General features: G+C 38.5%; 54 protein-coding genes, 3 tRNA genes and 1 rRNA gene. 5 read left to right on the forward strand and 53 right to left on the reverse strand.

Going from position 1 to position 55,213, the window contains the following annotated elements; genetic code table 11:
* Positions 1-604: 604 nt before the first annotated feature.
* From lysS to C9J35_RS18365, 17 genes are all read right to left on the reverse strand, one after another.
* On the reverse strand, positions 605-2,107 hold the full coding sequence (gene lysS / locus C9J35_RS18285; RefSeq protein ID WP_201262088.1) for a lysine--tRNA ligase: 1,503 nt from the start codon (positions 2,105-2,107) through the stop codon (positions 605-607).
* A 257-nt stretch (positions 2,108-2,364) separates the two neighbouring features.
* Entirely contained in the window at positions 2,365-3,405 is a 1,041-nt protein-coding gene (gene dusB, locus C9J35_RS18290; protein ID WP_107925778.1) for a tRNA dihydrouridine synthase DusB, read from the reverse strand.
* 164 nt (positions 3,406-3,569) lie between these two features.
* Entirely contained in the window at positions 3,570-4,091 is a 522-nt protein-coding gene (folK, locus tag C9J35_RS18295) for a 2-amino-4-hydroxy-6-hydroxymethyldihydropteridine diphosphokinase (RefSeq protein WP_107925780.1), read from the reverse strand.
* Positions 4,088-4,456: a dihydroneopterin aldolase gene (gene folB, locus C9J35_RS18300; RefSeq protein WP_054768436.1), complete on the reverse strand. Its 369-nt coding sequence runs from the start codon at positions 4,454-4,456 to the stop codon at positions 4,088-4,090. The genes folK and folB overlap by 4 nt, the downstream gene beginning before the upstream one ends.
* On the reverse strand, positions 4,456-5,310 hold the full coding sequence (folP, locus tag C9J35_RS18305; protein ID WP_054768435.1) for a dihydropteroate synthase: 855 nt from the start codon (positions 5,308-5,310) through the stop codon (positions 4,456-4,458). Before folP ends, folB begins: the two co-directional genes overlap by 1 nt.
* A gap of 13 nt (positions 5,311-5,323) precedes the next feature.
* The gene (pabC, locus tag C9J35_RS18310) at positions 5,324-6,163 is read right to left on the reverse strand and encodes an aminodeoxychorismate lyase (RefSeq protein ID WP_107925782.1); all 840 of its coding nucleotides are present in this window, start codon (positions 6,161-6,163) and stop codon (positions 5,324-5,326) included.
* Positions 6,164-6,745 (reverse strand): aminodeoxychorismate/anthranilate synthase component II, encoded by a 582-nt coding sequence (pabA, locus tag C9J35_RS18315; RefSeq protein ID WP_107925784.1) that lies wholly within the window; start codon positions 6,743-6,745, stop codon positions 6,164-6,166. It lies immediately after the preceding gene.
* Entirely contained in the window at positions 6,742-8,121 is a 1,380-nt protein-coding gene (locus C9J35_RS18320) for an anthranilate synthase component I family protein (protein ID WP_107925846.1), read from the reverse strand. The genes pabA and C9J35_RS18320 overlap by 4 nt, the downstream gene beginning before the upstream one ends.
* 158 nt (positions 8,122-8,279) lie before the next feature.
* On the reverse strand, positions 8,280-9,209 hold the full coding sequence (gene cysK / locus C9J35_RS18325) for a cysteine synthase A (RefSeq protein ID WP_054768434.1): 930 nt from the start codon (positions 9,207-9,209) through the stop codon (positions 8,280-8,282).
* A 148-nt stretch (positions 9,210-9,357) separates the two neighbouring features.
* A complete protein-coding gene (locus C9J35_RS18330) occupies positions 9,358-10,323 on the reverse strand; it encodes a peptidyl-prolyl cis-trans isomerase (protein ID WP_107925786.1) in 966 nt (321 codons plus the stop codon).
* A complete protein-coding gene (gene hslO, locus C9J35_RS18335; RefSeq protein WP_107925788.1) occupies positions 10,307-11,188 on the reverse strand; it encodes an Hsp33 family molecular chaperone HslO in 882 nt (293 codons plus the stop codon). The genes C9J35_RS18330 and hslO overlap by 17 nt, the downstream gene beginning before the upstream one ends.
* 20 nt (positions 11,189-11,208) lie before the next feature.
* Positions 11,209-11,976 (reverse strand): type III pantothenate kinase, encoded by a 768-nt coding sequence (locus C9J35_RS18340; protein WP_107925790.1) that lies wholly within the window; start codon positions 11,974-11,976, stop codon positions 11,209-11,211.
* Positions 11,977-12,294: 318 nt separating this feature from the next.
* Positions 12,295-13,128: an aldo/keto reductase gene (locus tag C9J35_RS18345; RefSeq protein ID WP_107925792.1), complete on the reverse strand. Its 834-nt coding sequence runs from the start codon at positions 13,126-13,128 to the stop codon at positions 12,295-12,297.
* Positions 13,129-13,254: 126 nt separating this feature from the next.
* On the reverse strand, positions 13,255-15,279 hold the full coding sequence (gene ftsH, locus C9J35_RS18350; protein ID WP_107925794.1) for an ATP-dependent zinc metalloprotease FtsH: 2,025 nt from the start codon (positions 15,277-15,279) through the stop codon (positions 13,255-13,257).
* Positions 15,280-15,563: 284 nt separating this feature from the next.
* Positions 15,564-16,106: a hypoxanthine phosphoribosyltransferase gene (gene hpt / locus C9J35_RS18355; RefSeq protein ID WP_010857043.1), complete on the reverse strand. Its 543-nt coding sequence runs from the start codon at positions 16,104-16,106 to the stop codon at positions 15,564-15,566.
* A gap of 71 nt (positions 16,107-16,177) precedes the next feature.
* Positions 16,178-17,584 carry a tRNA lysidine(34) synthetase TilS gene (gene tilS / locus C9J35_RS18360; RefSeq protein WP_107925796.1) on the reverse strand — a complete coding sequence of 469 codons (1,407 nt, stop codon included), beginning with the start codon at positions 17,582-17,584 and terminating at the stop codon, positions 16,178-16,180.
* 25 nt (positions 17,585-17,609) lie between these two features.
* Entirely contained in the window at positions 17,610-20,003 is a 2,394-nt protein-coding gene (locus C9J35_RS18365) for a SpoIIE family protein phosphatase (protein ID WP_107925798.1), read from the reverse strand.
* A gap of 461 nt (positions 20,004-20,464) precedes the next feature.
* Between C9J35_RS18365 and C9J35_RS18370 the strand changes: the two genes are divergently transcribed.
* The 4 genes from C9J35_RS18370 (at position 20,465) to C9J35_RS18385 (ending at position 21,170) form a co-directional block, all read left to right on the forward strand.
* Positions 20,465-20,539, forward strand: a tRNA-Gly gene (locus C9J35_RS18370).
* Between the two features lie 10 nt (positions 20,540-20,549).
* A tRNA-Met gene (locus C9J35_RS18375) sits at positions 20,550-20,626 on the forward strand.
* 6 nt (positions 20,627-20,632) lie between these two features.
* Positions 20,633-20,704 (forward strand) — tRNA-Glu (locus tag C9J35_RS18380).
* Positions 20,705-20,918: 214 nt separating this feature from the next.
* Complete coding sequence (locus C9J35_RS18385) at positions 20,919-21,170, forward strand: hypothetical protein (protein ID WP_107925800.1); 252 nt, start codon at positions 20,919-20,921, stop codon at positions 21,168-21,170.
* Positions 21,171-21,403: 233 nt separating this feature from the next.
* Here the strand turns inward: C9J35_RS18385 and C9J35_RS18390 are convergent, their stop codons facing one another.
* The 25 genes from C9J35_RS18390 to metG all read right to left on the reverse strand — a co-directional run bounded on the left by C9J35_RS18390 (position 21,404) and on the right by metG (position 45,856).
* Entirely contained in the window at positions 21,404-21,832 is a 429-nt protein-coding gene (locus C9J35_RS18390; RefSeq protein WP_054768432.1) for a S1 domain-containing RNA-binding protein, read from the reverse strand.
* Between the two features lie 134 nt (positions 21,833-21,966).
* Complete coding sequence (locus tag C9J35_RS18395) at positions 21,967-22,371, reverse strand: FtsB family cell division protein (RefSeq protein WP_107925802.1); 405 nt, start codon at positions 22,369-22,371, stop codon at positions 21,967-21,969.
* A gap of 16 nt (positions 22,372-22,387) precedes the next feature.
* Positions 22,388-22,879 carry a spore cortex biosynthesis protein YabQ gene (gene yabQ, locus C9J35_RS18400; protein ID WP_107925804.1) on the reverse strand — a complete coding sequence of 164 codons (492 nt, stop codon included), beginning with the start codon at positions 22,877-22,879 and terminating at the stop codon, positions 22,388-22,390.
* Complete coding sequence (gene yabP, locus C9J35_RS18405) at positions 22,876-23,175, reverse strand: sporulation protein YabP (RefSeq protein WP_004229167.1); 300 nt, start codon at positions 23,173-23,175, stop codon at positions 22,876-22,878. The genes yabQ and yabP overlap by 4 nt, the downstream gene beginning before the upstream one ends.
* Positions 23,176-23,319: 144 nt before the next feature.
* Complete coding sequence (locus C9J35_RS18410) at positions 23,320-23,610, reverse strand: RNA-binding S4 domain-containing protein (protein ID WP_107925806.1); 291 nt, start codon at positions 23,608-23,610, stop codon at positions 23,320-23,322.
* A gap of 3 nt (positions 23,611-23,613) precedes the next feature.
* Positions 23,614-25,074 carry a bifunctional methyltransferase/pyrophosphohydrolase YabN gene (yabN, locus tag C9J35_RS18415; RefSeq protein ID WP_107925808.1) on the reverse strand — a complete coding sequence of 487 codons (1,461 nt, stop codon included), beginning with the start codon at positions 25,072-25,074 and terminating at the stop codon, positions 23,614-23,616.
* Between the two features lie 9 nt (positions 25,075-25,083).
* Positions 25,084-26,703 (reverse strand): putative polysaccharide biosynthesis protein, encoded by a 1,620-nt coding sequence (locus C9J35_RS18420; protein ID WP_107925810.1) that lies wholly within the window; start codon positions 26,701-26,703, stop codon positions 25,084-25,086.
* A gap of 163 nt (positions 26,704-26,866) precedes the next feature.
* On the reverse strand, positions 26,867-27,400 hold the full coding sequence (gene spoVT / locus C9J35_RS18425) for a stage V sporulation protein T (protein ID WP_107925812.1): 534 nt from the start codon (positions 27,398-27,400) through the stop codon (positions 26,867-26,869).
* A 197-nt stretch (positions 27,401-27,597) separates the two neighbouring features.
* Entirely contained in the window at positions 27,598-31,110 is a 3,513-nt protein-coding gene (gene mfd / locus C9J35_RS18430; protein ID WP_107925814.1) for a transcription-repair coupling factor, read from the reverse strand.
* Between the two features lie 313 nt (positions 31,111-31,423).
* Entirely contained in the window at positions 31,424-31,651 is a 228-nt protein-coding gene (locus C9J35_RS18435) for an anti-sigma-F factor Fin (RefSeq protein ID WP_010857031.1), read from the reverse strand.
* 181 nt (positions 31,652-31,832) lie between these two features.
* Positions 31,833-32,393, reverse strand: a complete 561-nt coding sequence (gene pth / locus C9J35_RS18440; protein WP_054768431.1) for an aminoacyl-tRNA hydrolase — start codon at positions 32,391-32,393, stop codon at positions 31,833-31,835.
* 261 nt (positions 32,394-32,654) lie between these two features.
* Positions 32,655-33,242 (reverse strand): 50S ribosomal protein L25/general stress protein Ctc, encoded by a 588-nt coding sequence (locus tag C9J35_RS18445; protein ID WP_107925816.1) that lies wholly within the window; start codon positions 33,240-33,242, stop codon positions 32,655-32,657.
* A 339-nt stretch (positions 33,243-33,581) separates the two neighbouring features.
* Positions 33,582-34,541, reverse strand: a complete 960-nt coding sequence (locus tag C9J35_RS18450) for a ribose-phosphate diphosphokinase (RefSeq protein WP_107925817.1) — start codon at positions 34,539-34,541, stop codon at positions 33,582-33,584.
* A gap of 24 nt (positions 34,542-34,565) precedes the next feature.
* Positions 34,566-35,936, reverse strand: a complete 1,371-nt coding sequence (gene glmU, locus C9J35_RS18455) for a bifunctional UDP-N-acetylglucosamine diphosphorylase/glucosamine-1-phosphate N-acetyltransferase GlmU (protein ID WP_107925820.1) — start codon at positions 35,934-35,936, stop codon at positions 34,566-34,568.
* 271 nt (positions 35,937-36,207) lie between these two features.
* Entirely contained in the window at positions 36,208-36,501 is a 294-nt protein-coding gene (spoVG, locus tag C9J35_RS18460; protein ID WP_054768430.1) for a septation regulator SpoVG, read from the reverse strand.
* Between the two features lie 238 nt (positions 36,502-36,739).
* Positions 36,740-37,114, reverse strand: coding sequence for a RidA family protein (locus C9J35_RS18465; RefSeq protein ID WP_054768429.1), 375 nt, complete (start codon positions 37,112-37,114; stop codon positions 36,740-36,742).
* 3 nt (positions 37,115-37,117) lie between these two features.
* Entirely contained in the window at positions 37,118-37,945 is an 828-nt protein-coding gene (gene purR, locus C9J35_RS18470) for a pur operon repressor (RefSeq protein ID WP_054768428.1), read from the reverse strand.
* 56 nt (positions 37,946-38,001) lie between these two features.
* The gene (ispE, locus tag C9J35_RS18475; protein ID WP_107925822.1) at positions 38,002-38,868 is read right to left on the reverse strand and encodes a 4-(cytidine 5'-diphospho)-2-C-methyl-D-erythritol kinase; all 867 of its coding nucleotides are present in this window, start codon (positions 38,866-38,868) and stop codon (positions 38,002-38,004) included.
* Between the two features lie 307 nt (positions 38,869-39,175).
* Complete coding sequence (locus tag C9J35_RS18480) at positions 39,176-39,358, reverse strand: small, acid-soluble spore protein, alpha/beta type (RefSeq protein ID WP_010857022.1); 183 nt, start codon at positions 39,356-39,358, stop codon at positions 39,176-39,178.
* 113 nt (positions 39,359-39,471) lie between these two features.
* Positions 39,472-39,732, reverse strand: a complete 261-nt coding sequence (gene veg / locus C9J35_RS18485) for a biofilm formation stimulator Veg (protein ID WP_010857021.1) — start codon at positions 39,730-39,732, stop codon at positions 39,472-39,474.
* Positions 39,733-39,886: 154 nt separating this feature from the next.
* Entirely contained in the window at positions 39,887-40,768 is an 882-nt protein-coding gene (rsmA, locus tag C9J35_RS18490) for a 16S rRNA (adenine(1518)-N(6)/adenine(1519)-N(6))-dimethyltransferase RsmA (RefSeq protein WP_107925824.1), read from the reverse strand.
* Positions 40,761-41,327, reverse strand: coding sequence for a ribonuclease M5 (gene rnmV / locus C9J35_RS18495; protein WP_107925826.1), 567 nt, complete (start codon positions 41,325-41,327; stop codon positions 40,761-40,763). The genes rsmA and rnmV overlap by 8 nt, the downstream gene beginning before the upstream one ends.
* A gap of 166 nt (positions 41,328-41,493) precedes the next feature.
* Positions 41,494-42,705, reverse strand: coding sequence for a resuscitation-promoting factor (locus C9J35_RS18500; RefSeq protein WP_107925828.1), 1,212 nt, complete (start codon positions 42,703-42,705; stop codon positions 41,494-41,496).
* A gap of 135 nt (positions 42,706-42,840) precedes the next feature.
* Complete coding sequence (locus tag C9J35_RS18505) at positions 42,841-43,611, reverse strand: TatD family hydrolase (protein ID WP_107925830.1); 771 nt, start codon at positions 43,609-43,611, stop codon at positions 42,841-42,843.
* Between the two features lie 253 nt (positions 43,612-43,864).
* Positions 43,865-45,856 carry a methionine--tRNA ligase gene (gene metG, locus C9J35_RS18510; protein ID WP_438941214.1) on the reverse strand — a complete coding sequence of 664 codons (1,992 nt, stop codon included), beginning with the start codon at positions 45,854-45,856 and terminating at the stop codon, positions 43,865-43,867.
* Positions 45,857-46,187: 331 nt separating this feature from the next.
* On the opposite strand from metG, the gene abrB reads away from it, so the two are divergent.
* On the forward strand, positions 46,188-46,466 hold the full coding sequence (gene abrB / locus C9J35_RS18515; protein WP_010857015.1) for a transition state genes transcriptional regulator AbrB: 279 nt from the start codon (positions 46,188-46,190) through the stop codon (positions 46,464-46,466).
* Positions 46,467-46,756: 290 nt separating this feature from the next.
* Here abrB and rsmI read toward each other — a convergent pair whose 3' ends face one another.
* From rsmI to rrf, 11 genes are all read right to left on the reverse strand, one after another.
* Positions 46,757-47,632, reverse strand: coding sequence for a 16S rRNA (cytidine(1402)-2'-O)-methyltransferase (gene rsmI, locus C9J35_RS18520; protein ID WP_107925834.1), 876 nt, complete (start codon positions 47,630-47,632; stop codon positions 46,757-46,759).
* A complete protein-coding gene (locus C9J35_RS18525) occupies positions 47,629-47,892 on the reverse strand; it encodes a GIY-YIG nuclease family protein (RefSeq protein WP_107925836.1) in 264 nt (87 codons plus the stop codon). The genes rsmI and C9J35_RS18525 overlap by 4 nt, the downstream gene beginning before the upstream one ends.
* Positions 47,876-48,625 carry a tRNA1(Val) (adenine(37)-N6)-methyltransferase gene (locus tag C9J35_RS18530; protein WP_107925838.1) on the reverse strand — a complete coding sequence of 250 codons (750 nt, stop codon included), beginning with the start codon at positions 48,623-48,625 and terminating at the stop codon, positions 47,876-47,878. Before C9J35_RS18530 ends, C9J35_RS18525 begins: the two co-directional genes overlap by 17 nt.
* A 63-nt stretch (positions 48,626-48,688) precedes the next feature.
* Positions 48,689-49,045 (reverse strand): DNA replication initiation control protein YabA, encoded by a 357-nt coding sequence (gene yabA / locus C9J35_RS18535; RefSeq protein WP_054768426.1) that lies wholly within the window; start codon positions 49,043-49,045, stop codon positions 48,689-48,691.
* A 26-nt stretch (positions 49,046-49,071) separates the two neighbouring features.
* Positions 49,072-49,887 carry a PSP1 domain-containing protein gene (locus C9J35_RS18540; protein ID WP_107925840.1) on the reverse strand — a complete coding sequence of 272 codons (816 nt, stop codon included), beginning with the start codon at positions 49,885-49,887 and terminating at the stop codon, positions 49,072-49,074.
* Positions 49,880-50,884: a DNA polymerase III subunit delta' gene (holB, locus tag C9J35_RS18545; RefSeq protein WP_107925849.1), complete on the reverse strand. Its 1,005-nt coding sequence runs from the start codon at positions 50,882-50,884 to the stop codon at positions 49,880-49,882. The genes C9J35_RS18540 and holB overlap by 8 nt, the downstream gene beginning before the upstream one ends.
* 452 nt (positions 50,885-51,336) lie before the next feature.
* Positions 51,337-51,777, reverse strand: a complete 441-nt coding sequence (locus tag C9J35_RS18550) for a YaaR family protein (protein WP_054768425.1) — start codon at positions 51,775-51,777, stop codon at positions 51,337-51,339.
* 151 nt (positions 51,778-51,928) lie between these two features.
* Entirely contained in the window at positions 51,929-52,258 is a 330-nt protein-coding gene (gene darA, locus C9J35_RS18555; RefSeq protein WP_010857007.1) for a cyclic di-AMP receptor DarA, read from the reverse strand.
* 136 nt (positions 52,259-52,394) lie between these two features.
* A complete protein-coding gene (gene tmk, locus C9J35_RS18560; protein WP_107925842.1) occupies positions 52,395-53,024 on the reverse strand; it encodes a dTMP kinase in 630 nt (209 codons plus the stop codon).
* A gap of 17 nt (positions 53,025-53,041) precedes the next feature.
* Entirely contained in the window at positions 53,042-54,466 is a 1,425-nt protein-coding gene (locus C9J35_RS18565; RefSeq protein ID WP_107925844.1) for an aminotransferase class I/II-fold pyridoxal phosphate-dependent enzyme, read from the reverse strand.
* Positions 54,467-54,832: 366 nt separating this feature from the next.
* Positions 54,833-54,948: ribosomal RNA gene (rrf, locus tag C9J35_RS18570) — 5S ribosomal RNA — on the reverse strand.
* Between the last annotated feature and the right edge of the window lie 265 nt (positions 54,949-55,213).

Here is a 55,213-nt window from a genome sequence, read left to right on the forward strand (position 1 = left end):
ACGCCGCCAGCGTTCGTCCTGAGCCAGGATCAAACTCTCCATAAAAGAAATTTGATTAGCTCAAATTGTTTTGCTGGCATCAATTTTGATGTCCAAAATTTTGTTTCGTTCACTAACTGAAAGTTAGCTACTAAAAACGTTATTGATTACGTTTTGCTTGTTCAGTTTTCAAGGTTCATGTTGTTGCCGTTCGTTTTCAGCAACTCTTATATCATAACATTTCTAGTTTTTGTTGTCAAGAACTTTTTTCAAAAGTTTTTCAACCTCTCAAAAAGTGACAACTCTTATATTCTATCATCACAAGACGTTGTTGTCAACCTCTTTTTTGTGATGTGATTTTAAGTAGTTTGTTATGTTTTTCTCACGTCGTCTTAACGACAAGTAATAATTTATCACGAATCATCAACCAGCGCAAGTATTTTTACTATAAAAATATCTTTTGTGATAAATCCGTCATTAGTAAGCTATTTATATACTTTTCGAGCGCCCAGACTTCTTGCTTTCGTGTTATCTGCGACATTGTTTTTTTACTATACATCTGTTTCTTATAAATCTCAATAAAAAAAGGAGACCTTTTTTATTTCGGCCTCCTTTTAATTAGACATTATTTCGTGATGTGACGCATTGTTGGGAATAATAGTACATCACGGATTGATGGTGAGTTTGTTAGAAGCATGATTAAACGGTCGATACCAATACCTAAACCACCTGTTGGCGGCATGCCATATTCCAACGCTTCTACGAAATCATTATCCATTTCGTGTGCTTCATCGTTACCAGCTTCTTTTTCAGCCAATTGCGCTTCAAAACGTTCACGTTGATCGATTGGATCGTTTAGCTCTGTGAAAGCATTGGCGTGCTCACGACGAACGATAAAGAGCTCGAAACGGTCCGTGAAACGCTCGTCCTCTGGATTCTTCTTAGCTAGAGGAGAAATTTCCACTGGGTGACCGAATACAAATGTTGGCTGTACAAGTGTCTCTTCTACTTTTTGCTCGAAAAACTCATTAATAATATGACCCACCTCATGTGATGGTTTAACTTCTACTCCGTGTTCATGAGCAAGTGACTGTGCTTGTTCTTTTGTCATAGCTTGCCAGAAGTCTACACCAGTGGCCTCTTTAACGGCATCTACCATATGGACACGTTTCCAACCTGCAGCCAGATTGATTTGATCTTCTCCATATTGAACTGTCGTCGTGCCAAGCACTTCTTGTGCCACATGGGCAATTAAGTTTTCTGTTAAAGACATAATATCTTTGTAATCTGCATATGCTTCGTATAGTTCAATCATTGTGAATTCAGGATTGTGACGTGTTGAAATTCCTTCGTTACGGAAAACACGACCAATTTCATATACTTTTTCAAGTCCACCAACGATTAAACGTTTTAGGTGTAATTCAATAGCGATACGCATATATAGTTCCATATCAAGCGCATTATGGTGTGTAATGAATGGACGAGCCGCTGCACCACCAGCAATTGTATGAAGCATTGGCGTTTCAACTTCCAAATACCCTGCAGTATCTAAATAGTTTCGAATAGCGCGAATGATTTTAGAACGTGTAATAAACGTATTTTTGCTATCTTCATTTGTCATTAAGTCTAAGTAACGTTGACGGTAACGTTGCTCTACATCCTGTAAGCCGTGGAACTTCTCTGGCATTGGACGTAATGCCTTCGTAAGGAATGTAAATCCTTCCGCTTTTACTGAAAGCTCCCCTACTTGTGTTCGGAAGACGTTACCACGAATACCTACGATATCGCCTAAGTCAGCTTGTTTAAATAATTCGTAAGCCTCTTCGCCAACGTGATCTTGCCGTACATAAATTTGAATTTGTCCACCTAAATCTTGAATATGTGCAAAGCCAGCTTTCCCTTTACCGCGCTTAGTCATAATACGACCTGCGATAATAACCTCTTGAAGGTTTTCTTCTAGCTGTTCTTTTGTTTGATCTGCAAATTGTTCTATTACTTCTGTTGATAAATGTGTTCGTTCATAACGGCTACCAAACGGATCTTGACCATTTTCACGAATAGTCGTCATTTTTTGGCGTCTCACCAAAAGCTGATCATTTAATTCTTCTATGTTTGACACTTGTTTCACTCCTTATTAAATTGTCCGCGTTTACGTCCATAATATTTCTATTGTACACAATTTTAATGCTGTATTCATCTGTTTCGGTTTAATTTCTATAAGAGCCTAAATGATTTAATAATTCAAATAATTGATATTCTCGATAAGTCTAGTGAGCTTAACTCTAAAAGTTTACATTAATTTTTTGAAAGAAGCACATATCAGTCTTCTTTTATCACTGTCATTTAAAAAGGAGGCATCTCAAATAGAGGTGCCTCCTTTTACTTTTATAGAATCATTTCTTTCGCTGTTGGTATTAGAAGATTAGACTCGCGTTCCTCATATTCCTGCACCAGTTCGTTTAATAGGGCACGAAGTGCTACAGCTGTTTCTGTTTGGTTAATAGCATTACGTGCTTTACCGTTACCACGAATACCTTTCAAGTACCATGATGCATGCTTGCGCATTTCACGTACGGCTACACTTTCACCTTTTAATTGCATAAGACGTTCGAAGTGCAGTAGACACACATCAATTTTTTCTCGTACACCTGGCTCTTCTTTTAATTCACCTGATTCCAGATACTGCACTGTACGATAAATCATCCATGGATTTCCTAAAGCAGCACGACCAATCATTACTGCGTCTACTCCAGTAGTTTCAAGCATACGCTTCGCATCTTGCGGTGTTTCCACATCGCCATTTCCTAGCACGGGAATCGAGACGTTTTCTTTTACCTGGCGAATAATGTCCCAATTCGCTTTACCTTCGTACATTTGAACACGTGTACGACCATGCACTGCTATGGCTGATGCACCAGCACGTTCTGCAGCTTGTGCGTTTTCAACAGCAAATATATGTTGGTCATCCCAACCAATTCGCATTTTTACACTAACCGGTTTTTTTACCGCATCTACAACAGCTGCTACCATCTCGTATATTTTATTTGGATCTAAAAGTAATCGAGCACCCGCTTCACATTTAATGATTTTATTAACAGGGCATCCCATATTAATATCAATAATATCCGCTGTTGTATTCTCGTCTACATACTTTGCCGCTTCTACTAATGTTGCTTTATCTCCACCAAAGATTTGCAAAGATAGGGGGTTTTCACGTTCATCGATATATAGCATGCCCAATGTTTTTTCGTTCTTTTGGACAATTCCTTTATCACTAATCATTTCAGCATATACAAGCCCTGCTCCAAATTCCTTAACTGTTAATCGGAAAGCAGAGTTACAAATTCCGGCCATTGGTGCTAAAACGACGCGGTTGTCCATGACAATATCGCCGATTTGGAATGGCTTCTCAGTTGTCTGACTCAACGTTGATTTCCTCCTTCAGTGGGTTCTCGCCCTACAATTCCTAAACTATCTATTATTAATGCTTATGTCATTATGCTTTAAATCCACTGATGGTTCCGTTTATCCTAAGGTTCACCATTGTTATCACACCGTTTATAACAAGTTTATCTAGTAGGTTATGGGATCTACTTAACGGAATACATGATATTGTGCTCTAGTGATTCTTTCCATAAAGTTACGCATTCTTTTTCACAATTCAACTGACTCAACGCTTCATGTGCTAGCTGTAATTGCTCACCGATTGGTGTAGGCGTGATTTCTATCAGTGGTACTAACACGAAAGCTCGTTCATACATTCTTGGATGTGGAACAATTAAGCTCTCTGTTTCAATATTTTCGTGATTATAGAGTAAGATGTCAAGGTCAATGATTCGAGGACCCCAACGAAATTCCCGAACACGCCCTAGTTCGTTTTCAACTGACTGGCAAACTTCCAACATTTCAGAAGAAGAATAACTCGTTTTAATATACACAGCAATATTTAAAAAATCTGCTTGATCTGTAAACCCTACAGCTGCTGTTTCATAAATAGAAGAAATACGGACAAGCTCAATTTCCTTTTTATCCATTAAAAGCTGAACTGCATGTTGAAGATTTTCATAACGTTCACCAATATTGGTACCAATTGATAAATAGACATGATTCATCGAAAATCACCTCGCGTCACTTCAACAGATACCTCTTTATAATAGCCATGTATCGGCGGATCCGGCTTAATAAGTTCAACGCGAACACCTTTTACTTTATCTGGGTATGCCTGTAGTATAGTGTTTGCAATTTTTGAGACAAGCGCTTCAATTAACTTAAAAGGTTCACCCTCTACAATATCCCGACAAATCGCATATACCTCCGCATAATTCACTGTATATACTAAATCATCCGTTTCACCAGCTCTTGTCATATCAACCGCGAGTGAGACATTAGCACGGAAGCGTTGACCAAGCGTTGTTTCCGCCGCTAACACACCATGATAGCCGTAAAACTGCATGTCCTTTAAATGAATATAATCCATTAAGCTTCCTCCTCGTATAATCGTTTACCAACTAACACGTCAGCCATATACGTAGCACGCGCCATTTCCTTCACATCGTGCACACGGATCATATGACAACCCTTTTCAATGCCGTAAACAACTGTTGCACCGGTACCTTCTAAACGCTGCTCAACTGGAAGCTTCAACACATTACCAATCATTGACTTACGCGATGTAGCCAGTAACACAGGATAACCCATTGCCACTAAATCCGCTAAATGTTGCATCATTTTAATATTTTGAGTCGTCGTTTTGGCAAAGCCAATGCCTGGATCTAAAATAATGTGGGCGTCAGGTACACCAGCCTTCTTGGCAATCGTAATACTTTCCTCTAAGTCCGCCTTGGCTGTTGCCCAAAAATCTGTGCCATAGTTCTGGTTTTCACGATTATGCATTAAAATGATAGGCACGTTTAGTTGTGCTGCCACTTGGGCGATCTCAGGCTCTGCCTTAGCACCCCAAATATCGTTAATGATATGTGCACCTGCTTCAATCGCTGCGCGTGCTACATTCGCTTTATACGTATCCACTGAAATAATTGCTGGTACTTCCGCAAGCAATGCTTGAATAACCGGTACAATGCGTGCAATTTCATCTTCATCGGAAATACGCTCATATCCAGGCCTTGTGGATTCACCACCCACATCAATAATTTTAGCTCCTTCAGCTACCATTTTCTTCGCTTGGGCGACAGCTGATGCGACGTTATTGTACATGCCTCCATCTGAAAAAGAATCAGGCGTGACATTTAAAATCCCCATAACAAACGTTTCCCTAGTATAGTCTAAAGTAATTCCGTTAATCGTTAATGGACTTTTATATTTTTCTAGCATATCGATACTCCTTTTATCCCTGTTCCAATTCCTTTACGAACGCTTCATGTAAACGCAAATAAATAGGTCCTTTGTTACCAAGTAGCTGTGCGTTCTCTATTGCACGAATTGGAACAAGCTCTTGCACGGAATTTGTAACAAAGCATTCAGTTCCTTGCACTAGCTCCTCTTTCGTAAAAAGCCCTACCTGCACTTCTATACCAAGAGACTGTGCTCGCTCTATTACCCATGTCCGTGTAATCCCAGGTAAAATGCCTGTCTCTAAGGAAGGCGTATATAGTATATCATCTTTTACCCAAAAAATATTTGACGTTACACCTTCAGCCACATAGCCAGCATCCGTTAAAAAAAAACCTTCTTGGTCAGCCAAAGATGGCATTTCAAAGCGCCCTAAAATGTTATTGCCATAATGATGTGACTTCACACGAATACCACATTCGGGTGTATTACGACGTGTTTCTAACCACTGGGCTATTTTTTCCGTTCCACGTGAGGTATCCTGTAACTCCTTACGAAAGACGATTACGTTCGGCTTCCTATACTCCGTCGGCTGTAAACCAATTCCATGATCTCCAGCTGACACATTTATACGAAAATAACCATCTTGTCCACCAGCCTGCAAATTCAATTGCTCAATTACTGTGAGTAAATCGTCCTCTGTATAGGACATATAAATACGGTATTGCGCAAGAGTTGCCTGTAACCTTTTTAAATGTGCCTCCCAACAAAATACTTTCCCGTTGTATGTGCGAAACGTCTCAAAAAAACCAAGCCCATATAAAAATCCGTGATCAAGTGGGGAAATTCGTAAGTCCTTTGCAGCAATATAGTCTCCATTCATCCAACACAGCATCTATTTTACTCCCTCTACGTACAGTGCTATAAAATGGCGTAGCAGTTTTTTTCCCTGCTCAGTCATAATAGATTCAGGATGATATTGAACCCCTTCAATTGCATACTCCTTATGACGAATACCCATAATTTCACCTTCTGTTGTCCACGCCGTCACTTCAAAGCATTCTGGTAATGTTTCCTTCTCTACAATAAGCGAGTGATAACGAGTTGCTTGAAATGGATTCGGCATACCTGTATGAAGGCCAAGCTCAGCATGCAATACAGGAGACGTTTTGCCATGCATTAATCGCTCAGCACCGATAACATTGCCACCAAAAACTTGTGCAATTGCTTGATGACCCAGACAAACCCCTAAAATCGGGATATTTCCCGCGAAATATTTGATGATATTTAAGCTTTCTCCAGCTTCATCTGGACTACCTGGTCCCGGGGAAATAACAATCATATCAGGGGCAAGCTGTTCAATCTCTTCCACCGTTAACACATCATTTCGCTTGACGATTAGTTCATGCCCAAACTCTCCAAAATACTGTACAAGGTTATACGTAAAAGAATCATAGTTATCAATCATTAAAATCATTTTGCTCGCTCCTCTGCCATCGCCTTTGCCTGCCACATCGCTTTCGCCTTATTTAAAGACTCTTGGTACTCCCTTTCTGGGATAGAATCAATTACTATACCCGCACCTGCTTGAATATGGGCTACACCGTCTTGGATAAAGGCTGTTCGTATCACAATATTAAACTCCATATCACCTGTATAGCCTAGCCAGCCAATCGACCCTGTATATAATCCTCGACGCACCGGCTCTAATTCCTCAATTATTTCCATCGTACGTATTTTAGGTGCCCCTGTAATGGTGCCACCCGGGAACATGGCACGAACTACATCAGCATTAGTTTTGCCATCAGCTATTTCACCCCGAACATTAGAAACAATATGCATAACATGTGAATAGCGTTCAATAACCATGAACTCATCTACCTCAACAGTTCCATAGGCTGCTACTCGTCCTAAATCATTACGTTCTAAATCGACAAGCATCACATGCTCAGCGCGTTCCTTCTCGTTATCAATTAATTCCTGTGCCAATGCTAAGTCTTGCTCTTGTGATTTACCTCTTGGGCGCGTTCCTGCGATTGGGCGCGTTGATAATTCTTTTCCGTGGCGTTTCACTAGCAGCTCTGGTGAACCGGATACAACAGCAAAATCAGCCCCTGCAATGTAAGCCATATAAGGTGAAGGATTAAATGCACGTAATGCCTCATATACATCCATAGCTGTAGCATTTAATTTTTTTGATTGACGTACAGACAAATTCACCTGAAATACATCGCCCTGTGCGATGTATGTTTGGATTTTGCTTACTGCCGTTTCAAAATCAGTCCCTGCAAAAGACACCAGTAGTTCACTCTCATCGTTCACAACCTCTACTGCACCGGCCTTTTCAAACTTGCGTGCAGCAAAACCTTCTTGTGCCGCTACCTGCCATGCATGTGCACGCTCCTCCAAATTCACATCACTACCTTCTAGCTGCATAAGGGTAACACTGTTTGTAGTTACATCATGTACTGCCCAGCAATCAAAAATATAAAAGTATATGTCTGGCACAGCCAAATCATCTGCCGCTATATCAGGCAACACTTCGATTTTGCGTGCATAATCATAAGAAACGAAACCAATTGCTCCCCCCTGAAAAACAGGGAGCTTAACATTATAAGGAATTTGATAGCTAGCTACTAATTCTTCTAGTAAAGTAAGAGGTTCACCGTATAAAACTTCGTTATTTCCATTTCTCCATCTTACTTGCAAGCCATTTTCAATCGACTGTACTGTTGCTAATGGTTGCCAAGCAGCGATGCTAAAATGTCCTCCACGCCCACTCTCTAAAAAAACATGTGCCTGCTGTTCTTCCGTTTGCTTTTTATAGCTATAAAAAAATGCGTCTGCATCCATCGTCAATGTTGTCGTATGTAATGTACTCACGTTGCAACTCCCCTTTAAATCATATGATGTGATTCCATCTTAACGTGAAATATGCAAGAGAAGCTAATTTTTTTTGCTAAATGAAAAACGAGACTCCAATTAATGGAGTCTCGTGATAAAAAGTGAGATTAGTCTTCGAATTGATATAAAGGAGTTGATAAGTAACGTTCACCGTTTGAAGGAACGATTGCAAGGACGTTTGAACCTTTTCCTAAACGTTTAGCCGTTTCAACAGCAGCGTAGATAGCTGCACCTGAAGATATACCACATAAGATACCTTCTTCACGAGCTACTTTGCGAGCTACATCAAAAGCAATTTCGTTTTCTACAGGAAATACTGAAGAATAAACATCTGTATCTAATACTTCAGGTACGAAGCCAGCACCAATTCCTTGGATTTTGTGTGGACCCGGTTGTCCGCCTGATAGCACTGGAGAATCCTTTGGTTCAACGGCAATAATTTCGATGTCTGGGTATTTTTCTTTTAATACGTCGCCAGCACCTGTGATTGTACCACCTGTACCAACACCCGCTACAAATGCATCCAATTTTAAACCTTCGAATGCTTCTACGATTTCAGGACCTGTTGTTAAACGGTGAACAACAGCATTTGCTGGGTTTGTGAATTGTTGTGGGAGGAAGTAGCCATGCTCAGCTGATAATTCTTCTGCTTTTGCAATTGCCCCTTTCATTCCTGCTGGCCCTGGTGTTAACACAAGGTCTGCACCATAAGCACGCAATAAATTACGACGCTCTAAACTCATAGTCTCTGGCATAACTAGAATCGCTTTATAGCCTTTTGCCGCAGCGATCATTGCTAAACCAATCCCTGTATTACCTGAAGTTGGTTCAATAATCGTGCCACCAGCTTTTAAAGTACCATCTTTTTCAGCAGCTTCGATCATTGCTAAAGCTAAACGGTCTTTTACTGAACTACCTGGGTTAAAATATTCTAATTTTACGTATACTGTACCTTCATTTTCACTTGTTGCATGATTTAATTTTACGATTGGCGTTTTACCAACTAATTCAGCTATTGAGTTTGCTAATTTACTCATTAATTATTCCACTCCCAATCCCTACTACTTTTATAGGTTTTACTTATTTTGTATTTTATCAAGTTTTCCATTCGATTGTCAATAAATAAAACTTATATTTTCAGAAAATTTGTTAGAAGCCAGAAAGTATGCTCTTTCTGGCTTCTCATCATTTCTTTTCTTCTCCATAATACCAAGTTGCTTTAAATTCTGACCAAAATGCTTCTGGTGTCATAGACTGTGGTAATTGCTCTAGTGCAAGCTCACGTTCAATATGTTCTTTCACATCGTCATATGTAAAGGATTGACCCTCTATTACTTCCTGCACTTGCACAATCCCATAGTGACCATTATCTAGCTTAAATACCTTACTAACCTCTTTAGCTGATAATGCTTTAGCCGCCTTCAGTATTGCAGGCTCGATATTGTCCTGTTTGTCTGTTAAAAAGCCAATATCTCCACCTAAACTTGCGGATGCACTATCAACTGAAATTTCACGGGCTAGCACTGAAAAGTCAGAACCACTTTTCAGTTCACTTAAGGCTTCCTCAGCTGCTTTCTTGGACTCTACTTCGATAAAATTTGTACGATAGCTTGTGTCAATATTGTAAAGGGCCTTATTTTCCTCATAGTATTTTTCTATACTATCATCTTTAACGACCACATCTTTTGTAAGTACTTTATCTAAAATAAGCTGTGAACGTATTTTTTGTCGTAGTTGTTCCGCTGAGAGGTTTTGCATGGCCGTATCGAATTTATCTTGAGCTGAACGCATTAAAGCAAGCTCTAAATCAATTTCTTTATCAGATACCTTAATTTTAAATTTTTTCGCTGCCTTTTCCATGACGGATTCATTGACTAAATTTTGTAATGTCTCCTTGCCATAACGTTCTTCCATAGCAATCATCCACTCTTGGCGTGTTATAACATCACCATCAATGGTAGCGACTTGTTCGTCGCTACCAATTTCCTGAGCTTTATTGGGAATCATCCATGCAATAAACCATATAATATTTCCAAATAACAAAATAGCTAATACTATTAAAACCGGTTTCGTCTTTAAACGACGTTGCGATAAGGGCGTTTGGTTGGTTGTTGTAGATGCAAGAGGACGTCGATTACGCGTTGAGCTCATCGATGAACCCTTCTAACTCTTCTTTTGAAAAATGATATGTTTCTAAACAGAAATGACATTGTGCTTCTGCCTCGCCATCTTCATCAATCATTTCTCGAATTTCCGCTGACCCTAATCCTAAAATTGCTGCACCAAATCGCTCTTTTGAACATTGACACTTAAATTCAACCGGCATTGAATCTAAAATTTGGACATGATCTTTCCCTAAAACAGCTTCTAAAATTTGTTCGGGTGAGTAGCCTTTTTCAATCATTTTTGAAACAGGCTCTATAGTCGCTAGATGCTGCTCAATTTCATTAATCGTTTCTTCTTCACAGCCTGGCATTAGCTGAAGAATAAAACCACCTGCTGCAAGAATCGTGTTATCTGGATTAACTAATACACCCAAGCCTACTGATGAAGGCACCTGTTCAGAAGTAGCGAAATAGTAAGTAAAGTCTTCAGCAATTTCACCTGAAACGATAGGGGTTTGTCCAGAAAACATATCACGTAGGCCAAGATCTTTTACGACCGTTAATGCACCCTCTGTCCCAACACCTGCACGTACATCTAACTTTCCTTGTTCGTTCAAATCAAAATGCACATGAGGATTTGTCACAAAACCGCGAACTTCACCCTTGGCGTTACTATCAATTACTATAGGACCGATTGGACCATCACCTTCAATTTTAATGGTGATTTTTTCTTCACCTTTTAGCATAGCTCCCATCATTACACCAGCCGTCATGGAACGACCAAGAGCGGCAGATACGACCGGCCATGTATTATGACGACGTTGTGCCTCGCCCACTGTTGCTGTTGTACAGGCTGCAAAGACACGCACCTGCCCATTAAACCCTAAACCTCTAACTAAATAATCTTTCATAGATGATAGTCCCTCATTTCTTAGTAATTGCGTTTATATAGCTTATATAAACCTTTTAATGTTAAAAACGGATCGACTACATCGATAGCTTGCGTCTCCCCAGCAATTAAATTTGCTAAACCACCCGTCGCAATAACAAGCGGCTCTTCCTTACTTTGTGTCTTCATGCGGTTAACGATGCCCTCAACTTGCCCAACAAAGCCATAAAAAATTCCGGCTTGCATGGCAGAAACAGTAGTTTTCCCAACAATATGTGTAGGCTGCATTATTTCAATACGTGGTAATCTTGCTGCCTGCGTATACAACGCTTCTGTGGAAATAGTAATACCTGGGGCTATCGCGCCACCCATATAGTCACCTTTTTCATTCAAATAACAAAAAGTTGTCGCCGTACCGAAATCAACAATAATGAGCGGTGTCTGATAAGTATCCAGTGCTGCAATTGCATTAACAATGCGATCTGAGCCAACCTCTCGTGGATTTTCGTACTTAATATTTAAGCCTGTTTTTACACCTGGGCCAACAACAAGTGGTTTTTTTTGAAAGTACTTTTTACACATCGCTTCTAATGAAAACATAATAGGCGGCACGACCGAGGATATAATAATGCCCGTAATTTGTTCAAATGAAATGCCTGCATGATTAAAAAAGGCCTGTACTTGCATTGCGTACTCATCTTCAGTTTTATGAAGATCAGTAACCATTCGCCAATGGAATGCTAGTTGTTCGTTGGTATCATAGACACCTAATACTATATTTGAATTTCCTGCATCTAATACTAAAATCATGCCTGAAGCCTCCATATCTACTACACCTCGATGAGAATTCCCTGTCTGCATTCAGTCCAAATAAACAGCTTGTTTGGACATTGTTATGCGCAAAGACAATCAATGCTATTCAAAATCTGCCACATCCGCCAGAATGTCTATTGCATAGACAAATAACAAAAAGTTGAAATATCTCGGCACAATTGAAAAGCGAGATTTCTACTGAATAAAGTTACAACTCTTTAGAAAATGATACCATAATTTTAAACGAAGGAAATAGCATTCATGCTCATGTTAAAAGGAGCAAACCTACATGAATGGAAGGTTGCTCCTTGAACATTATTTAAAATCAAATTTTTCTGGGTCTGGACCACAGCGTAAGCCGTCGTTCAATGCATCCAGCTTCGCCATTTCTTCATCAGTAAGTGCAAAATCAAAGACACTTAAATTTTCTGTCATACGGCTAGGTGTCATTGTTTTTGGAATTGTCACGATACCATGTTGAATATCATAGCGTAAAACAATTTGCGCAGGTGTTTTACTATATTTTGCAGCTAACGCTTGAATCAAAGCCTCTTCTAACAAGGCACCATTCATCAGCGGTGACCATGCCTCAACTTGAATACCGTGTTCCTTACAATACGATCGCACTTCTTCTTGCGTTAAATGCGGATGGAATTCAATTTGATTGATAACAGGGATAACCGTTGTCTCTTGCAATAAATTTTCTAGATGATGCACATGAAAGTTACTTACACCAATTGAGCGCACACGGCCATCTTGATATATTTTTTCTAGCGCCTTATATGCTTCGACATGGTTTTTATCTATACCTGGCCAATGGATTAAATAAAGGTCCAAATATTCTAACCCTAATTTTTCAAGACTACGATTATAGGCTGTAAGAGTCTCTTCATAGGAAAGCTTGTCATTCCATACCTTTGATGTTACAAATAGTTCTTCGCGTGTTACTAATCCTTCAGCAATCGCTGCGCGAATTCCTTGCCCAACACTTTCTTCGTTGCGATAAATTTGCGCCGTATCAATGCTACGGTATCCTCTAGCAATGGCTGTTTTCACGGCCTCCGCCAAATCCTCACCTTCAGGCACACGAAATACTCCATAGCCAATTAACGGCATTTCAAGGCCATTATTCAATGTTACGTTTCCCATGTTTAACACTCCTATCCAATGTATTATGCAAAATGCATAATACATTATCTATATCCTAATGCTTTATGCTAAAAAAAGGCAAAGAAAAAGACTGTTTACGAAATTCGTAAACAGTCCACTACGTCATTAATCACGCTTTTCATCGAAACCTTTTGGTGTATCTTGTTGCTCACCATCATCTTTTGGTAAATCAGCCGTTGTTGGACTTGGCTCATCACTTAACAACTCTTTTTTAAGAATTGGTTGTTGACCAACCTTTTCTAGCATCGGCTGAGCCTCAGCTTTTGGTGCGTCAAGTTTCTCTACAACCTCTGGTTCTGGTAAAACGCCGTGGTCACGTAAATGCTCAATTTCTTGCGCGTTCAATGTTTCTTTGTCCATCAATGTTGTCGCAATTAAATCAAGTAAATTACGATTTTCCGTTAAAATACGTTTTGTACGCTCATACTGCGTATCGATTATTTTTTGCATTTCTTTATCAATTTCATAGGCAACCGAATCTGAATAGTTTTGATCAGAATTAAAGTCACGACCTAAGAATACATTGCCACCCTGACTTGAACCAAATTGCATTGCGCCAAGATTCTCACTCATACCATATTCAGTAACCATAGCACGTGCTATGCTTGTTACTTTTTGGAAGTCATTATGTGCACCAGTAGATACTTCGCCAAGCACAATTTCCTCAGCTACTCGACCACCAAGAAGCCCAGCAATACGATCTAATAGCTCTTGTTTTGTCGTGAAGAAACGTTCTTCCTTCGGTAACATAATTGCATAACCACCCGCTTGACCACGAGGAACAATTGTTACTTTGTGTACTGTATCCGCTTCATCAAGTTCTAGACCAACAACAACATGCCCCGCTTCATGGAAGGAAACAAGTTTTTTCTCTTTAGCAGAGTACACACGGCTCGCTTTCGCTGGACCCGCGATTACGCGGTCAGACGCCTCATCGATATCTGCCATATTTATGGAACGTTTACTTTTACGTGCCGCTACAAGCGCCGCTTCGTTCAATAAGTTTTCTAAGTCCGCACCTGAGAAACCAGGTGTACGTTGTGCTACAGCACCTAAATCAACTGAATCTGCTAAAGGTTTATTGCGTGCATGCACTTTTAGAATCGCTTCACGACCTTTTACATCAGGGTGTCCTACTGTAATTTGACGGTCAAAACGACCAGGACGTAATAAGGCTTTATCTAAAATATCTGGACGGTTTGTTGCAGCGATAATAATAATACCTTCATTTGCACCGAAGCCATCCATTTCAACTAACAATTGGTTCAATGTTTGTTCACGTTCATCGTGACCGCCACCTAGACCTGCGCCACGTTGGCGACCAACCGCATCAATTTCATCGATGAAAATGATACATGGTGCATTTTTCTTCGCGTTTTCAAATAAGTCACGAACACGTGATGCACCGACACCGACAAACATTTCTACGAAGTCAGAACCTGAAATCGAGAAGAATGGAACACCCGCTTCGCCCGCTACCGCACGAGCAAGTAATGTTTTACCTGTACCTGGAGGACCTACGAGTAAGATACCTTTTGGAATACGTGCGCCGATTTCAGTGAATTTGCGGTGATCCTTTAAGAAATCAACAACCTCTACAAGTTCCGCTTTCTCTTCATCTGCACCCGCTACATCTGTAAAACGAACTTTTTTCTTTTGATCATCATAAAGTTTAGCTTTACTTTTACCAAAGCTCATTACTTTATTGCCTCCACCTTGAGATTGACTCATTAGGAAGAAGAATAAGAAGATGATGATGATGAATGGGATAATTCCTGTGAAAAACTGTACCCATCCGCTAGTTTCTGGCGCTTTTAAAAATTCAATATTGCTATTTTTATCTTTCGCAGCAGCATCGATTCGATCCATTAACGATTGATTTTCACGTGGTAGGTTCACTGTAAAACTGTCGCCTTTTTCATAGCCTTTCATTGAACCTTCAACGATATAAACTGATTTATCAGGTTGAATTTTTGCTTCTGTAATTTCATTCTTATCAAGAGCCTCTAAAAACTCTGGATAAGTAATTTCTTTCGTAGGTGATTTTCCACCATTGAAAGTACCAAATATACCGATAATCACTAAGAAAATCAGTAAATAAAATATGGTATATCGAAATATTCGATTCATCTCCAGCCTCCTCATTACAAACAGAAAAATTATAAGTAAAATCTTAACATATCATGATTTCATCATACAACGAAAAGCCTTACTTAAAAAAAGTTTCGTTCGATTTTTGTCAAAATCTAAACATATTTATTTGTAGCAAATTACGTTCCAGCTTAATTGTACCTAGCACTTTTCATTCGGTACAGTTAAACAATGTGTCCAGATTTCGAATTGACTGTACTTGCACAACTCAAAACCTATAACATCCGCTGGAGGCTTTAATTTTATACAGCTAGCAGTTGATATTAAAAAGAGTAGACTGCTGGCTTTAAAATACCGATATACGGTAAGTTTCGATACTTCTCTGCATAGTCTAAACCATAACCAACAACAAATCCATCTGGGACCTTAAAACCAACATAATCAGCAGATAAGTTCACTTTACGACCCGATGGTTTATCTAGCAGTGTTACGATTTTAATGGATTTTGCCTTACGGTACTTAAATAAGTCAACTAGGTAACTCAAAGTTAAACCGCTATCAATAATGTCTTCGATAATTAATACATCACGTCCCTCAACGCTTGTATTTAAGTCCTTTAAGATTTTCACTTCACCAGATGACACCGTAGCATTACCATAACTTGAGACATCCATAAAATCTAGCTCGATGAACGAATCGAAGCGCTTCATCAAGTCAGTCATAAATGGCATCGCACCTTTAAGTACACCAACAGCTAACGGGAATGAATCTTGGTATTCCTCTGTCAATTGAGCACCTAACTCAGCAATTCTTTCTTGCAATTGTTCTTCTGTAATCATAATTTTTTCAATGTCATTTTGTAACATATCGATTCCTCCTCGTGTGTATCAAAAATTTTCAACCTTAAAGATAAAGGTGAAATATTTTACAAAGACCATTAGTCTACGATGAGCACTGTATCATCGTTTGGCCGTGCAGTGGTGGAAAAGAAAATCCCCATACGCACACCAATTACCGCTACGACCTCATCAGATTGAGTAATCAGTAACGGCCAGCTATTTCGCTCATTTAAAGGAATCTTTTCATCTATAAAAAGGCGAGATAAGCGTTTTGGCTGATCCATTCCTTTTAACAGCATTCGGTCTCCTTCCTTACGTGCCCTAATATAGAGCGGAAGTGTAAGTTTGCTAGCGTCAAAATAAAAAAGTTGGGCAGTATCCGTCAACAATTCAGTTGATAGTTCAGTCAGCTTAACTAAGCGAAGGCGCACACCCTTTGTCACTGTTATCCATCCATTGGCAGTTGAAATTATTGGATTCTCAGCAGATGTTGGACCTTCGCATAATTCTTTCTTGTGAATCGTCAATTTTCCGTAACTGCGAACTGCTATTAAACCTTCTGGCAAGTGAACTTCAGCATAACCCGCTGTCGCATCACATAGCTTTAAAAGCGAAGTTAATAAAGCATAACTTTGTATTGTATTTGAATCTTTGTAAAGATAGTTTAATAGTATTAAAATGAGTCTCCTTTGTAAAGCAACTGGTACCAATTGAAATTCTTCAATTTCCATACTATACAAATTTCTGTTGTTTCTTGTCATAATCTTTGAAAATGTGTCTTGTGCCAGTGTCATTAAGAATGCATCATCTTCTTGTAAATGCTGTGTAAAACGGCTCACCTGCTCTGCTACTCGTGGATTTTCCAGTTCCAATAAGGGTACAACGTGGTGTCTAAAACGATTTCGTACATAATCGTCTTTATTGTTGCTAGCATCTTCCCTATAATCTAAGCCTAGCTTCTGTAAATATTCCCTTATTTCGGTCTTTGTAACCGTTAAAAACGGACGAATTAATGATTTTCCCTCAAAAAAACGCTGTGGGCGAATACCTTGCATACTATTCATCGTTGCATTTTTCGTCAGGCCCATTAATACTGATTCCAGTTGGTCGTCCGCATGATGTGCAGTTACAAGCTTGGTTGCCATCGTTTTTTGCATGATTTCTCCAAAATAACGATATCGCTCTCTGCGACAAATAAGTTGTGAGTTGCCATTTTCCAAAGCCTTTATTTCGGGAATCGGGATGGCAGTTGCGTGCAAGTTAATGCCATATTTGTTGCAATATCGCTGTACAAAAGCTCTATCCTCCGCGGATGCCTCTCCTCTCAGCATGTGATCGACATGCACAGCTTCTATCCGAATTCCCCATTGATCTTTTGTTGTTACAAAATAATGGAGCAATGCCATTGAGTCTACTCCGCCCGAAACGGCGACGAGAAGATGGTCGTCTTGCTGTAATAATTGCTCTTCTTCAATAAATTGTTTGACCTTTAATTCAAATGACAAACGCTTCTCCTCCCCTTTTCGTTTTTTATGATGACTTACTCATGGAGTATTGAACTGGTCTAAACACCGCCCAAGTTGGAACAACATGTGTCACTTCTAACATCAAAACTGTACAATCATCCTCTATCTCATAATAAGCTTGGAAAGACTGCATGATTGTTGTTAACTTTTCTTGTATCGATTTATTTGTGCCAGCTACCTGTTGTGCTTGCGCTAAAAATGCCTCTTCCTGTTCATCCCAATCAGCAACACTTGAAAACAAGCCATCTGAATGCATGAGAATAACATCCCCCGCCTTCAGCTTTCTTTTTTCAGCTTCGACCGCTGATATAGACAAGAATCCGACTGGTGCAGCATTACTTTCAACCTTCAACACCTCTTTGCCACGTAAGATATACGTAGACATCCCGCCAGCCTTCCATGACCATAAATCACCATGTTGCAAGTCAACCAGAGCAAAATCAAGAGTTGCATACATATCGTTTTGCTGCTTCAGTGACATTACATAGTGCAAAGTATGCATAGCCGTCTCTGGGTTCATATTGAAATTCAAGCACTCTCGCATCATGTGAATCAGTTTCCTACTCTCATGTTGAGCTTCTTTACTCTGTCCCATACCATCCGACAATAAAATGGCAAAGAGCCCAGGGTGTAATTGAAATAGGGCATGAGAGTCGCCAGAATACAATGTCGCATCTTTTGACATACTATATATATCATACTCTACTTCGAAGCTAATAGCAGACCTAAAGCTAACTTGAATGTGGCGAAATGGTACATCACACGCGACTACTTTCTCAATTTCAAAAGGTTCATCGAAAATTTCATATAATATTGGCAAAATCATCCTTTCCGCTAATGTCGTATCATCCTCCCAATTGACTCGCGCAGGAGCTAGCGCACAAACAATTTTTCGCGCACCCGCCTTATTACTTAACACATCTAACTGAAAACACTCGATATGTGCATCCTTCAAACGCTGAACTATATCCTTTTCCACACTTACGAAAGAAATAGTTTCCTCCTTCATTTCCGCAATTAGTTGATTTAGATGATTGCTCATATCCCGTAATTGCAGTGCAATCATCTTCTTGCCGTGAAAATACTGTCCATTTATACGTTCTCTGTACAACTCTGTATCTAGCTCTTCGAAAATTTTCGTCGATTTCACACATCTATAACGTATTTGGTCTTCTACACGGTGAATGGAGGATTCCTTTCCCACACCCTTCATATGAAACCAATCTGTCATAAGCTTGTCCATACCATTATTTTGTGCTCCCCAGCACCTATCATAACGAAAACAGCTTAAACATGTATTCATCGGTGCAACCTCTTCTTTCGTAGCCACAGGTGCCGTCATAAACCGCTCAAATACCAGTTCTTTCATGAAATGCACAAAGTGTTGGAAATGCTCTAACTTAAACGTAACATGCTCTGTCAACCAATGCTGACGTGCCAACAATATTTCTTCACGTTGTGGAAACAGCTTGTCCCTCACCTTATCCGAATAGCTTTTCGGAATGACTAAGAAAACAATACTGCCGATAACAATTGATGTAAAATACACGCTATCTAACGGCAATGTTGCATCGTAAAATAAAAAAAACACACTCGGCATAATACTGCCAATGGTCACACCAAATCGCCCTGCTCTTGCTCCCATACCTGCGCATAGTCCGGTTAATGTTGCAACAGATAGCATACCTGTAAACGAAAGCTTCGCAACACCTATTAGTGTTCCAAGTACCGCGCCGATTACCGTCGCTAATGGCACACTTCCAACCAGGGCCCCAAAGCAAATAAGTAGCTGCAATAAAAAGATTGGCAATGAAAAATAGCTTATAACCACTGCCTGCATCCCTGTAAGCATGGCGGCAAATACCACTAACCCTGAGCCAAGCTTTTCATATGTCCAATGGCTTGTAAACCACTCATAGGAGTTTACAAATAAAACCTGCATAAATAACGTCATAATAAGGGCTAAGGCTGCTTCACACCCCACATAAAACTGGACAAGTACTGGTGGTAAGCCTTGATGCATGACCCCCTGCCACAGAATTTGGACAAGTACTACGGCCAGTGAAACGGCAATACTCTGTGGCAATCGCCAATAGCGAAAACGCATGATGCATTCATACATAACGATTTGCAGTGCCAAAATGACAACCTGTCCAAAACCAAGAAAAAAACAACCTATTAAGCTTCCAACTAACACAAACTTGGCATATTCTTTATACTTACCACGAATAATTGCCCAAAAAGGAACGGAGAAAGGTACAGCTGCTTCAAACACAACAGACTGAGCTAAAAAAAAGGATGTTAAAAAAAATAGAGAGCCTATTAGTAATTGTCTTTTTTTCGCCCCTAATTTTTGGTCTTCTACATTCTCTGTTTCATACCATTCAACACTTGTCATTTCTATATCCCCTTTCTACACTTTTGGTTATTATAAGAAATTATGTGTGGAAAGATTGTCTGACGATGACAGAAAAAAATATAAAAATTTCGACGAATACATGTGCATAAATACGAGAATTGGCAGCAACTACTATAAAAACTGTTAGATTCATACTATCAGTAGCTTTCTGCGCCGCAAGGGCTAGAAAATTTACGAGATAAAAACAAATACCTACAAAAATTGAGCAAATTTTATAAATTTAAAGTGTTCAAATAACAACCATATTACTTATCTTCCCATCTGGTGCAATACAATCTTTTTTTCATTATGTAAATCTGTTTCATCATTTATCATCGCATAGTTCTAAATGAATTTATTTATTTTTCATATATCGCTTATTTTTATTAACTTCTTTTACAAATCTTCTTGACACTTATAATAATTGTTTGTATTATTTAACTTGTCCTCTAAAGAGGTATGCGGAAGTAGTTCAGTGGTAGAACACCACCTTGCCAAGGTGGGGGTCGCGAGTTCGAACCTCGTCTTCCGCTCCATCAATATTTTGGCGGCCTAGCTCAGCTGGCTAGAGCGTACGGTTCATACCCGTAAGGTCGGGGGTTCGATCCCCTCGGCCGCCACCATAAGTAGGCCCCTTGGTCAAGCGGTTAAGACACCGCCCTTTCACGGCGGTAACACGGGTTCGAATCCCGTAGGGGTCATCATATGCAAAAAAAGCGTCTCAGGAGTACTTCTGAGACGCTTTTTCTATGAAAATACAGCGTATGTTGTCAACTAAGTATGACCATCATCTGTTGCGAAGCTGGCTCGACAAATAAAAATGACAATCAGATTACTTCATTTTTTGTTATGCTATTAGGCAAACATTATGGCATACTTAGAATAAAATGCACTTGCTTGGGAGGTTAACTTTCGTTGAGTTCATTAACAAAAGCCGCTTTAATTTGTGGGAGTGGCTCGATGATTATTCTTGTATCAATCCTCATTAATTTGCCATTTGTTGTACAAATATTTTTATTGCTCACTGGTCTAGTTATAAGCATATATGGCGTATTTTTACTTGCAAAAATGGTTGTCCATCCACCTGAGAAACTGGCAAAAGATTCTATCGAACAACCAACTGGGCCAGCACCTAAAAAGAAAAAAGGGCCAACATCCACACGATAAAGTGTCGTACAACGGCAACATAATATGTACTACAAGTCACGTAACTTCAATTTATAAGTAAATTGAATTACGTGTTTTTTTATCGTGCCTTAAAAAGCTCATGTTCACGAGTCAACAACCCGTCAGCTACTTTTTGAAAAACCAAAACAAAAAGGGATCAGCCTTTGTCCTAAACAAAAACCAATCCCCACAGTATCTAATACACTTTTTCTACGATTAAAACAGTCAGCAAACTACCCTCGTCTAGCTCCGCGACCACCGCGTTTTGACTCTGTTGCACGTTTTAGTGTTGTTAATCGCTCATCACTATCTTTTAAGAAACGTGCCATTTTTTGCTCAAAGTTTTCTTTTGGCTGGTGGCGTTCGTTACGATCGTTAGAGCGATTGTCACGACGTGGACGTTGAGGACGCTCAGGTCTCTCAACTTGAGGCTTTGCTTTACGGATTGAAAGACCAATCTTTCCATCCGCTTCAACATTCATCACTTTTACTTCAACTTCATCTCCAACTTTTAGATGCTCATTGATATCTTTTACATAATTATCAGCAACTTCACTGATGTGTACTAAGCCTGTTTTGCCATCTGGCAGCTCAACGAATGCTCCAAAATTTGTAATTCCTGTTACTTTACCTTGTACCTTGCTGCCTACTTCAATTGACATAAAAAAAATGCTCCTCCTTAAAAATTAAGCGACTCTTTTGAGCCATGTAATCAATTTAATCAAACTTTTTACTGCAATAAGTTTCTCTTTTCATTATATATGACTAAAAAAGAGTGTCAACAATACATAGCTTTTCAGTCGTCTTTTTTATCTTCCTCTTCTGGAATAACGAAATTAATTTCGCCGTCCTTAGTTAAGAAATATTCTTTGCGCAAAATCTTTGCAATGTATTCATCATCTTCTAATTGTTTAATTTTAAGATTTAATATCTCTTGTTCTTCTTTTAATTCTGTTAAATGCTGTTCTACTTCTACCTTTTTCTTCTCTTTTGCCTCTAACGTCTCGGATTGATTCGAAAGTATATTTAAGAGAAAAGCAATAATGACGACTGGCGCAATCGCAAAAAAGACAATACGGCGCAATTTTCGTTTCCGTGATTGTGCTTTGCGATTTATAGCTTTATCCGTGTTACGGACATAGTCATTATCAAGCTTCGTATAGTTTTGCTGTTCCTCTTTTGATGAATGACGTTTAGTCATGCCCGCACCTCCGAAGTTATTGTTGTCTTTTATTATACTTGATATATCGAAATTTTTTTAATAAAGTGTAGGACAAATACGAATAAATTTTGACAAAAGGTCTTATGACAAACGCAGCAATATTGATAAGTAGCTGCAGAATTTGTCGAATAAAGGCTATTATTAATCGGATAATGAACCACAAGGGTCTCCATGTTATATTCACCAAAATGCGGGCAACGAAACGTAAAAACGTTTGAAAAATTGTTTGATATAAAAAAATACCTGCAATTTGCGCTAGCGGGTCATAAGCCCGCCATGCGCCATCTTTTAGCCAAAATAATAAATAATATGTCAGTGCCCCAAGTAGAATCCACGTTAGTAACTCGAATAACATCATCCACTTTCGAAGGCTTGACCTTTTTGGAGTTGAAAAAACAATTAGCCTCACGCTATCAATAATAAATCCAACTGCTATACCGCTCACTACCATGACTAATAGCTGAACAAATTGCTCGCTAACAATCATCCAAATAACTTATGAAGGAAACCTTTCGAGAAGCCACTTTCCTCCTCGTCATACTGTAAAGTTTTTACAGTTCCTTCAAGTGTTAATAACCCTTTGTCTACATCTAAATGAACGATATGCAGTTCTTCTCCACGAATTAACAAATGCCCTTGGGACGTCTTGATGAAAAACTCTTCCTGATCAAAGCGTTCAATTGATTTTACAGAAGTCATGTCCATTCTTTTACGATTACGAATCGTTAAAATATGCTCACCAGATGGAATTGTGTAACGATTACTTTCTTGATGTAGCGTCATTTTTTTCCTCCTTTAGTCGTCCTAGCTTCTGTTCAATTTATGCGGACAACCTAAAAAGCATGACAACTTTATCAAAGTTGCCATACTTTTAATAAATTACGTCCCCTATATTGAGAGATTTAACAGACTAAAGTTAAGAAAAATTCAATCCTCATCGTCGATAAACTCAGGCTCAACCTTTTCAAGTCGCTCTTCTTTTAAAATTGTAAACATCTTTGCAGCATCTTCTTTTTTCACAGTATCACGTAATTCTTCTACACGCGCAGTCACAATTTTTTGCCCAAAGCGGATGGCTAACTCATCACCAGCTTTTACGCTACTACTCGCTTTTGCTACCTTACTATTAATTGTAATTCGGCCTTGATCGGCCACCTCTTTTGCTAAAGTACGTCTTTTAATTAATCGTGAAACCTTTAAAAATTTATCTAATCGCATTTTTTACTTCCTTTCTAGCTGTTTCGCTTCATCCCAAAAAGCGTCTAATTGTTCTAACGTATATTCTGTAAATGGCTTGCCACTTGCTTTCACCTTTTCCTCTACATACCCAAAGCGTCTTGCAAACTTCTCATTAGCATGTAGCATGGCTTCCTCCGGTGACAACTTATAAAAACGTGCTAAGTTAACAAGTGTAAACAAAACATCCCCAAACTCATCGAGACGTGTTGTATTAGAACCTTTCGTCACCTCTATGCGGAATTCCTGCCATTCCTCTGCAAACTTGTCCCAAGCACCGTTCACATCAGGCCAATCGAAGCCAACTTTAGCTGCCCGTTTTTGATAATTATAAGCAGTTTGTAGTGACGATGATGCACGATATTCCTCATCCAACAAAGGCTTCTCCCTAATTCCTTTTTCTTCAGCTTTAATAGCCTCCCAATTTGCAATGACACCTTCTGCATTCTCTATTGAGACATCTCCAAAGACATGTGGATGGCGACGAATCATTTTTTCACTGATTGAAGCTAAAACATCTTCTAGTGAGAAATACCCTTGGTCTTCTCCTATTTGAGCATGTAAAAATACTTGTAATAATACATCCCCAAGCTCTTCAATCATCGCAAAGTCATCTTCGGCATCTACAGCAGCCAAATATTCATGTGCTTCTTCAAGTAGATATTTTTTTAGTGACTCATGTGTTTGCTGTTGATCCCATGGACAGCCATCTGGCCCGCGTAAAGTGGCAATAATTTCGCGGAAGGTTGTCCAGTCTCGCAACGCTTCCTCCTGCGATTTCACCGGTGGTACATAGACCGTTGTTAAATTATTGACCTCAACACTTTGATCGAGCTCATAAAGCGGGACTGTCACTAACTTTTCTTGCGAAGAACCTGCAGCGGTAACAACAGTTACTGGATATTCGTCATCATACTTCTCCATCAATGTCAACTTCACTTCAGAAGCGCTGAATGTATCATATACTTGTGCTATTAAAACATGCTGGCGCATATTGATATCATTCATGGAAAAACTAGTACCATCAAGTAACTGAAAGCCCTCAATCGGGTCAATTTTTAATGCACCGAAAATTGGATCCAGAAAGCTTTGTCCGCCTTCAATGACTAAATTTACCTTTCCCTCATCAGCTGCAGCAATTAGAAGCTGCACCGTTTGCTCTGCCACAAGTGGATGTCCCGGTACAGCATACATCACGTCCGCAATGACAGTTGCTTCGATAAGCTTTTCTGCAATTTCCTCATATACAGGTTGGAATGTACCATGTTTTTCATATACTGTGTCAAAGCTTGCAAATTGCAAGCCTTCCTCAGATAATGCATTTAGTACTGGATGATCGACTGTACGAACGAATAATTGTGTTGCAGCCTTCAATTTTTTATAAACGCCCATTTGTAATTGCTCAAAGTCACCAGCCCCAAGGCCAATTACTGTTAATGTATGCAATAAATCCACCTACTTCTTTCGATTTAACCATAGTTGATATACAGCCATTCTTCTACCAAACGGCAATAAATACCACTCTTTTTCTGCAAGTACACGTAGCTTTGCTATGACTGTAATCATTACAAACGCCCCTAAACAAACTGCACTAAGGCCTGCTACCATAGCGACAAAACGCGCCGATAAAAAACTGCTTAAAAGTGTTGGTACAAATTGTAGCCAGAGTACTACTACCACAGTCATACTTAGCGATGCCCCGCTAACCTTTTTATAAAAATTTGCAGGTGCTAATTCAATACCCGTCATTTTCTTTAAGTAGAAAGCAAGGGCTAGCGCCGAAAATAACAGCCCGACATTATTAGCTATAGCTGCACCTAGTACACCAATCGAACCAACCGTCAACACATTCAACAATATCTTTATGATAAAACCTATAAATAACAAAAGCGCCGGTTTTTTTAATTTTCCGTAGCCTTGCAAAATGGCAGTGAATGTTAAAATAATCGACAATGGAACAATTTGTAGCACATATAACATTAGTACATCCGAAAGTGCATCTGTTTTAAAGAGCATCGTGTTAATATAGGGCATTACTAATATTAAGCCTAGAGATGCTGCCCAACCAAATAATACAGATGATCTATAGGTTAATTGAATAAACGGGATAGCACTGCGCCCCTCTTGCTTTTTAGACATATGCGCAACGAGCGGTACAATGGCAAGGGATAACGAAGAAGCAATGACAATACCTAACTGTACTAATGGTTGTCCACGATCATAGATACCCTTCGTTTCTTTTGCTAAAGTCTGGTCTACCCCATTGTCAATTAGTAGTGAATAAATGGTAAAGGAATCTACTAACTGATAACCCAGTAATAACAAGCTACTCATACTTACACTTAAACTTAGCAAAGTTACTTCTTTCACAATTGGTAGGCTGGCTAATTGTTGTCGTTGCCTACCTTTAAATGATCCAAAGTGTTTTGTAAAGATATGTGCAAGCAGGATAAAACCAAAAAATTCTCCAATGACCGTTCCGGTAATTGCCATTTGTCCGGCACCATAAAGCGACTTTGTCGTTGTCATAACAATGTATGTACCCGTCAAGATGGCACATACCCTTACAGTTTGCTCTAGTACTTGTGCATAAGCAATCGGCTCCATAATGCCTCTTGATTGAAAACCGCCCTTTAAAACAGCCAGAGCAGGCATGACAAGTACTATAAAGGAACCTGTACGCAGCAATGGTGCAAGTTTAGTATCACCCATCAAATTGGCTAGCATGTCCGCACCGACAAATAATACAGAAAAGAATAGGAACGACAGCAATGTTAAATAGCGAAAAACAATACGCATAATGCCGCTTCTTTTCAAGTTTCTTTCTATAGGGTCGGCTATACAATCATTATCGGCAAGCATCTTAGAAATCGCTACTGCAAAACCACTCGATGTCCAAACAACAAAAATAGAGATAACTGGATATACCTGTTGGTAAATATAGAAGCCTTCATCACCAACTAGATTTTGAAAAGGTACACGATAGATTGCACTTAATACTTTTACAATCAAGGCCGCAATGGTTAATAGAGCAGCGCCTTTCATGTAACTTTTCATGCCAAAACGTTCCGACATAATCTATCCTCTTTCCTTCTTTAACAATGCCAATAGTATAGCATAACTCAAAAGTTTGACGCGCCCGATTACGTCTCGATGATTGGCGCTTACAACTATGTACGCAAAAAAAAGTTATTGTTTCGCCTAGAAGGTCATCACAATAACTTTAAATATTTATTAATTATTCCATTTGCTTCGCTAAGAAGTTTGCAGCTGTTTCCACAACTTTTACTTCTACTTCACCGACAAAATGGACTTTGGATAGAACAATGATACAACCAATCGGATCTCCATTGACCATAATTGGTGTTGCACAATAAGATTTTACCTGCTCATATTGACCAGGAACAATCTCAATTGTTGTTTCCATTTTTTCAATCTTCGTTGAGCGTTCGTCCATAAAACCTTCCGCAAAAGATGTAATGCGACGATTAATATACTCTTTTTTACCGATACCGGAAACCGCAATCACTTCATCTCGATCTGTTACAAATGCTGGCGTGCCCAACGTTTCATATAACGTTTCTACATATTCTCTCGCAAATTCCCCTAAATCATTAATCGGAGAATATTTTTTTAAAATGACTTCTCCTTCACGATCCGTGTAAATTTCTAACGGGTCACCTTCCCGAATACGTAGCGTCCTACGAATTTCTTTTGGAATAACCACACGCCCTAAATCATCAATACGACGAACAATCCCTGTTGCTTTCATCTCAATGCCTCGCTTTCGCTACAATCAAATTTGTATTCAACAATAGTATGGATTTTAAATAAACAATCTATGCAAAAACTGAAGAAAAAGGATTTCAAAGCCAACAATATTTTTCATACCAGTTATAAATGGCAATAGAATAACAAGAAATAAATAAAAACTGGTCATTATCACCTATGATAATGACCAGCCTTTGTTTATTGCTCTTTTTTCGCATTGTCAATAATTTGCATCATTTCTTCTAAAATATCAAACGATTGATATTTTCCGCACTTTCGTTCATCAATCGTTAATTTTAATTGCATGCCGTCCATACCAAAACCAACAGCTCGCTCAAACTTCATTGACTCTGAAACAATTTTGCTTCCATTGACTTTTGCTGTACCTTCCTCAGAAAATAAAATTGAAATAACCTTCTGCTTTTCCTTTACTGACATTACGCCTGCTCCTAAGCCCCAGACCTTCATACGAGCAATACGCAGTAAACGCTCTGTTTCAACCGGAAGATCTCCAAAACGATCCTCTAACTCCTCCGTGATCTCTTCAAAATCCTCGATTTGATCCATTGCCTTAATACGCTTATACATTTGAATCTTTTGATAGCCATCTGGTATATAGGCATCCGGTATATAGGCGTCAACATTTAATAAAATTTCTATTTCAGGCTTATCCTCTTTTTTCACACCTGTCTGGCGTTCAGCAATGGCCTCTTCAAGCATTTGCGAATACAAGTCAAAGCCAACAGAATCAATAAAGCCATGCTGTTGCGCGCCAAGCAAGTTTCCTGCACCACGAATCGATAAATCGCGCATCGCAATCTTAAAGCCAGATCCTAGCTCCGTAAATTCTTTAATGGCCTGCAACCGTTGCTCAGCAACATCTGTTAGTACCTTGTCACGTTGATACATAAAGTACGCATATGCTACTCGATTCGAACGTCCAACCCGACCTCGCAATTGATAAAGCTGTGCTAAACCCATTCGATCAGCATCGTGTACTATAAGCGTATTTACATTTGGAATATCCACACCTGTTTCAATAATGGTTGTCGTAACAAGCACATCGTAATCACCTTCTAAAAAGGCTAAAATCACAGATTCTAACTCTGTTTCGGTCATTTTCCCATGTGCATGCCCAATACGCGCCTCAGGGACAAGCATTTGGATTTCATCGACCTTACGGGCCATATCCTCCACTCGGTTATATAAATAAAACACTTGACCACCACGTGCCATTTCTCGCTCAATTGCTTCACGCACTAATGCCCCACTATGCTCCATAACATATGTTTGGACAGGGAAGCGATTTGCTGGTGGCGTCTCAATAACTGATAAATCACGTACACCAACCATGGACATATGGAGTGTTCGTGGAATTGGTGTTGCCGTTAATGTTAAAACATCGACATTGGTTTTTAGTTGCTTAATTTTTTCCTTATGGGTAACACCAAAGCGCTGCTCTTCATCCACAATAAGCAGACCGAGGTCTTGAAATGTTAAATCTTTCGATAAAATCCGGTGTGTCCCAACGACAATATCCACTTGTCCTTCTTTTAGACCTTTTAACGTTGCTGTTTGCTCTTTTTTCGTACGGAATCGAGATAGTAATCCTACATTGATGGCAAAGTCTTGGAATCGCTCTCGGATCGTCTCATAATGTTGTTGAGCAAGAATTGTTGTCGGTACAAGGAAAGCAACCTGTTTGCCATCCTGAATGGCTTTAAATGCTGCACGAATCGCAACTTCCGTTTTACCGTAACCAACATCTCCACAGACAAGGCGATCCATTGGTCGTTCACGCTCCATATCACGCTTCACTTCAATAATTGAACGCAGCTGATCTTCTGTTTCTTCATAAGGGAACGATGCTTCAAACGTACGCTGATCGTCATTATCAGGCGCAAATGCATGGCCCTTTTCCGCTTCTCGCTTGGCATACAACTTAATGAGATCATCGGCAATATCTTGAACGGCAGAGGATACCTTTGCTTTGGCCTTTTTCCACTCTGCCCCACCTAATTTATGTAGCTTTGGTTCACGGTCTTCAGATGCCACATATTTTTGGATTAAATCTATTTGCTCTACTGGTACATACAATTTATCGTCAGCGCGGTAACGAATATGCAAGTAATCCTTATGTGTCCCATTAACCTCTAACGTTTCCACACCAATATATTTCCCTATACCGTGATGTACATGCACGACATAATCGCCTGGTTTAATTTCTGTATAGCTTTTAATACGTTCAGCGTTCGTCATTTTTTGAGCACGTGCTTTTTTCTTTGCCTGTTGTTTAAATAATTCATCCTCCGTTACAATCGCCAAACGCTGTAAAGGTAATTCAAAACCACTCGACAACACGCCATCTGTAATATAAATCCCAGGCTCATTTGGTTCCCCAATTGTGGCATGGATATCATATTCATCTAGCATCTGCTGTACACGTTTAACACGATCTTTATCTCTAGCAACTATCAGTACAGTAAATTTACCCATCAGCCATCGTTCAATTTCACTTTGTAACAACGCCATCTGGCCATGGAATTGCTGCATTGGCTTACAAGAAAAATTAGTCGCTTTATTAAATGAGATGCCCGCAAATGTACGAGAAAATAACGATAAAAATAGTTTCTGCTGTGAAAGCATTGCTAAAATTTCCTTTAAAGAAAAGGCTGGCTTTACATCATGCACCATCTTTCCTTCTTCAATCAGCGATAAAAACCACTCTTCTTCTTCACGCTCCCAAGCATCCATAACTTCCTGGATACGACCAAGTTCATCAAATAATACCATGCCATCCCGTGCAAAATAATCACCTAAGAAAGCAGTTTTTTCATACAATAGCGAACCAAATTTGTTCACATAATCCGGTAAATTCCCTTGTTGAAGCAATTCAATATCATATTGTATGTTTTGATAAAGCAGTTCTTTTGTTTCCTGTTTTTTTACTTTTTTCAAGCTAACCGCTAATGCTGCTCCCAAGCGACTTGCTAACGATGTTCTCTCTTCCTTTGTCAAAATTACCTCTGACGCTGGTAGAATACGAACCTTTTGCAATTTATCGATGGAACGCTGATCATCGGCAGAGAACGTACGAATGGAGTCTACTTCCGTATCAAATAGCTCAATACGAATAGGTGCTTCTAGATAGGGTGGATAAATATCTAAGATTCCTCCACGCAAGGCAAATTCACCTGGTGATGTCACCATTGAATTGCGCACATACCCCATCGCTACTAGTGTTTGTAGCCATTCCTCAATCTGAATATCCTCACCAATAGCTGTCTGTAAAAAATATTGTAGCCAATGTTCCTTAGGTGGCATTATTTTACGTAAACCCGCAACAGGGATGATATAAACAGCTTTCTCACCCCTCGCTAGACAGTCCAGTGTTGCTATGCGCTCTGCACGCAATTCTGGCGATGCAACAGATAAGTCGGCAGCAATAAATTCATCTGCGGGATAGTAATGGACATGCTCCTCACCTAATAAGCCAACAAGTTCATCGACCATCTTTTGTGCCTGCAATAAATTGGGTGACACAATATAAATAGGCTTTTGTATATAGTTAAACAACGCATCGACCAGTACTGGGCGTGCGCTCCCTGTTAATCCTGTTATAAGCTGCGACGCAGTAAGACCACTCTGAATTTCCTGTATAAATGATGTGATGTGTTTGTCCTGCGACACAAGCTTTCGTAAAACTTCCACAGTCAAAAGCTCCTTTCAGCGCAAAAATTCTATTTATCCATATTCGCCTATACTATCAATCTACTATAATTATATGCATTATTATTGTCTAATTATCAATCACATCTCGGCGCAAATATATCAATCATGTGCCTTTTACAATAAATCTGCCAATGTACTTCACTGTCTATTTACGATTGTTTTAAAAAAACGACGCGTCTAGATTATGCACGATAAATGGCACAATAATTTAACACAAACTGTACTAAACTTTATAAAACTAAAACGGAAAAAGCTTTGGACGCACACAATGTGCGCCAAAGCATCCTTCCTATTATTGTATCCATTTATTGAGTGCATGATAATCTGGATATTGTTTAAGCGAGTCCTCACATTGCTCACAAATGCAGTGCACAGTCGTTTGTCCATGCTGATCTTTTTCAACATAATCATCCGCTTCACCCATCTCGAAAATATGCAACTTCCGAATTGTATCATCTGCATCAAACGGTAGTGTCCCTATTTCTACTTCACAATGCCGACATCGATAACGAACTGACATCTCCAAATCATCCTCCCTTTAAGCAACTTACTACTTAAAGTATAGACATTCCCGAAAAGGATTATGCACTATTCAATGACGCTATTGAGTTCAAACGTTCAAAACTGCATTGTATGTTCGCCGAGAAAACATTTGCGACATTTGCAAGAAAGCTTAAATAAAGTTTGATTTAAAAGCACGACTAGCTGTTAAAATGATTCATCACATCAAGGAATGGTTTTGAAAGCGCTGCTTCTACGGCATTTACACTCTTGTCAATCGCATCCTCAATAACACCCTGATCTTCTTTAACAAATTTTGACAGCACATAATCCGCTACCTTCATGCCCGCCGGAGGACGATTAACACCAATACGTATACGATTAAACTCTTGTGTTCCTAAATGCTGTATTAATGATTTAATACCATTATGCCCTCCTGCACTACCTTTTTGACGTAAACGAAGCTTTCCTGTCTCTAAATCTAAATCATCGTAAATAACAATTAAATCTTCTACATCAATATCAAAATAATCCATGAGTGGGCCAACACATTCACCCGATAAATTCATATATGTTAAAGGCTTAACAAGTAGAACCTTTCCTTCAGGACGATGTATAGTTGCATACATACCATTAAATTTTGAATTTGTTAAAGGTGCATCCCACTTTTTCGCTAATGCATCAATAACATCAAAGCCAATATTATGGCGTGTATGCTCATAAGGTTTACCTGGATTCCCTAAACCAACGATAATTTTCATAAGTACCTCTCTTCTCAATCTAATAGTCATTATTTTACCATATCGAGCTCTAAGAAAACATTTCGATACATTTCTTCATGAAGAAATGTATGATAACCTACTAGTAATAATTTTAAAAATTCCAGTTAATCCCTAAATTTATTTTACGTCTAACTACTGAGAAATTCAAAAATTTTACTTTTTTACAACAAAAAATGCTATCAAGACAGTCACTGACGACCATCTTGATAGCATTTCCCTAAGACATACTTTTAGTCTTATTTATTCTTCGTTCTTTTCTACTTCTTCTTCCCCTATAGAGGCAACTGGTGCCATAATAGTCACCAATGTATAATCATCTTCACTAATAATATCAAAATCTACTTGCTCGCGAATATCCGCTACCATAATAGAATCTCCAATGGCAAGTTTAGTAATATTAATTTCAATTGTTTCCGGGATTTCCGTCGGTTTCACTTTTATTTTAATTTCCAAGTTTGGTTGCATTAATATGCCACCTTCACTTACACCAACAGACTCACCAACAAGCGATACGGCTGCATCAACTTCTAATTCCTCAGACATATTAATAGCTAAAAAATCAATGTGATTCACTTCATCCTTTAAACTACATTGTTGTACTTCAGATACGACAACATTTACTCTTGTCCCATCTAACTCCATTGGAAATACACCGTTACGTCCATTTTTTTGAACGAACTTTTTAAATTCTTTCGCAGAAATAGAAATTGGGGTTGAATCTAATTTGTAGCCATAAATTACCGCTGGAATAGCTCCCCCTTTTCTAAGTTGGGTTAATGTCGAACGATGCCCAGCTTCGCGTTTTCTTACACTTAAGACTGTACTCATATCTATACCTTCCCCTTCCAAGAAAAATTACGCCTATGCAAAAATGCACCTGTCAAAACAGTACTATCTGCAAAGGGCTCTAACAATATTTACATCAATTACTAAATCTTAATGCAAATATAATTAGTAATAATTACTAGTATACCCTTTCATAGAAGTTTTCACACTTAACAGCCACACAAAAAGGACAAATCTACTAAAAAACGTAGATTTGTCCTTAATTTGTCACACATTATGCTAAGTTCTTCGATTGTTTAGCCATTGAATAAGCTATTAACGTATAGAAACAGTTATAGCATGCATGTACAATTTAATAAGAATAATTAGATATGATTAATATTAATCAAATAAAGTACTCACTGATTTATTTTCGTAAACACGAGAAATTGCATCTGCCATTAATTTAGCTACTGAAAGCTCTGTAATTTTCGGAGATTTTTTCTCATCAGAAAGCTGAATTGTATTCGTTACAACGAGTTCCTTAATTGCTGAGTTTTCGATACGTTCGATTGCTGGACCTGATAGTACAGGGTGTGAGCAGCAAGCATAAACTTCTTTTGCACCAGCAGCACGCAATGCATCTGCACCGATAGTAATTGTTCCTGCAGTATCGATAATATCATCAATCAAGATTGCCACTTTACCGTCAACATTACCTACGATGTTCATCACTTCTGCAACATTTGGTTTAGGACGGCGCTTATCAATAATAGCAATTGGTGCTTTTAAGCGTTCTGCCATTTTACGAGCACGAGTTACACCGCCATGGTCAGGAGAAACAATAACAATTTCTTCTGTAGGGATACCTTTAGATTTGAAGTAATCAGAAAGTAAAGGTACTGCCATTAAGTGGTCGATTAAAATATCGAAGAACCCTTGGATTTGTGGTGCATGTAAATCTAATACGATGACACGCGTTGCACCAGCCGTTTCAAGTAAGTTTGCCACTAATTTAGCTGTAATTGGCTCACGTGCTTTTGCTTTACGGTCTTGACGAGCATAACCATAGTAAGGCATTACAACGTTAACTGTACGAGCAGATGCACGTTTAACCGCATCTACCATTATTAAAAGCTCCATTAAATGTTCGTTTACAGGTGCAGAAGTTGACTGCACGATAAACACGTCACAACCACGAATACTTTCTTCAATACTAATTTGAATCTCTCCATCGCTGAAGTGTTTCACAGAAGATTTACCTAATTCAACACCCATTTCTTGCGCAATTTCTTGAGCAAGCGGATTGTTAGAGTTAAGTGAGAATATTTTTAATTGTGAGTTTGCATATTGATACGGCATGATGGCCTCCTGTTTAGTTGATAATTATTTTGAATTTAATTTGCTTACATAATTCGGTTTGTTTTCTTGTCTTGCACGGGCGATTGCCAATGCATCTTCAGGAACTTCTTTTGTAATTGTAGATCCCGCTGCAATAAATGAACCTTTACCAATCTTTACTGGTGCAACTAGATTAGTATTACATCCTACAAATACATCATCTTCAATAATTGTTTGGAACTTATTTTTCCCATCATAATTCACTGTAATGGAACCACAGCCAATATTGACGTTACTTCCTATTTCAGCATCACCAATATAGCTTAAATGCGATACTTTCGTGTCATTCCCTAGCTTACTTTTCTTCACTTCTACAAAGTTGCCTATTTTTACATGGCTACCTATATCAGAAAGTGGGCGGATGTTGGCAAACGGCCCAATAGCTGTATCTTCCGCTATAGCGCTTTCACGCACAACAGATGAATGCACAGAAGTTCGATCACCGACACGGCTATCTATGATTTGCGTGTTCGGTCCAATGATACAATCTTCACCAATTACAGTTGCGCCTTCTATCATACAGCCCGGTTGAATTACCGTATCACAACCAATAACTGCATCTGAGCTAATGTACGTAGCCTCAGGGTTAGTAATTGTTACACCGTTGCGCATATGGCGTTCATTAATACGTGCGCGCATTAATGTCTCTGCTTGTGACAAAGCAACACGATCATTAACACCTAGTGTTTCCTCAAAATCTTCTGTTACAAATGCTTCGACGATGTTACCTTGTTTTTGTAAAAGTTCGATCACGTCAGGTAAGTAGTACTCACCTTGTACGTTATCGTTTTTTACAAGTTTTAAAGTCTCAAATAACATTTTGTTATCGAAGCAATAAGTGCCCGTATTAATTTCCTTCACAAGTTGTTGCTCTGTAGTAGCATCCTTTTGCTCCACAATTTGCTCCACTTGTCCATTGTCGCCACGTAAAATACGACCATAGCCTGTAGGATTTTCTGCAACAGCTGTTAAAATTGTCGCCTTGGCATTTTTAGCTTGGTGATGTTCGAACAAAGCCTTCATTGTTTCAGGACGAATAAGAGGTGTATCACCGCATACAACTAATGTTGTACCTTCTTCATTACCTAGAATAGCCTCTGCCTGTTGAACAGCATGTGCCGTGCCTAACTGTTCTGCTTGTAAAACATACTCACTTTTGTCACCAAGTTGTTGTTGCACTTTTTCTGCACCATGTCCAACAACCGTTACGATGCGATTAACACCTACGGTTTGAATGTGATCCACTACATGTTGTACCATGGGTTTCCCACAAACTGGATGTAGTACTTTATATAATTTGGACTTCATACGTGTACCTTGACCTGCAGCCAAAATGACAGCAAAAATGTTGCTCATCTGTAAGTCCTCCAATACGCTCATTTTCTCTTATGACTATATAGCAAAATTCAACTCATTTCAAGGCATGTTGACTTGACAAATCGATGAATTCCTAATTCAATCACGCCTTATGCTCGAATGTTATTATGTATGCCCTAAATTTGCACTTTTTCGTTTTTTTCGCAAAATAAAAAGAACTCCTCATTCTGAAGAATTCTTTTTATTAGCTTTCACCAAAAATATGATAAATTGTCAAAAGCTCTTTAAGTGTACATTAAATATCATTTTACTAGACGCCAATTCCTTCTAATTCTTCTGTCTCTTCAGCTTCGTTAGAATTGTGATACGCATGTAAAATAATCTCTTGAATTTTATTGCGTGTAGTAGAATTGATAGGATGTGCAATATCCCTAAATTCTCCATCGGGTGTACGTTTACTAGGCATAGCGACGAACAAGCCTGTATTGCCATCAATTACACGAATATCATGTACCACGAACTCATTGTCGAGTGTAATGGAAGCAATCGCACGCATGCGGCCATCCGTTTGTACACGACGTAATCTTACATCAGTAACTTCCATTTTCTCACCACCTCTCTTCTTAGATGCCTAAATGAAAATATTATATTCTGCATTACCGAATATTTTCCTTTTCATAGTCTACCAAATTTTCTAAAAAATTTGAATACTTCATTTATAATTTGCTATAATATTTTCTCTAATTTACGGAAAGTTTGACAATTGTTTGTCAACTATCCTTCTCGTTACTAAAAAAACCCTTTGAAAGAACTTGCATTCTTTCAAAGAGTTTTCATTATTTTTACTTTACAATGGCAATAACTTCAATTTCTACTTTTACGTCCTTTGGTAAACGTGCTACTTCTACAGCTGAGCGAGCTGGCTTATGTTCTCCAAAATGACTAGCATATACTTCGTTCATCGCAACAAAATCATTCATATCTTTCATAAAGACTGTTGTTTTTACTACATTGTCTAGTGATGATCCTGCAGCTTCTAATACCGCCTTTAGATTAGCAAACACTTGGTGTGTTTGCGCGACAATATCTCCGTCCACTAATTCACCTGTTGCCGTTAGCGGAATTTGACCTGAACTATAAAACATGCCATTCACGATAATTCCTTGCGCGTATGGTCCGATTGCTGCTGGTGCATTCGTTGTTGCTACTACATTCATTTGTCATTTCTCCCTTTTTGAAAAATAATTACCTTCGCTTAATGCAATTGTACGGTCTTTTTCATTTACTTCATGAAGCTTCACAAGTGAGTAATAATCATCTACTAACGTTTCATCTGCATGTTCAGCTTCTACAAGCACGGCAATGCCTGCTAATTGGCAGTCAAATTCCTCTAATAGATTTTTCATGCCATTCATCGTACCACCGACCTTCATAAAGTCATCAGTGATAAGTACACGTTGGCCACTCTTCATGCTTCTTTTTGATAATACCATTGTCTGAATTCTTCTGGAAGAACCAGATACGTAGTTTATACTTACAGTAGAACCTTCCGTAACCTTACTATCTCTTCTCACAACGACAACAGGTACATTCAAATGTCTCGCAATAGCATGGGCAATTGAAATTCCTTTTGTAGCTACGGTCATAATAACATCTATTTGTTGATCAGCAAATGCAGATGCAAACACCTTTCCTACCCGATTAATTAAATCCGGGTTGCCCAGTAAATCTGTCATAAATAAATAACCACCTGGCAATAATCGATCTGAATGCTCTAATTCTGCCTTTAAATCCTGTATGACTAATCGAACTTCAGCTTCGGACATTTTAGGGATATACTTTACTCCCCCTGCAGCGCCCGGCACTGTCATCAATAACCCGATTCCTTTTTCTTCGAAAGTTTCTTTTACAATCGTTAAATCTTCACTAATCGAAGACTTTGCAGATTGATATAGTTCTGAAAAATAAGTTAGCGGGATCAGCTGATGTGGATGTTCTAGTAAATAGTACGTCATATCAACTAGTCGTTCACTACGTTTCCATTTCATGCGACCCTCTCCTAAACACGAATATTTATAGGTAAAATTAACACAATTATGCGTTTTTAAGCAAGCGTATTTCGCTCTCCTAATATACGCACAGCATATACTTCTTCGCAAAAACCACGTAAACCATTATAAATACGGCTTACACGAGCTTCACTATCCACGAGACCAAACACCGTAGGGCCGCTTCCGCTCATTAATGTCGCATCTGCTCCAAAGCGCTTCATTTGTTCTTTTAACATAACAACCTCTGGATGCAACTCAAATGTTACAGTTTCCAAAACATTTCCTAATGATGCACAAAGTAGCTCATAATCTTCTGTCTCAATTGCTTGAATCATTTGCTTAGTATTTGGATGCGCCAACCCTTCAACTTTTAACCCACCATATACTTCTGCTGTTGATACGCCTATTTTTGGCTTAGCTAACACAACCCAACAGTTTGGTGGTGCAGGCAATTCTTGAATTTTTTCCCCGCGCCCTGTTGCGAGTGCTGTGCCCCCGTATACACAAAATGAAACATCTGAACCGATTTTAGCTCCTAACTCGGCTAATTCATCTATTGATAAATCTAAATTCCACAGCTCATTTAAGCCCTTCAATGTAGCCGCTGCATCACTACTACCACCTGCAAGACCTGCCGCAATAGGTATTTCTTTTTCAATTGTAATGGATACACCTTGTCCAATGCCGTATGTATCTTTAATAAGACGCGCTGCCTGATAAGCAAAATTACGGTGGTCATTTGGTACAAAATTATCAGTAGAGATAATTTCAATTACACCATCTTCTCGAGACTCTAAGCTAATACGATCTGCCAAATCGACAGTCGTCATGACCATCTCCACTTCGTGATAATTATCTGGTCGTTTATATAGCACATCTAATGTTAAATTAATTTTCGCAGGCGCCTTTACATAAAGCATCTTACTTCCTCCCTCATAACAACAGCACGTATCAATTTCGCCTTGGCGTAATTACGTCCGGATTTTGAATTATGCATGCACAATTAACTCCTTTCAAAATCCGTGACATCCACGTCACTTTTGGCGCAAGATTATTTCATTTTATTTTACCATAATGGGATAACGAAAACTGAAAAAAAGAACCGTTTACCTTCTACGGCATAACGGTTCTCTTTCGTCAGTTGTTTTGTTGTGTTGACAAAGGTTGTTTTCCCCTTGTCGTAGAACGAAGTAAATTTGATAAATAGTCTAAGCTTTATTCATTAAACTACTTATTACGCTCTTGCTCACTACTTGCTCGTTCTGCCATTTCAATGGCACGTTTCACCATATTACCAGCATCTCGAGCTTTTATGCCGCCCCAGCCTTCTCTTTCCACAACATCATAAAATCCAAGTTCTTTGGCGATCTCTTCTTTTAATCGAGGTGACATGATACCTTTTCTAGGCATATAAACTCCTCCTTTTACAACTGACGAATTTAGTATGCCCGGTAAAACGAAAAACACTCATGCAGTTTTTAACATGCATGAGTGTTTCAAAATATAGAAATAAGTACTAGAAACTATTTTGCGACAGCAGCCTGTGCTTCGTCTAAAAATGTAATCTCTACTGCTTCAGTTAAAATATCTGTGTAGCTATACGATACGCGCTTGCACGTATTGTCTTCTTGATCAAGCTCGACTACGAAGATTGCACGATATGTTTCACGCAATATCCCTGCACACTCGACCGTTTTCTTGCGACCACCGTTTGCTTTCAACTGCAAACGTTTACCCAAATGACAATCCAACGACTTTTTAATGTCCGCTAAAGTTTTTGGCATTTTCGCTTACACCTCACTAATAAATAGTATAAGCGATACGCCCAAAAATGTCAACAAAATATAATATTTTATCAGTCAACAATAATTGTTGTCAACTTATTTTTAATGAAAAAATATATTTTTTTCATACTTCATGAAAATGTTAACAAATTTTTTACTTTGCAAAGGTTGGATAAAGGTTGTCCGCTAATTTTCCAAACTCAATAATAGAAAGCGTTTCACCACGACGTGTAGGCTCAATTTCTGCAGCTGCTAATGCTTCTAATATTTTTTCTTTATGTGCCTTGCCGTTTGGTAAACCTGACTGTAAATTATTGAAAATTGTTTTACGACGCTGTACGAACGATGCACGTGTTACAACAAAAAGAAAATCTTCATTAATGACTTTTACGGGTGGTTCATTATGTTTAATAAGACGTATAACAGCAGAGTCTACATTTGGCTGTGGCATAAATACAGTTTTCGGTACCGTCATGGCAATTTCAGCCTTTACATAATATTGGATGGCAATCGATAACGAGCCGTATTCCTTCGTTCCTGGCTTAGCTGTTATACGGTCTGCTACTTCCTTTTGCATCATTACCACAAAGCCTCGAATCGGCAAACGGTCATTTAATAATTTCAATAAAATAGGTGTTGTTACATAGTAAGGTAAATTTGCCACGACCATGATATCATCAATACCCGGCATTTCCTCTTCTATTACCTTTGCCACATCCGCCTTTAAAATATCCGAATGAATGATCGACACATTATTATATGGGCTTAATGTATCTTCTAGTACTGGTAATAAACGTTGATCGATTTCAAAAGAAACGACTTTTTTGGCGCTCCGAGCTAAATGCTCTGTTAATGCACCAATACCAGGGCCAACTTCAATGGCACCACTATTTTCAGTTAAGTTTGCATGGCTAACAATGTTTCGTAAAATGTTTGGATCAATTAAAAAATTTTGTCCTAAGCTCTTTTTAAATGAAAATCCATATTTCTTTAAAATTTCCTGTGTTCGAACCGGCGTTGCTATATCCTTATGCATTATTTTCCTCCTGATCTAACTGTGCGACAGCCGCACCAAATTGCTGTTCCGTTATTTGAAACATTTTTAATCTTTTATGAAGTTGTTTGCCGTTTGTTGCGCCGATGTTCAAAATCTCACCTAGACGGTCACGGCGTGCTTTTGCCCGTGGATGGCCAATTAAATAGGCTGTCATTAAATCTTCTAGTGTGATGTCATCAGCGATTGGATTTTCAGTATTCGGGGTATAGACTAGTTGTAAAGCCGCGCGAATATCTTCATCTGCGGCATGCTCAATCCCTAAGCCTTTACCGTTTTTCGCAATGGTTTTAGCTTTTGGCAAAAAAGCATGTTTTACTCCTTCTATACGCTGCTCGATAATTGCACGAATTCGACGTCCTGGATAATCTGGGTCAGTAAAAACAATCACACCGCGTTTATCCTGTGCATGTTGAATACGTTTCAGTGTCTCTTCTGAAATTGCAGATCCATTTGTCTCAATTGTATCTGCTTGAACAGCTCGTTTAATGGCTGTTGTATCATCTTTTCCTTCAACGACAATGATTTCTTGTATTTGCAAAAAGGCTCCTCTTTTCTACCTTATCTTCTGACCATTTTACAACTGCCCTGTAGGATTGTACAGAAATACTCAGCTCTTTGGTTATATACGTAAAAAAGCTTTCCTGCCAGTCAATACAGGAAAGCAATGCTAAGTGAATAACATTTTGATATATTTTACAAATTTTTTAATTTAATACTTTAACGCGCACTTTCTTACGTCCCCACTTACGTGCTTGGGTATCTGATTGTACTAGTATGTCGATCTTATTACCCTTAATTGAGCCGCCAGTATCCCCAGCAATCGCTGTTCCATAGCCCTCAACCCATACTTTTGAGCCAAGCTTAATAACAGACGGATCTACTGCAATTACTTTCAAGCCAGAATCCGATCGTAAATTAATGCCTGTAGCCGATGTTCCCGAACAACCTTTACAATAAGGCGTATAAGCTGTTGCAGTTACATAAAATTCTTTCCCACTAGCTGGCTCAGATGAACCACGTGATAAAGTCGTTGCACTCGCTACAACAGTTTTAGTACCCACTGAAACTACTTTCTTAGTTGGCTCTTTTATTACTTTTTCAGATTGTAGATTTTTCGTAACAATCTTTCCATTTTCTTTCACGACTTCATACGTTCGAGAAATAGAACCTTTCTCGCCCGCTGTTACCACCTTTTCTTTTCCCTTTTGCAAAGAAGCGTCCTGCTTCTTTTCAACTGCGAAATCTAAAGAGTCTTCCACTACATCGATAACCTTTTCTACGCGAACTATTGCGATTTTACTCTCTGGAGTGATAACGTCCTCCAGGTTATTCTCGACACGATCGAATTCATTTAACTGAACTCCCTGTTGTTTTAAAAAGTTAGCGACCGTAGTCGAAGTGGACCAAACTTGTCTTTTCTCTAAGCCATCGACAAGCGCTACCTGAAACGCTTTTTGAATTTCGATTTTGTTATCTGCTCCTACTTCTGTATCCAAACCTTGAACTAATGTGTCGTGCTCTGATACTTCGATATTGGCATCCTTCAAAATGTTCTTCACTAGTTTTTCAGTTGTCCAAACTTTTGACTGATTTCCGTCAACTGAAATGGTTACTTCTTTTGCCTGTTCCCATGTAATTGCTATTCCGTTAACAATTTTGGTGTTCAGAGAGGGTGATATTTTGTCATGCGCTGCTACATCTATGTTTTGATTTTGTAAAAATTCTTCTACAGTTTTGGCATGTGTTGCTGCTTCAATTGCTTCCCCGTTAGCGTCAAGCGTTACGGTTTTTTTGGTACCTTGAAAAAGCACGAATGCTATTACAGTTACAAACAGGACAAGTGTAGTAATTCTTATCACTGTTTGCTTACTCCTCAATGATCCTAAGAACAAGTTTTTCATGGAATTATTTGACATGAAAAAACGCCTCCTTAATACAAAGTTGGATTATACGGACTAGATTTAACACTGTCAACCCAAATGTATTTCAAAAAAAATGACTGGGTTTTTTTAAGCCCACCACAAATCCAGTATTGGAGGCATCTCAACTCGTTAAACGTCAATCCCAAAAAATTTTTTTGCATTGGCTGTAGTTTCCTTCGCTACATCCTCAATTGATAACCCTTTTAAACGGGCGATTTCTTCAGCAACTAAAGGCACTAATGCTGGCTCATTACGCTTCCCACGATAAGGATGTGGAGCTAAATACGGGGCATCTGTTTCAATCATAAGATGCTCTAAAGGTATCTCTGTTGCGACTTCCTTTGGCATACGAGCATTTTTAAAGGTCACAGGTCCCCCTAAACTAATCATAAAATTCATAGCAATACATGCACGAGCAGTTTCCACACTGCCACTATAACAGTGCATAACTCCTCCCACAGATGCGGCATTTTCTTCACGTAAAATTTGTACAACATCACCTGTAGCATCTCTATTATGGATTACAATCGGTAATTTTACTTTTTGCGCTAAATGAATTTGTTTACGAAATAGTGCTTGTTGAACCCCTTTTGGAGATTTATCCCAATAATAGTCCAACCCAGTTTCACCAATACCAACAACTTTAGGATGTGCTGCTAAATTTTCAATCCATTTCAAATCCTCTTCGGTACAATCGACCGCGTCAACAGGATGCCAACCAATAACACCATAAATAAAATCATGTTGCTCAATCAGTTCCATTGTTTTCTCGATTGTTTTACGATCGAAACCAACCACAACCATTGTCTCAACCTTAGCTTCAAGTGCTCTATTAATTACCTCTTGTAAATCTTCTTCATACAGATCTGCATTCAAGTGTACATGTGTATCGATGAACATTGTCATTCTCCTATCACTGATTTTATTAAAAAATATTATTTCATACTTTGCATAGACATTACAAATTCGTTACAAAGAATTCATCATTGTGACAATTCGCTTATTCGACATCAAGCTTTATATTACTATATACCCATAAAAATCCATTAAATTACGTCTGTAAATTATTTTAAAATAACAAAACAACTAATTTACATGTTGATTGGAAAGGCCTGCTGAATTTTTTCCCATTCAGCAGGCCTTTCTTGTTTTTTTACTTTACTTTTGCACCATTTTCAAGTTTTGAATCAACTGTTGCTAATTTTAAAATCCCATCTTTTTCACCAGCTAAAATCATTCCTTGCGATAATTCACCACGTAATTTAACTGGTTTTAAGTTTGTTACCACAATAACTTTTTGACCGATTAGCTCGTCTGCAGAATAGAACTTAGCAATTCCCGAAACTACTTGACGTTGCTCATATCCTAGGTCTACTTGGAGCTTTAATAATTTGTCTGCTTTCGGTACAGATTCACACGCTGTAATCGTTGCTACTCGTAAATCTATTTTCATAAAATCATCAATAGTAATTTCAGGAATTTCTGGAATCTCTTCAGCTGCTTGCTCTGCTTTTGGTTCTTCGTCTTGAGAGGTTTTCACAGAACCACGCATTTCCTCTCGTATATAGGCAATTTCGATTTCACTATCTAAACGAGGGAAAATAGGAATACCTTTATCTACCACTTTAATGTTTGCTGGAATAGTATTGCCGAATGTTTCAATTGTTTCCCATGCTAAGAATTTATCATCTAAGCCGAGCTGGTCAATAATGCGTAACGGAGTAGATGTCATGAATGGTTGTAACATGACAGCAATTTGGTGCAAGCTTTCTGCCAAATTACGCATAACGGCCCCTAATTTTGGTTTGTCTGTGTCATCTTTTGCTAATACCCATGGTTGTGTTTCGTCAATATATTTATTGGTACGTGAAACGAGCGTCCATAAGTCAGCTAGTACGACACTAAATTGCATTTTTTCCATACTTTCTTCATATTTAATACGCACAGATTCTGCTTGCTCTTTTAATGCCCTATCAAATTCTGTCGGTTGTAGATTTTCTGCAGGTATAATACCGTCAAAATATTTGTTTATCATAGAAATTGTTCGGTTTAATAAATTTCCCAAGTCATTAGCCAAGTCGAAATTTGTACGCTCAACAAATGACTCTGGTGAAAATACACCATCAGAGCCAAACGGTAGTTCGCGCAATAAGAAATAACGGGTAGCATCTAATCCATAACGTTCAATTAACATTTCAGGATAGACAACGTTACCCTTTGATTTAGACATTTTACCATCCTTCATCATAATGAAACCGTGTGCAAACACTTTTTTCGGTAATGGTAAATCCAATGCCATTAAGAAAATTGGCCAATAGATCGTATGGAAGCGCACGATGTCTTTCCCTACAACATGTACATCCGCTGGCCAGTATTTGTTGAATAATGTTTCATCCTCTGAAAGATAACCTAAAGATGTAATATAGTTAGTTAACGCATCCACCCATACATAAATAACGTGCTTAGGATCCCCTGGTACTTTAATGCCCCAATCAAATGAAGTTCTTGAAACAGATAAATCTTCAAGTCCTGGTTTAATAAAGTTGTTAATCATTTCATTTTTACGAGATTCCGGTTCAATGAATTCAGGGTTTTCTTCATAGTATGCTAATAGACGATTTGCGTATTTCTTCATATTAAAGAAATACGACTCTTCTTTTACTTTGTGAACAGGACGTCCACAATCTGGACAGTTGCCCTCTACTAATTGTGTCTCCGTAAAGAATGATTCACAAGGTGTGCAGTACCACCCTTCGTATTCACCTTTATAAATATCACCATTATCCAAAAACTTTTGGAAAATCTTTTCGACAGCTTTCTTATGACGCTCCTCTGTAGTTTGGATGAAATCATCATATGAGATGTCCATCAAAGACCAAAGCTTTTTCGCAGTATCGGCAATCTCATTAACATATTCTTGAGGATGTTTACCCGCTTCAGCAGCTTTTTCTTGAATCTTTTGACCATGTTCGTCCATCCCAGTTAAAAATCGAACATCATATCCGCGTAAACGTTTGTAGCGTGCAATAGTATCAGAAGCTACTGTCGTATACGCGGTACCGATATGAAATTTCCCACTTGGATAGTAAATCGGGGTTGTTATATAGAATGTTTTGTTTTGTTCGTTCACGAGAACTGCCTCCATTGTTTCACAGTATAATATCTATTCTATCGAAGTACCAAATTCGTTTCAATGAAAGTTTATTGAATGCGAAAATTGTCGAATAATATATTAATCCATATAATGTATTTTTAAAGAAGCTTTTTTACTATAAATTTAAATCTATAATAAAAACCTTTTAAAAAAACCAAAATATCTGTTTTCTTCTCAGAAATTTTTACATTTAAAAAATTAATGCTGTATTAATTAATTGACGTTTATGGCATTACTTGGTATGATAACTATCAGACAAAGAAATAATGTCGAAATTTGACGAAACGCCAATATAACTTTTATTTTCAGGAGGAAAAAAATTATGAAATCAACAGGAATCGTTCGTAAAGTCGATGAATTAGGTCGTGTTGTAATTCCTATCGAACTTCGCCGTACATTAGGTATTGCTGAAAAAGACGCTTTAGAAATCTATGTGGATGATGACAAAATCATCTTAAAGAAATATATGCCTAATATGACTTGCGCTGTTACTGGTGAAGTTTCTGATGATAACTTCCGTCTAGTTGGAGGCAAATTAATTTTAAGTCCCGAAGGCGCAGAAATGTTAATGAATGAAATCCAAAACAACTTAAAAAAATAGTTTCTTTCATACACCTAAATCGACAACAGGGATTTAGGTGTTCTTTTTATTATTTGCTAAAAACTTCTTTTTTATATAGGTGAATCTAATTTTAATCATTCTTAAGTAGAACTACATTGACTTATATTGTCCATGTCAGACTTCTCTTACTTAACATTACTCCTTTTTACAATTATTATCAATTTAGAGTTTATCCATTTTATATAAAAGTGCAATCATATAATGTACGATTGAAGAAAAATTTCTTTAAACTAAAAAAAGTTGCCTCATTAGAGACAACTCATTCCATATTACTCGCTATGGTATTCGTTATAAATTTCACGTTTAGCAACTTGACGTAATTTCGCTACTTCTTTTATTGCTTCTTTTGAAGTCACACCCGATTCAGCTATCACATAATCGACATGTTCAACAACTGTCATTTTTTCCCAATACACTTCTTCTGTAATTTCTTCTTCTGCATTGCTATTTCCTTCAAGAACAATACAAAATTCTCCTCTGATTTCTTCAGATTGAGACCATGCTACCGCTTCTGTTAATGTACCACGTAGAAATTCCTCGAATTTCTTTGTTAGCTCCCGTGCTAGTACAATACGACGATTCCCGAGGATGAGTTCCATATCCTTTAATGTTTCCTTAATTCGATGAGGTGCCTCATAAAATAAAATAGTTTCTTGGCGTTTTTTTAACTCCTCCAATTGCTGTCGGCGTTCTTTTTTGCCACGGTTTAAAAAGCCATAAAAGAAAAAGGGTTGCGGTGTTAAACCTGAAGCAATTAATGCTGATATTGCGGCATTTGCTCCTGGTACAGGCACAACTGCAAAACCTTCTTCAATTGCTTTTTCCACAATATCTGCACCTGGGTCAGAAATACAAGGTAATCCCGCATCACTTACTAATGCCACTATTTTTCCTTCACGTAAGAAGCCTAAAAGCTTTTCCCCTCCCACGTTTATATTATGTTCATGATAACTCACCAGCGATGTTTCAATTTCAAAATAATTGCATAGTTTTTTCGTATTGCGTGTATCCTCCGCAGCAATAACATCTGCTTCCTTTAGGATACGTAGTGCACGTACACTCATATCCTCTAAATTACCAATGGGTGTCGCTACTAGATATAAACATCCACCATGATCATGCATCGTACTTTTTTGAGATTTCACGATTCATTCCTCCCTATATACTTTATCTTTTGGGTCCGTGTTAATTGCTTAAATGCATATTCGGCACGCATTGCCTCTTGTTTTGTCTCAAAGGCTTCTACATAAATACATTTCACTGGACCTCTTGCTCTTGTATATTTTGCACCCTTACCTGCATTATGTGTTGCAACGCGTTTTTCTACATTATTTGTATAGCCCGCATAATACGACTGATCCGCACATTCTAGTACGTAGAAAAAATGTCTATTGTTTTTTTCCATAAAGCATTTCTTGCACTTCAATTGTATATTCATTATTTTCATTGTACACATAAACAGGTGGTAAAATTTTCAAATCTGGTTTACCATCTTTAATTCCTTCTATTAATAATGTATTGGCCTCCTTACCCTCTTTCGGATAAATAAGCTGCATACGTTTGGGCTCTAATCGGTTTGCACGCATAGCTGTGACAATATCAAGTAAACGACCCGGACGATGAACAAATGCTGCTTTTCCACCCTGTTTTAATAATTTACTTGTAGATTGAACTGCTTCTTCTAGTGTTAAATGAAGTTCATGACGTGCAATGGCATAATGCTCACTTAGATTCTTATCGCTCGCTTCATGTGCTAAGAAATATGGAGGGTTACAAGTCACAACATCATATTTCTCAATACCAAGTTGCGATGGAATTTGCTTCACATCACCAAGCACCATTTGAATTTGTTTCTGTAATTTATTGTATTGAATACTACGCTCTGCCATATCAAACAAACGAGGCTGTAGTTCTACTCCAGTAATGTGCCCCTTAGTTCGTGCACTTAAAAATAGTGGAATTACGCCATTTCCCGAACATAAATCAACAATGTTCCCTTTATGATATGGTACATTGACAAATTTCGAAAGTAGTACTGCATCCAATGAAAAAGAGAAAACAGAAGGGCTCTGGATTATACGTAAATCCTCTGCCAATAAGTAGTCGAGCCTTTCATCATCCTTTAACCAATTTTCCATAATCCTTCCTCCTACTATACAAAACAAAAGACTGATACCACCGAAGCGGGAATCAGTCTTCCATTACACATTTTGTTTATTTAAAAATGATAGACAAAACAGGCAATCTTCACCTTTACGTGAACTACCAAAGTGCACATGACAAACATGGAAACCTTCTTGGTATAAACGTGCTAAGTTATCATATCCCTCGCCTATATCTAATGGATTCGCTTTCTTCTCATCTGCAGCTTGTACGATGTTTTCTTTCGAAAGCAGTTCTTCTAGACGTGAACGAAGGTGATGATTTTCTGTTTCGAGTGCCTTATGTTCTTCCATCATTAGCGCTACAAATTGCTTCAATGCACCAAATTGCTCCTGCATTGCTTCGAGCTGTTGTTCGAACTCCATAACGGTATCTAAGAAATTACGGTCCTTCACCCAAGCCACCTCGTTAATTCTCTATCTTAAATAAGATTTTTTTCGCCTGCTAGTAGTTCCTCTAATGTATACTCAGCTGTACGCTCTTGCTCTTGTAAATATACTTGAATGAGTCTTTCCAGCACATTTAAACCTACTACTTTACCACGGCCATCTGGTGTCATTGTTATTTCACCAATGTCCGGCATACCTTCTTTAGCTTCTTCATATTCATCATTTTCGTACTTCAAACAGCACATTAAACGACCACAAAGCCCCGATATTTTTGAAGGATTTAAAGATAGGTTTTGATCTTTTGCCATTTTTATAGAAACCGGCTCAAAATCACCCAAAAATGTTGAACAGCATAGCATACGACCGCAAGGACCAATACCACCCAATAGCTTTGCTTCATCACGAACACCTATTTGGCGGAGCTCAATACGCGTTCTAAAAACAGAGGCTAAATCTTTTACAAGATCCCTGAAATCAACACGCCCCTCTGCTGTGAAATAAAAGATGATTTTATTACGATCAAAAGTATATTCAACATCAACAAGCTTCATTTCTAATTTATGCTCGATGATTTTTGTACTTGCTAGTTCAAATGCCCGCTTTGACTCCGCTGTATTTTCCTCAACTTGTATACGGTCACGTTCATCAGCTGGCCGTAGTACTTGTTTAAGTGGTAAGACAACATCATTATCTCCCACTACTTTTTGAGGAACAACAACTTTCCCGTATTCTACACCGCGAGCTGTCTCTACTATGACATATTGGCTGTCTTCTAGTAGAAATGATGCTGGATCAAAATAATATATTTTACCCGCTTTTTTAAAGCGGACTCCCACTACATTATACAAATGTATATCCCTCCTGCAGATTTAGCATTAGCTGCTCCATCATTAACGTCCTATTCATGTTACGCTGTAAAGATGCGCGAGCCTGTAAAATGGCCTCCATTTGACTAGACAGGCGTTCGTAAGTCGAATGTAACGCAGTTTCTTTAAAAGACTGTAACATGTCTGGATAAGTACAAGCTGCTTCGGGATTAGCTTTTATTGACACTATATCACGGTAAGCAAATAGTAGTAAATCCAATGCTTGCTCCATCTCGCTTTTTTCTTTAAACAGTGGCAACCATTCTTCGTGTACAACGAGCATCGCTTCATGTACATTTTGACGGATTGCCTCTAATAATTTTAACACTGTTTTTCGAGCATGTGCAAACTGCTCATCATTTGCTAAAAAAATAGCTGTTTCGAGCTCGTTTGTCATCATGCTCACTGTAGAAGCCATCGAGTGAGGAATATTGTTTTCCTGCAAATGCTTTAGCAATACTTGGCGCGGCATTTTTTGAAATTTTATATGCTGACAGCGCGAGCGTATTGTGGGTAAAATAGACTGCATTTGCTCTGTCAATAAAATAGCTGTCACTTCTCCATCTGGTTCCTCTAAAAACTTTAATATCATGTTTGCAGAAGCAATGTTGAGACGGTCTGCATGGTGAAGTACGTAGATTTTACGCCCTTCCTCAACACCCACCATCTTCATTTCTGCAATCAGTTCTCTGACTTGATCAATCTTAATAAATTGACCATCCGGATAAATTTGATGAATATTAGGGTGATTTCCCGAATCAACACGTCTGCAATTTCGACATGTTTCACATGGAACATTTTGATGTGGGTGCTCACATAGCATTAATTTGACAAAAAATTGCATGATATCAACTTTTCCTGTCCCTTTTTCACCATCAAAAATATATGCATGGGCTAATCTATTTTTGTCAAAAATAGTTTGAAGCTGTTTCATTACGACTGGTTGTAGTGTGAATAGCTCTTCAACATTCTTGGCCATTGTCATTAAATTCCTTCCTCTATCAACTACGCCTTGGCGTAATTGTACCTGTCGCTATGCTGTCGGTACAAATTCCATGTGCTACTGACGCTTTGTTATCACTTCATTGTTGCAAGGATAAGCAATATGTCAGAAATTTTAAATGTGTTAAAGTTAACACATTGTTGGCCATTTTAGTAATACTACTTTACGTGGTATTACGGTTAGCCATTGTGCCTGCCGTCAAACTAGTTTCTCGCAGTCAGACACACAACATTAATCTCTCGTTCGATAAAGTACCTTTAAACTAACTATCTCTAGCTATTTTCAAGATTCTTTACACCCCGTTGGTGGCTAGGTTTCGTCCTGCAACTGTAAATGCGTATAATTTTATAAAATTATTTAACCCCTGTGGGATTCTTGCTGAATATATTTGAAAAAAGCCCGCGCCTACAAGTGAAAAGACACGGGTTTTACATATATAAATTAATTAATAAGCCTTTAATCTCACCGATTTTATCGAGAAGGTCTATTGCTTCTTTTTCTTCATCTAAAAGGTCCTGTGCAAGCTCCACAAGGCGCGTATCGATCGTTTCGATTATTTTTAAACGCCTTCCTTCACCAAAGCGATTCCAAGTATGTGATTGTTTTAATTCCATACCATGTTCTACAGTTTCTTGTAAGAAACGCTTTACAAGCATTTTGAATCGAGCAAGTTCACGTAAATTGCGGGATCTTGCAACGCGATCTCCAGCAGTAGAAATATCTCCTAATAAACGTGTGAGCTGTTCAGTCTGCAGTTTAGAACCTTGTTTGACGACCATATCACCAAATCGGTTATTTTGATTATTATTTTGTAGTGGCTCTTTGCGATTAGTATTTAACCCAACACGTAGATCTTGATTGATTTTCAAGCTGTACTCGCCCCCACTTACTGTCTTCTCAAATTCGCTTTAGCACGAACTCGCCCTTTATCTTTACTGAATCTATCATAGAAAGTCTCGCATCTTGAATTAAAACTTTTGTGACGCGCTCGGTATATGTTAAATACATTACTTAGTAAAATTAAAAATGGTGAAATTGTTCAATTGGTAAAACAAATACCGTAGCGCCCCCTACCTCTACCTCCACAGGATAAGGTATATAAGAATCTGCGTTACCGCCTAATGGCGAAACAGGTGCAACCATTTGTTCTCGTGCTCGACAATTATCACGGATTATATCTAAAACTTTAGGTATGAGGGAGTCTTCCGTTCCTATGAGAAACGTCGTATTACCAGAGCGTAAAAAGCCTCCTGTACTCGCTAACTTTGTTGCGCGAAACTGATTTTTCGTTAAAGCATTCGATAAGCGGCTACTATCCTGATCTTGCACCACAGCTACGACTAACTTCATTCGCACTCACCCCTTTTATAAAATTAACCTTAATCGGTTTTAAAATTGTTTCATGTTAATTTTGTTTTAGTAACATCTAATAAAACTTAATTAGATGTTACCATTATATCACAATACGGTAGACAACTTCACATTTTTACTGCATTGCCTCAGACAACAATGACCATACATCTTCAACAACACGCTCAATATTTTGGTCTGCATTGACTACATATATACGTTCAGGGTAACGTTCGACTAATTGTAAATACCCTTCACGAACCTTTTCATGGAAAGCCAAGCTTTCAACGTCTAAACGATTCACTTCTCGCTCTCCATGTGCATGTATACGTGCTAAACCAACCGCTGGTGCAAGATCAAATAAAATTGTCATATCCGGTAGTTTCTTCCCGATGGCAAATTCATTAATAGATAGTACTTCTTCTACACCTATACCACGTGCATATCCTTGATAAGCTAATGAAGAATCGATAAAGCGATCGCATATAACCAACCTACCAGCATCCAATGCTGGTCGAACTTTTTCAAAATAATGCTGACTTCTTGCTGCAGCATATAATAACGCTTCCGTACGTTCGTCCATCGCTGTATGTGCTGGGTTTAAAATAATGGTACGAATTTTTTCAGCAATCTCAATGCCACCTGGCTCTCTCGTAGCTAATACATCTATATTTTCTAGTGCCAATCGCTCGGCAATCTTTTGAATAACTGTTGTTTTCCCTGCACCTTCTGGACCTTCAAATGTTATAAATAAATTGCAATTCATGCTGTTATTGCCTCCAACTATTTAATGACCTCAATCATTTTTTCTTCTAAACGATGATTACCTTGGAAAGTTGCACCTGTTGCTAACAACTCTTCAAGCTGACTCAGCTTTGCCACTGTAATTTTTTCTCCTGGCACTAGTAATGGAATACCGGGAGGGTAAGGTATAATCATACTTGCAGCAATTCGCCCCATTGCTCGCATATATGGAAGCCATTCCTTATCTATATGAGCGATTTCTTCAAACGTGCGGATAGGCTCGGATATCGCTATAAAATTATAAGCCGTTTGCGTAGCGGTAAGTATATCCGTTTTTTCCGTCGATAATAACACGGTCACGGCATCTTTAATACGCACACGTATTTCGGCAAATGGATAGATATGTCCGTGCTTCAAGAGTGGTAATATGAGTAATACTTGATGAGCGTCGGCCAGCTCTGCATAAACCCGTTTCGTTTCTAATGCCTTTTGTAATTGAAAGCCACTATAACCATCCACACGAAGTAATAGCTTTAGAGGATCATCTACTTCAATGACTTGAAGCGAGCCAATGGCACGTAATGCTTCAACCCACTGATTTTTTTTCTCTATTATATATGCACCATCACTCTCCATATATGTCTGTACATAATAGCGTGCATCGTCTAATGATGCTAACAATAAATAAGACGGACTGCTAGATTGTAGCATACGTAAATAGTGATTAATTTTATCAACATCAACTAATTCTGAGTTAACATGCATAAACGATGCCATGGTCATGGCAGGCAATGTTTTATGAGCTGACTGTACAACAACATCTGCCCCGTATGTTAATGCAGAGGGCTGAAATAGTGCACAAGCGCTAAAATGCGCTCCATGTGCTTCATCTACCAAGACTGGTATCCTTTTTTCGTGACAATATGCAATCTGTTGTTGTATTTCTTTAGAAACCATACCGTAATAAGTTGGGTACGTTAAAACAACTGCCTTTGCCTCTGGATAATTATCTACTGCTTCTTTAAGATGTTCAAAGGAAATATGCGTGGCTGTTAATGTTTGCTCATCCCAAAACGGTGAAACATATACAGGCTTTGCTCCAATCAGCTCAATCGCATGAAAAATAGATTTGTGGGCATTACGTTGGACAAGTACTCGATCACCTTTTTTACATGTGGCATAAATCATTGCTAAATTCCCAACAGTCGTGCCTCCTACTAAAAAGAAACTCTTCATAGCTCCATATGTATTAGCTAGTAAATGTTCTGCCTCTAAAATCATTGTCTCTGGATTATGTAAATCATCCAGACCTGTTAATTCGGTCACATCATAACGCATTACATCTTTAAAAGCTTGAGGTAAGTGTGACAATTCTCCATGCTTATGACCTGGCACGTGAAAAGAAACATTTTGTTGTTGTCGAAAACGCTCTAATCCTTCCACAATTGGCTTTTTCTTTTGCAAAACTAGACACCCATTTCCGTTATATTGTCCTTTAATTATACGGGATTCCCGCAGGATAAAAAAGCTATCCTACAAAATAGGTAAGATAGTTCAATATACAAAGTAGATACCATTGTCGGCATATGTTTCTTTAAATGTAGCATTGACTTATACTTTTGCCATTCCAAGGGTATTGATTCTATTTCACTCAAGTATTGTAACGCATAGCTTTCTACTAATTCCTCTCTTTAGCTTATGCCAATAATCTACTTTTCAAACTTCGTTAATAGCAAACTCTCCTCATCCATTTCAATGATTTAAATGTAGGTTATTTATTATTTAAAACAAAAAAAAGACCAAAGATTTCTCTTTGATCTTTTCACATGTGCCTAGCGACGTCCTACTCTCACAGGGGGAAGCCCCCAACTACCATCGGCGCTAAAGAGCTTAACTTCCGTGTTCGGTATGGGAACGGGTGTGACCTCTTTGCCATCATCACTAGACTATTGTCGGCTTCCAATATACGCCGTCTTTCTTTGTCAGCTTCATTCGTTCAGTCAGTCACGTACTTAGGTACGCTCCTTCCTTCTCTCAATTGCTTCCTTGAACTACTCGTATCTTGAAACCCTCTTTTAGAAAGATGTTGTTCTTTCAAAACTGGATAAACGGTGCATTGAATGTTTCAAACATTTTGGTTAAGTCCTCGATCGATTAGTATTCGTCAGCTCCATGTGTCACCACACTTCCACCTCGAACCTATCTACCTCA

Source organism: Lysinibacillus parviboronicapiens (assembly GCF_003049575.1).
In the GTDB taxonomy this organism is placed as follows: Bacteria; Bacillota; Bacilli; order Bacillales_A; family Planococcaceae; genus Lysinibacillus; species Lysinibacillus parviboronicapiens.

Bases quoted from the DNA above. Each gene is read 5' to 3' on its own strand.
- C9J35_RS18480 (WP_010857022.1), bottom strand. From the start codon at position 39,358: ATGCCTAGAAAAGGTATCATGTCACCTCGATTAAAAGAAGAGATCGCC.
- folP (WP_054768435.1), bottom strand. From the start codon at position 5,310: ATGCTAGAAAAATATAAAAGTCCATTAACGATTAACGGAATTACTTTA.
- folB (WP_054768436.1), bottom strand. From the start codon at position 4,456: ATGGATTATATTCATTTAAAGGACATGCAGTTTTACGGCTATCATGGT.
- cysK (WP_054768434.1), bottom strand. From the start codon at position 9,209: ATGAGTAAATTAGCAAACTCAATAGCTGAATTAGTTGGTAAAACGCCA.
- rsmA (WP_107925824.1), bottom strand. From the start codon at position 40,768: ATGCATAAGGATATAGCAACGCCGGTTCGAACACAGGAAATTTTAAAG.
- abrB (WP_010857015.1), top strand. From the start codon at position 46,188: ATGAAATCAACAGGAATCGTTCGTAAAGTCGATGAATTAGGTCGTGTT.
- pabA (WP_107925784.1), bottom strand. From the start codon at position 6,745: ATGATTTTAATGATTGATAACTATGATTCTTTTACGTATAACCTTGTA.
- pabC (WP_107925782.1), bottom strand. From the start codon at position 6,163: ATGCTGTGTTGGATGAATGGAGACTATATTGCTGCAAAGGACTTACGA.
- ftsH (WP_107925794.1), bottom strand. From the start codon at position 15,279: ATGAATCGAATATTTCGATATACCATATTTTATTTACTGATTTTCTTA.
- metG (WP_438941214.1), bottom strand. From the start codon at position 45,856: ATGGAGGCAGTTCTCGTGAACGAACAAAACAAAACATTCTATATAACA.
- yabP (WP_004229167.1), bottom strand. From the start codon at position 23,175: ATGACGCTACATCAAGAAAGTAATCGTTACACAATTCCATCTGGTGAG.
- C9J35_RS18320 (WP_107925846.1), bottom strand. From the start codon at position 8,121: ATGGATGCAGACGCATTTTTTTATAGCTATAAAAAGCAAACGGAAGAA.
- C9J35_RS18505 (WP_107925830.1), bottom strand. From the start codon at position 43,611: ATGTTCATCGATACACATGTACACTTGAATGCAGATCTGTATGAAGAA.
- C9J35_RS18390 (WP_054768432.1), bottom strand. From the start codon at position 21,832: ATGTCAATTGAAGTAGGCAGCAAGGTACAAGGTAAAGTAACAGGAATT.
- C9J35_RS18395 (WP_107925802.1), bottom strand. From the start codon at position 22,371: ATGACTAAACGTCATTCATCAAAAGAGGAACAGCAAAACTATACGAAG.
- purR (WP_054768428.1), bottom strand. From the start codon at position 37,945: ATGAAATGGAAACGTAGTGAACGACTAGTTGATATGACGTACTATTTA.
- spoVT (WP_107925812.1), bottom strand. From the start codon at position 27,400: ATGAAAGCAACAGGGATTGTTCGTCGTATTGATGATTTAGGGCGTGTG.
- spoVG (WP_054768430.1), bottom strand. From the start codon at position 36,501: ATGGAAGTTACTGATGTAAGATTACGTCGTGTACAAACGGATGGCCGC.
- C9J35_RS18330 (WP_107925786.1), bottom strand. From the start codon at position 10,323: ATGAGCTCAACGCGTAATCGACGTCCTCTTGCATCTACAACAACCAAC.
- C9J35_RS18530 (WP_107925838.1), bottom strand. From the start codon at position 48,625: ATGGAAAATTGGTTAAAGGATGATGAAAGGCTCGACTACTTATTGGCA.
- C9J35_RS18410 (WP_107925806.1), bottom strand. From the start codon at position 23,610: ATGCGATTAGATAAATTTTTAAAGGTTTCACGATTAATTAAAAGACGT.
- C9J35_RS18365 (WP_107925798.1), bottom strand. From the start codon at position 20,003: ATGACAAGTGTTGAATGGTATGAAACAGAGAATGTAGAAGACCAAAAA.
- tmk (WP_107925842.1), bottom strand. From the start codon at position 53,024: ATGAATTGCAATTTATTTATAACATTTGAAGGTCCAGAAGGTGCAGGG.
- ispE (WP_107925822.1), bottom strand. From the start codon at position 38,868: ATGCTTTATGTAAAGGCGCCTGCGAAAATTAATTTAACATTAGATGTG.
- C9J35_RS18435 (WP_010857031.1), bottom strand. From the start codon at position 31,651: ATGTCAGTTCGTTATCGATGTCGGCATTGTGAAGTAGAAATAGGGACA.
- glmU (WP_107925820.1), bottom strand. From the start codon at position 35,936: ATGAGCAACATTTTTGCTGTCATTTTGGCTGCAGGTCAAGGTACACGT.
- folK (WP_107925780.1), bottom strand. From the start codon at position 4,091: ATGAATCATGTCTATTTATCAATTGGTACCAATATTGGTGAACGTTAT.
- pth (WP_054768431.1), bottom strand. From the start codon at position 32,393: ATGAAAATTATCGTTGGTTTAGGGAATCCAGGTAAACCTTATGAGCAT.
- C9J35_RS18465 (WP_054768429.1), bottom strand. From the start codon at position 37,114: ATGAATGTAGTAGCAACAACGAATGCACCAGCAGCAATCGGACCATAC.
- C9J35_RS18340 (WP_107925790.1), bottom strand. From the start codon at position 11,976: ATGATTTTAGTATTAGATGCAGGAAATTCAAATATAGTATTAGGTGTC.
- C9J35_RS18525 (WP_107925836.1), bottom strand. From the start codon at position 47,892: ATGGAAAAAAACAATAGACATTTTTTCTACGTACTAGAATGTGCGGAT.
- C9J35_RS18345 (WP_107925792.1), bottom strand. From the start codon at position 13,128: ATGGGAAACGTAACATTGAATAATGGCCTTGAAATGCCGTTAATTGGC.
- hslO (WP_107925788.1), bottom strand. From the start codon at position 11,188: ATGAAAGATTATTTAGTTAGAGGTTTAGGGTTTAATGGGCAGGTGCGT.
- C9J35_RS18445 (WP_107925816.1), bottom strand. From the start codon at position 33,242: ATGAGTACAGTCTTAAGTGTAAGAAAACGCGAAGCTGGGCATCGTTCG.
- yabQ (WP_107925804.1), bottom strand. From the start codon at position 22,879: ATGATTGTTAGCGAGCAATTTGTTCAGCTATTAGTCATGGTAGTGAGC.
- darA (WP_010857007.1), bottom strand. From the start codon at position 52,258: ATGAAGTTAGTCGTAGCTGTGGTGCAAGATCAGGATAGTAGCCGCTTA.
- veg (WP_010857021.1), bottom strand. From the start codon at position 39,732: ATGCCAAAAACTTTAGCGGACATTAAAAAGTCGTTGGATTGTCATTTG.
- C9J35_RS18420 (WP_107925810.1), bottom strand. From the start codon at position 26,703: ATGTCGGAACGTTTTGGCATGAAAAGTTACATGAAAGGCGCTGCTCTA.
- C9J35_RS18500 (WP_107925828.1), bottom strand. From the start codon at position 42,705: ATGTCAAATAATTCCATGAAAAACTTGTTCTTAGGATCATTGAGGAGT.
- holB (WP_107925849.1), bottom strand. From the start codon at position 50,884: ATGGCCAAGAATGTTGAAGAGCTATTCACACTACAACCAGTCGTAATG.
- C9J35_RS18450 (WP_107925817.1), bottom strand. From the start codon at position 34,541: ATGCCGTATCAATATGCAAACTCACAATTAAAAATATTCTCACTTAAC.
- hpt (WP_010857043.1), bottom strand. From the start codon at position 16,106: ATGTTACAAAATGACATTGAAAAAATTATGATTACAGAAGAACAATTG.